Source organism: Streptomyces sp. NPDC013187 (assembly GCF_042899705.1).
Classification (GTDB): domain Bacteria; phylum Actinomycetota; class Actinomycetes; order Streptomycetales; family Streptomycetaceae; genus Streptomyces; species Streptomyces hawaiiensis_A.
The window spans coordinates 132,502-187,999 of record NZ_JBIBAF010000008.1 but is presented as its reverse complement, the minus strand read 5'-3'; the positions used below and the strand labels follow the sequence as shown (position 1 = coordinate 187,999).

The 55,498-nt window shown below is 67.6% G+C and carries 63 protein-coding genes and 3 tRNA genes (2 of these 66 running past the window's edge); 6 read left to right on the top strand and 60 right to left on the bottom strand.

What is annotated here, in order from left to right:
- From ACFY5B_RS18725 to ACFY5B_RS18555, 35 genes are all read right to left on the bottom strand, one after another.
- Positions 1-32: the beginning of a DNA-directed RNA polymerase subunit alpha gene (locus ACFY5B_RS18725; RefSeq protein ID WP_003966937.1), read on the bottom strand. The gene continues 991 nt to the left of window position 1, outside the view; the window shows 32 of its 1,023 coding nt (coding positions 1-32); its start codon is at positions 30-32; the stop codon falls past the left edge of the window.
- Positions 33-183: 151 nt separating this feature from the next.
- The gene (gene rpsK / locus ACFY5B_RS18720; RefSeq protein WP_003956432.1) at positions 184-588 is read right to left on the bottom strand and encodes a 30S ribosomal protein S11; all 405 of its coding nucleotides are present in this window, start codon (positions 586-588) and stop codon (positions 184-186) included.
- 64 nt (positions 589-652) lie between these two features.
- Positions 653-1,033, bottom strand: coding sequence for a 30S ribosomal protein S13 (gene rpsM, locus ACFY5B_RS18715; RefSeq protein WP_004984507.1), 381 nt, complete (start codon positions 1,031-1,033; stop codon positions 653-655).
- A 194-nt stretch (positions 1,034-1,227) separates the two neighbouring features.
- On the bottom strand, positions 1,228-1,341 hold the full coding sequence (gene rpmJ / locus ACFY5B_RS18710; RefSeq protein WP_003974245.1) for a 50S ribosomal protein L36: 114 nt from the start codon (positions 1,339-1,341) through the stop codon (positions 1,228-1,230).
- Between the two features lie 59 nt (positions 1,342-1,400).
- Positions 1,401-1,622 (bottom strand): translation initiation factor IF-1, encoded by a 222-nt coding sequence (gene infA, locus ACFY5B_RS18705; RefSeq protein ID WP_003948620.1) that lies wholly within the window; start codon positions 1,620-1,622, stop codon positions 1,401-1,403.
- 235 nt (positions 1,623-1,857) lie between these two features.
- Positions 1,858-2,694 (bottom strand): type I methionyl aminopeptidase, encoded by an 837-nt coding sequence (map, locus tag ACFY5B_RS18700; protein WP_389970240.1) that lies wholly within the window; start codon positions 2,692-2,694, stop codon positions 1,858-1,860.
- Positions 2,695-2,826: 132 nt separating this feature from the next.
- Entirely contained in the window at positions 2,827-3,489 is a 663-nt protein-coding gene (locus tag ACFY5B_RS18695) for an adenylate kinase (protein WP_389970237.1), read from the bottom strand.
- Positions 3,489-4,802: a preprotein translocase subunit SecY gene (gene secY, locus ACFY5B_RS18690; RefSeq protein WP_389970234.1), complete on the bottom strand. Its 1,314-nt coding sequence runs from the start codon at positions 4,800-4,802 to the stop codon at positions 3,489-3,491. Before secY ends, ACFY5B_RS18695 begins: the two co-directional genes overlap by 1 nt.
- A 243-nt stretch (positions 4,803-5,045) precedes the next feature.
- Entirely contained in the window at positions 5,046-5,501 is a 456-nt protein-coding gene (gene rplO, locus ACFY5B_RS18685; protein WP_030839644.1) for a 50S ribosomal protein L15, read from the bottom strand.
- Positions 5,502-5,503: 2 nt separating this feature from the next.
- Positions 5,504-5,686 (bottom strand): 50S ribosomal protein L30, encoded by a 183-nt coding sequence (gene rpmD, locus ACFY5B_RS18680; RefSeq protein ID WP_005481207.1) that lies wholly within the window; start codon positions 5,684-5,686, stop codon positions 5,504-5,506.
- Complete coding sequence (rpsE, locus tag ACFY5B_RS18675) at positions 5,686-6,294, bottom strand: 30S ribosomal protein S5 (protein WP_030671799.1); 609 nt, start codon at positions 6,292-6,294, stop codon at positions 5,686-5,688. The genes rpmD and rpsE overlap by 1 nt, the downstream gene beginning before the upstream one ends.
- A 41-nt stretch (positions 6,295-6,335) precedes the next feature.
- On the bottom strand, positions 6,336-6,719 hold the full coding sequence (rplR, locus tag ACFY5B_RS18670) for a 50S ribosomal protein L18 (RefSeq protein ID WP_007494754.1): 384 nt from the start codon (positions 6,717-6,719) through the stop codon (positions 6,336-6,338).
- Positions 6,720-6,722: 3 nt separating this feature from the next.
- Positions 6,723-7,262, bottom strand: a complete 540-nt coding sequence (gene rplF / locus ACFY5B_RS18665; RefSeq protein ID WP_053674524.1) for a 50S ribosomal protein L6 — start codon at positions 7,260-7,262, stop codon at positions 6,723-6,725.
- 24 nt (positions 7,263-7,286) lie between these two features.
- Positions 7,287-7,685: a 30S ribosomal protein S8 gene (gene rpsH, locus ACFY5B_RS18660; protein WP_030839654.1), complete on the bottom strand. Its 399-nt coding sequence runs from the start codon at positions 7,683-7,685 to the stop codon at positions 7,287-7,289.
- Positions 7,686-7,926: 241 nt separating this feature from the next.
- Entirely contained in the window at positions 7,927-8,112 is a 186-nt protein-coding gene (locus ACFY5B_RS18655) for a type Z 30S ribosomal protein S14 (RefSeq protein ID WP_003948630.1), read from the bottom strand.
- Positions 8,113-8,117: 5 nt separating this feature from the next.
- The gene (gene rplE, locus ACFY5B_RS18650) at positions 8,118-8,675 is read right to left on the bottom strand and encodes a 50S ribosomal protein L5 (RefSeq protein ID WP_362234540.1); all 558 of its coding nucleotides are present in this window, start codon (positions 8,673-8,675) and stop codon (positions 8,118-8,120) included.
- Entirely contained in the window at positions 8,675-8,998 is a 324-nt protein-coding gene (rplX, locus tag ACFY5B_RS18645) for a 50S ribosomal protein L24 (RefSeq protein WP_053674523.1), read from the bottom strand. Before rplX ends, rplE begins: the two co-directional genes overlap by 1 nt.
- Before the next feature lie 2 nt (positions 8,999-9,000).
- Positions 9,001-9,369, bottom strand: coding sequence for a 50S ribosomal protein L14 (gene rplN / locus ACFY5B_RS18640; RefSeq protein ID WP_003998823.1), 369 nt, complete (start codon positions 9,367-9,369; stop codon positions 9,001-9,003).
- Positions 9,370-9,504: 135 nt separating this feature from the next.
- Positions 9,505-9,792: a 30S ribosomal protein S17 gene (rpsQ, locus tag ACFY5B_RS18635; protein WP_030839660.1), complete on the bottom strand. Its 288-nt coding sequence runs from the start codon at positions 9,790-9,792 to the stop codon at positions 9,505-9,507.
- Complete coding sequence (gene rpmC / locus ACFY5B_RS18630; RefSeq protein WP_010036720.1) at positions 9,792-10,016, bottom strand: 50S ribosomal protein L29; 225 nt, start codon at positions 10,014-10,016, stop codon at positions 9,792-9,794. Before rpmC ends, rpsQ begins: the two co-directional genes overlap by 1 nt.
- Entirely contained in the window at positions 10,016-10,435 is a 420-nt protein-coding gene (rplP, locus tag ACFY5B_RS18625) for a 50S ribosomal protein L16 (protein WP_003992362.1), read from the bottom strand. Before rplP ends, rpmC begins: the two co-directional genes overlap by 1 nt.
- 5 nt (positions 10,436-10,440) lie before the next feature.
- The gene (gene rpsC, locus ACFY5B_RS18620; RefSeq protein ID WP_030317320.1) at positions 10,441-11,271 is read right to left on the bottom strand and encodes a 30S ribosomal protein S3; all 831 of its coding nucleotides are present in this window, start codon (positions 11,269-11,271) and stop codon (positions 10,441-10,443) included.
- Entirely contained in the window at positions 11,271-11,618 is a 348-nt protein-coding gene (gene rplV / locus ACFY5B_RS18615) for a 50S ribosomal protein L22 (protein ID WP_053674521.1), read from the bottom strand. Before rplV ends, rpsC begins: the two co-directional genes overlap by 1 nt.
- Before the next feature lie 42 nt (positions 11,619-11,660).
- Positions 11,661-11,942: a 30S ribosomal protein S19 gene (rpsS, locus tag ACFY5B_RS18610; RefSeq protein ID WP_003992359.1), complete on the bottom strand. Its 282-nt coding sequence runs from the start codon at positions 11,940-11,942 to the stop codon at positions 11,661-11,663.
- 12 nt (positions 11,943-11,954) lie between these two features.
- Positions 11,955-12,791: a 50S ribosomal protein L2 gene (gene rplB, locus ACFY5B_RS18605; protein ID WP_031141294.1), complete on the bottom strand. Its 837-nt coding sequence runs from the start codon at positions 12,789-12,791 to the stop codon at positions 11,955-11,957.
- A gap of 40 nt (positions 12,792-12,831) precedes the next feature.
- Positions 12,832-13,251, bottom strand: coding sequence for a 50S ribosomal protein L23 (rplW, locus tag ACFY5B_RS18600; protein ID WP_033308967.1), 420 nt, complete (start codon positions 13,249-13,251; stop codon positions 12,832-12,834).
- The gene (gene rplD, locus ACFY5B_RS18595) at positions 13,251-13,907 is read right to left on the bottom strand and encodes a 50S ribosomal protein L4 (protein WP_033308968.1); all 657 of its coding nucleotides are present in this window, start codon (positions 13,905-13,907) and stop codon (positions 13,251-13,253) included. Before rplD ends, rplW begins: the two co-directional genes overlap by 1 nt.
- Before the next feature lie 4 nt (positions 13,908-13,911).
- Positions 13,912-14,556 (bottom strand): 50S ribosomal protein L3, encoded by a 645-nt coding sequence (gene rplC / locus ACFY5B_RS18590; protein ID WP_033308969.1) that lies wholly within the window; start codon positions 14,554-14,556, stop codon positions 13,912-13,914.
- Between the two features lie 17 nt (positions 14,557-14,573).
- A complete protein-coding gene (gene rpsJ / locus ACFY5B_RS18585) occupies positions 14,574-14,882 on the bottom strand; it encodes a 30S ribosomal protein S10 (protein ID WP_003948644.1) in 309 nt (102 codons plus the stop codon).
- 455 nt (positions 14,883-15,337) lie between these two features.
- A complete protein-coding gene (locus ACFY5B_RS18580; protein ID WP_389970221.1) occupies positions 15,338-15,946 on the bottom strand; it encodes a hypothetical protein in 609 nt (202 codons plus the stop codon).
- Between the two features lie 23 nt (positions 15,947-15,969).
- A complete protein-coding gene (locus tag ACFY5B_RS18575) occupies positions 15,970-16,512 on the bottom strand; it encodes a barstar family protein (RefSeq protein ID WP_389970219.1) in 543 nt (180 codons plus the stop codon).
- 6 nt (positions 16,513-16,518) lie between these two features.
- Positions 16,519-21,048, bottom strand: coding sequence for a DUF6531 domain-containing protein (locus ACFY5B_RS18570; RefSeq protein ID WP_389970216.1), 4,530 nt, complete (start codon positions 21,046-21,048; stop codon positions 16,519-16,521).
- A 152-nt stretch (positions 21,049-21,200) separates the two neighbouring features.
- Positions 21,201-21,914 carry a hypothetical protein gene (locus ACFY5B_RS18565; protein WP_389970214.1) on the bottom strand — a complete coding sequence of 238 codons (714 nt, stop codon included), beginning with the start codon at positions 21,912-21,914 and terminating at the stop codon, positions 21,201-21,203.
- A gap of 135 nt (positions 21,915-22,049) precedes the next feature.
- Positions 22,050-22,697 carry a hypothetical protein gene (locus tag ACFY5B_RS18560; protein WP_389970211.1) on the bottom strand — a complete coding sequence of 216 codons (648 nt, stop codon included), beginning with the start codon at positions 22,695-22,697 and terminating at the stop codon, positions 22,050-22,052.
- Positions 22,698-23,449: 752 nt separating this feature from the next.
- Positions 23,450-24,100 (bottom strand): hypothetical protein, encoded by a 651-nt coding sequence (locus ACFY5B_RS18555; RefSeq protein WP_389970208.1) that lies wholly within the window; start codon positions 24,098-24,100, stop codon positions 23,450-23,452.
- A 381-nt stretch (positions 24,101-24,481) separates the two neighbouring features.
- Between ACFY5B_RS18555 and ACFY5B_RS18550 the strand changes: the two genes are divergently transcribed.
- Complete coding sequence (locus tag ACFY5B_RS18550; protein ID WP_389970205.1) at positions 24,482-24,721, top strand: hypothetical protein; 240 nt, start codon at positions 24,482-24,484, stop codon at positions 24,719-24,721.
- Positions 24,722-24,790: 69 nt separating this feature from the next.
- The gene (locus ACFY5B_RS18545; protein WP_389970202.1) at positions 24,791-24,973 is read left to right on the top strand and encodes a hypothetical protein; all 183 of its coding nucleotides are present in this window, start codon (positions 24,791-24,793) and stop codon (positions 24,971-24,973) included.
- Positions 24,974-25,130: 157 nt separating this feature from the next.
- On the opposite strand, the gene tuf is transcribed toward ACFY5B_RS18545, so the two are convergent.
- From tuf to ACFY5B_RS18465, 16 genes are all read right to left on the bottom strand, one after another.
- A complete protein-coding gene (gene tuf / locus ACFY5B_RS18540) occupies positions 25,131-26,324 on the bottom strand; it encodes an elongation factor Tu (protein ID WP_033308978.1) in 1,194 nt (397 codons plus the stop codon).
- Between the two features lie 156 nt (positions 26,325-26,480).
- Positions 26,481-28,607, bottom strand: coding sequence for an elongation factor G (gene fusA / locus ACFY5B_RS18535; protein ID WP_389970199.1), 2,127 nt, complete (start codon positions 28,605-28,607; stop codon positions 26,481-26,483).
- A 39-nt stretch (positions 28,608-28,646) separates the two neighbouring features.
- Positions 28,647-29,117: a 30S ribosomal protein S7 gene (gene rpsG, locus ACFY5B_RS18530; RefSeq protein ID WP_003992340.1), complete on the bottom strand. Its 471-nt coding sequence runs from the start codon at positions 29,115-29,117 to the stop codon at positions 28,647-28,649.
- 2 nt (positions 29,118-29,119) lie between these two features.
- On the bottom strand, positions 29,120-29,491 hold the full coding sequence (gene rpsL / locus ACFY5B_RS18525; RefSeq protein ID WP_003948652.1) for a 30S ribosomal protein S12: 372 nt from the start codon (positions 29,489-29,491) through the stop codon (positions 29,120-29,122).
- A 319-nt stretch (positions 29,492-29,810) separates the two neighbouring features.
- Positions 29,811-30,332, bottom strand: a complete 522-nt coding sequence (locus tag ACFY5B_RS18520; RefSeq protein ID WP_389970197.1) for a DUF1707 and DUF4190 domain-containing protein — start codon at positions 30,330-30,332, stop codon at positions 29,811-29,813.
- 273 nt (positions 30,333-30,605) lie between these two features.
- Complete coding sequence (locus ACFY5B_RS18515) at positions 30,606-34,505, bottom strand: DNA-directed RNA polymerase subunit beta' (protein WP_389970194.1); 3,900 nt, start codon at positions 34,503-34,505, stop codon at positions 30,606-30,608.
- A gap of 94 nt (positions 34,506-34,599) precedes the next feature.
- Positions 34,600-38,085, bottom strand: a complete 3,486-nt coding sequence (rpoB, locus tag ACFY5B_RS18510; protein ID WP_362047083.1) for a DNA-directed RNA polymerase subunit beta — start codon at positions 38,083-38,085, stop codon at positions 34,600-34,602.
- 571 nt (positions 38,086-38,656) lie between these two features.
- Entirely contained in the window at positions 38,657-39,046 is a 390-nt protein-coding gene (gene rplL / locus ACFY5B_RS18505) for a 50S ribosomal protein L7/L12 (RefSeq protein WP_362234455.1), read from the bottom strand.
- Positions 39,047-39,161: 115 nt separating this feature from the next.
- Positions 39,162-39,692, bottom strand: a complete 531-nt coding sequence (gene rplJ / locus ACFY5B_RS18500) for a 50S ribosomal protein L10 (RefSeq protein ID WP_389970192.1) — start codon at positions 39,690-39,692, stop codon at positions 39,162-39,164.
- 307 nt (positions 39,693-39,999) lie between these two features.
- The gene (locus tag ACFY5B_RS18495) at positions 40,000-40,827 is read right to left on the bottom strand and encodes a DUF1396 domain-containing protein (protein ID WP_389970189.1); all 828 of its coding nucleotides are present in this window, start codon (positions 40,825-40,827) and stop codon (positions 40,000-40,002) included.
- Between the two features lie 93 nt (positions 40,828-40,920).
- Complete coding sequence (locus ACFY5B_RS18490) at positions 40,921-41,775, bottom strand: hypothetical protein (RefSeq protein WP_389970187.1); 855 nt, start codon at positions 41,773-41,775, stop codon at positions 40,921-40,923.
- Between the two features lie 128 nt (positions 41,776-41,903).
- Positions 41,904-42,629, bottom strand: a complete 726-nt coding sequence (gene rplA / locus ACFY5B_RS18485) for a 50S ribosomal protein L1 (protein WP_033308987.1) — start codon at positions 42,627-42,629, stop codon at positions 41,904-41,906.
- Between the two features lie 77 nt (positions 42,630-42,706).
- On the bottom strand, positions 42,707-43,141 hold the full coding sequence (gene rplK / locus ACFY5B_RS18480) for a 50S ribosomal protein L11 (protein ID WP_104785534.1): 435 nt from the start codon (positions 43,139-43,141) through the stop codon (positions 42,707-42,709).
- 166 nt (positions 43,142-43,307) lie between these two features.
- Positions 43,308-44,153: a transcription termination/antitermination protein NusG gene (nusG, locus tag ACFY5B_RS18475; RefSeq protein WP_389970183.1), complete on the bottom strand. Its 846-nt coding sequence runs from the start codon at positions 44,151-44,153 to the stop codon at positions 43,308-43,310.
- A gap of 80 nt (positions 44,154-44,233) precedes the next feature.
- Complete coding sequence (secE, locus tag ACFY5B_RS18470) at positions 44,234-44,518, bottom strand: preprotein translocase subunit SecE (protein WP_104785540.1); 285 nt, start codon at positions 44,516-44,518, stop codon at positions 44,234-44,236.
- Positions 44,519-44,626: 108 nt separating this feature from the next.
- Positions 44,627-44,699 (bottom strand) — tRNA-Trp (locus ACFY5B_RS18465).
- A 306-nt stretch (positions 44,700-45,005) separates the two neighbouring features.
- Between ACFY5B_RS18465 and ACFY5B_RS18460 the strand changes: the two genes are divergently transcribed.
- On the top strand, positions 45,006-46,232 hold the full coding sequence (locus ACFY5B_RS18460) for a pyridoxal phosphate-dependent aminotransferase (RefSeq protein ID WP_389970180.1): 1,227 nt from the start codon (positions 45,006-45,008) through the stop codon (positions 46,230-46,232).
- Between the two features lie 143 nt (positions 46,233-46,375).
- Positions 46,376-47,407: an adenosine deaminase gene (locus tag ACFY5B_RS18455; RefSeq protein ID WP_389970177.1), complete on the top strand. Its 1,032-nt coding sequence runs from the start codon at positions 46,376-46,378 to the stop codon at positions 47,405-47,407.
- Between the two features lie 579 nt (positions 47,408-47,986).
- On the opposite strand, the gene ACFY5B_RS18450 is transcribed toward ACFY5B_RS18455, so the two are convergent.
- From ACFY5B_RS18450 to ACFY5B_RS18410, 9 genes are all read right to left on the bottom strand, one after another.
- Entirely contained in the window at positions 47,987-49,042 is a 1,056-nt protein-coding gene (locus ACFY5B_RS18450; protein WP_389970174.1) for a UDP-N-acetylmuramate dehydrogenase, read from the bottom strand.
- Between the two features lie 95 nt (positions 49,043-49,137).
- Complete coding sequence (locus tag ACFY5B_RS18445; protein ID WP_389970171.1) at positions 49,138-49,518, bottom strand: DUF3291 domain-containing protein; 381 nt, start codon at positions 49,516-49,518, stop codon at positions 49,138-49,140.
- 29 nt (positions 49,519-49,547) lie between these two features.
- Positions 49,548-50,984 (bottom strand): MFS transporter, encoded by a 1,437-nt coding sequence (locus tag ACFY5B_RS18440; RefSeq protein ID WP_389970168.1) that lies wholly within the window; start codon positions 50,982-50,984, stop codon positions 49,548-49,550.
- 93 nt (positions 50,985-51,077) lie between these two features.
- A complete protein-coding gene (locus ACFY5B_RS18435) occupies positions 51,078-51,632 on the bottom strand; it encodes a TetR/AcrR family transcriptional regulator (RefSeq protein ID WP_389970165.1) in 555 nt (184 codons plus the stop codon).
- A gap of 113 nt (positions 51,633-51,745) precedes the next feature.
- Entirely contained in the window at positions 51,746-52,174 is a 429-nt protein-coding gene (locus tag ACFY5B_RS18430) for a MaoC family dehydratase (RefSeq protein WP_389970839.1), read from the bottom strand.
- An 8-nt stretch (positions 52,175-52,182) separates the two neighbouring features.
- A complete protein-coding gene (locus ACFY5B_RS18425; RefSeq protein WP_389970162.1) occupies positions 52,183-52,635 on the bottom strand; it encodes a MaoC family dehydratase N-terminal domain-containing protein in 453 nt (150 codons plus the stop codon).
- Positions 52,636-52,735: 100 nt separating this feature from the next.
- Entirely contained in the window at positions 52,736-52,900 is a 165-nt protein-coding gene (gene rpmG, locus ACFY5B_RS18420) for a 50S ribosomal protein L33 (protein ID WP_003948671.1), read from the bottom strand.
- An 87-nt stretch (positions 52,901-52,987) separates the two neighbouring features.
- A tRNA-Met gene (locus tag ACFY5B_RS18415) sits at positions 52,988-53,060 on the bottom strand.
- 45 nt (positions 53,061-53,105) lie between these two features.
- Positions 53,106-53,178: transfer RNA gene (locus ACFY5B_RS18410), tRNA-Thr, on the bottom strand.
- Between the two features lie 292 nt (positions 53,179-53,470).
- Here ACFY5B_RS18410 and ACFY5B_RS18405 point away from each other — a divergent pair.
- Both ACFY5B_RS18405 and ACFY5B_RS18400 read left to right on the top strand, forming a co-directional pair.
- Positions 53,471-54,730, top strand: coding sequence for an amidohydrolase family protein (locus ACFY5B_RS18405; protein WP_389970159.1), 1,260 nt, complete (start codon positions 53,471-53,473; stop codon positions 54,728-54,730).
- 214 nt (positions 54,731-54,944) lie between these two features.
- On the top strand, positions 54,945-55,498 hold the 5' portion of the coding sequence (locus ACFY5B_RS18400) for an NAD(P)H-binding protein (RefSeq protein ID WP_389970156.1). Its footprint extends 103 nt past the window's final position; only the first 554 of its 657 coding nucleotides appear in the window; it begins with the start codon at positions 54,945-54,947; the stop codon falls past the right edge of the window.

The following is a 55,498-nucleotide window of genomic DNA, read 5'->3' as shown; positions in this document are numbered from 1 at the left end:
TCGGTCAACGAGGGACGCTGAGCGATCAGCATGTGTGGATTCCTTCAGTCGTGGGCGCCCGCTATTTGACACCCGACGTGAACCGTCCCCGACGAAAAGGGACGGGTACTGCAAGGGTACGGGCGATACGGCCCTTTTACGGAGCCGTACCGCCCGAAAAACCGTGAACCCGAAGGCGTCGCGTCAGACGCGGCGGCGCTTCGGCGGACGGCAGCCGTTGTGGGGGGTCGGGGTGACGTCCTGGATGGAGCCGACCTCGAGGCCCGTGGCCTGCAGGGAGCGGATCGCGGTCTCACGACCGGAACCCGGGCCCTTCACGAACACGTCGACCTTGCGCATGCCGTGCTCCTGGGCGCGGCGGGCAGCCGACTCGGCGGCCATCTGCGCGGCGAACGGCGTGGACTTCCGGGAGCCCTTGAAGCCGACGTGGCCGGCGGAGGCCCAGGAGATCACGTTGCCGGACGGGTCCGTGATCGAGACGATCGTGTTGTTGAACGTGCTCTTGATGTGCGCGTGGCCGTGAGCGACGTTCTTCTTTTCCTTGCGGCGCACCTTCTTGGCAGCGCCCTGACGACCCTTGGGGGGCATCTATAACTCCTACGGGAGGTGGTCGGTCCTACAGCGAAGACCGTGGACAGGCGTCCGCTGTGGACTACTTCTTGCCCGGCTTCTTCTTGCCGGCGATGGCGCGACGCGGACCCTTGCGGGTACGAGCGTTGGTGCTGGTGCGCTGACCGCGGACGGGCAGACCACGACGGTGACGGAGACCCTGGTAGGTACCGATCTCGACCTTGCGGCGGATGTCGGCCTGGATCTCGCGACGGAGGTCACCCTCGGTCTTGATGTTGTTGTCGACGTACTCGCGGATCGCGACCAGCTGCTCCTCGGAGAGGTCCCGAACACGGGTGTTCGGGTCCACGCCGGTGGCGGCCAGCGTCTGCTGGGAGAGGGTCCGGCCGATGCCGAACACGTAGGTGAGGGCGATCTCCACGCGCTTTTCGCGCGGGATGTCAACACCGGAAACGCGTGCCATTCAATGGCTCCAGTTTTTTGACGGAGGTCTTCCGCAGGAACCGACTCCCAGCCGCCGTACCAGGTACGAACTGGGTCCCCGGCCTCCGACCGGGGGTGTCAGACGGATCGGTGTCCGCCTGGGCCCTGCGTATGAACTATTCAGCTTGCGTCGCGCGAAGACTCTGCGAGGAAGGCAGAGGGATCGGTCGTGCGTCAGCCCTGGCGCTGCTTGTGGCGCGGGTTGTCGCAGATGACCATGACCCGGCCGTGACGGCGGATCACCCTGCACTTGTCGCAGATCTTCTTGACGCTCGGCTTGACCTTCATGGGATTGAGGTTCTCCGGGTCAGTGCCACCACCCCGTCGGAACGGGATGCGGGCAAGATCTACTTGTAGCGGTAGACGATCCGGCCACGGGTCAGGTCGTACGGAGACAGCTCCACCACGACCCGGTCGTCAGGGAGGATGCGGATGTAGTGCATGCGCATCTTGCCGCTGATGTGTGCCAGGACCTGGTGGCCGTTCTGGAGCTCGACCTTGAACATGGCGTTCGGAAGAGACTCGACGACAGTGCCCTCGATCTCGATGGCACCTTGCTTCTTGGCCACGCTTCGCCCTTCGAATCGACTACCTTGATCGACTCTGTGCGGGGCGCATGCAGGCATGCGGGTACACAAGAGCCGACGAGTCAGTCTACGACAGGGCCCTCAGAAACACGAATCGAGAGATCCTGCCCCAGCGGACAGATCTTTAAGCGCCCCGAAAGGGGCGCGGGGAACTGCGCGACAAGCCACAACGAACCCGCAGCCGCCGCCCCGCAGAACCGCCCACCCCGGAAGGCGCTCAGCCCAGGGGATCCGGCGCAGCCACGATCCCCAGCTCGGCGAGCTTCGCCTTCCCCCCGTCGGGAGACGTCAGCACGAGCGGCCCCTCCTCGGTCAGAGCGACCGAGTGCTCCCAGTGCGACGACCACGTACCGTCGGTCGTGATGACGGTCCAGTCGTCCTCGAGGACCTCCGTCTTCGGCGTCCCCAGGGACACCATCGGCTCGATGGCCAGGCAGAAGCCGGGCACCAGCTTCGGGCCCTTGCCGCGCCGCCGGTCGACGTAGTTCAGCAGGTGCGGGTCCATGTGCATCTCGGTGCCGATGCCGTGGCCGCCGTAGTCCTCGATGATCCCGTACTTGCCGCCGCCGGGCTTGGGCTGGCGGCGGATGTACGTCTCGATGGCCCGGGAGACGTCGACCAGGCGGTTGCCCTGCTTCATGGCGGCGATGCCGGCCCACATCGACTCCTCGGTCACCCGGGAGAGCTCGACGAGCTCCGGAGCGTGACCGGAGCCCACGAAGGCCGTGAAGGCCGCGTCGCCGTGCCAGCCGTCGATGATCGCGCCGCAGTCGATGGAGATGACGTCCCCGTCCTTGAGGACGACGTCCTCGGACGGGATGCCGTGGACGACGACCTCGTTCACCGACGTGCAGATCGTCGCCGGGAAGCCGCCGTAGCCGAGGAAATTCGGCTTGGCGTTGTGCTCGGCGAGCACCTTGCGGGCGACCTGGTCGAGATCCTTCGTCGTGGCTCCGGGCACGGCGGCCTCACGGGTCGCCGCGTGGATGGCGGCGACGACCAGCCCCGCCTCACGCATCTTGGCGATCTGCTCGGGGCTTTTGATCTGCACCATGGGAGCTACGGCCTTTCTGGACCTTCGGCGACGACGAACGTCTTCAACGATACGGGGCCGCTCGACCGGCCCCACCCACACAGCAGCCGCGGCACCCCGAGGGGAACCGCGGCCGTAGCTGCGTACGGACGACTACTTGTCGCCCTCGCCACGCTTCAGCGCCTCCATGGCGCGGGTCGTGACGTCCTCCACCTTGCCGAGCGCGGAGATCGTGACCACCAGGCCCTGGGCCTTGTAGTAGTCGATGATCGGCTCGGTCTGGGTGTGGTAGACCTCCAGGCGCGTGCGCACCGTCTCCTCGGAGTCGTCATTGCGCTGGTACAGCTCGCCGCCGCAGACGTCGCAGACGCCGTCCTTGGCCGGCTGCTTGTACGTCACGTGGAAGACGTGCGAGGAGTCGTTGCGGCAGATGCGCCGGCCGGCGATCCGCTTGACGACCTCGTCCTCGGGGACCTCCAGGTCCAGCACCGCGTCCAGCTGCATGCTCTCGGTCTCGAGGAGCTCGTCGAGCGCCTCCGCCTGCGAGACGTTGCGCGGGAAGCCGTCCAGCAGGAAACCGTTCTCGGCGTCCGGCTGCTCCATGCGGTCCTTCGCCATGGCGATGGTGACCTCGTCCGGCACCAGGTTGCCCGCGTCCATGTAGGACTTCGCCAGTTTGCCGAGTTCCGTCTGCCGGCTGATGTTGGCCCGGAACAGGTCGCCCGTGGAGATGTGCGGGATCGACAGGTTTCGTGCCAGGAACGCGGCCTGCGTTCCCTTACCGGCGCCCGGCGGCCCGACGAGGACGATACGCATCAGCGGAGGAACCCTTCGTAATTGCGCTGCTGGAGCTGGCTCTCGATTTGCTTCACGGTCTCGAGACCGACACCCACGATGATCAGGATGCTGGTCCCGCCGAACGGGAAGTTCTGGTTTGCCCCGAAACCTGCCAACGCCATCGTCGGCACGAGAGCGATCAGTCCCAAGTACAGCGAACCCGGCCAGGTGATCCGGTTGAGTACGTAGCTCAGGTACTCAGCGGTCGGTCGGCCAGCCCGGATGCCCGGGATGAAGCCACCATACTTCTTCATGTTGTCGGCGACTTCCTCGGGGTTGAAGGAGATCGCCACATAGAAGAACGCGAAGAAAACGATCAGCAGGAAGTACGAAATGATGTAGTACGGGTGGTCGCCCTTGACGAAGTGTTGCTCGATCCAGGTCTTCCAGCCCGAAGTGCCTCCCGCGAACTGAGCGATCAGCGCCGGGATGTAGAGCAGCGACGAGGCGAAGATGACGGGGATCACACCCGCCTGGTTCACCTTGAGCGGGATGTACGTGGACGTACCGCCGTAGGAGCGACGGCCGATCATGCGCTTGGCGTACTGCACCGGGATGCGGCGCTGGGCCTGCTCGACGAAGACCACCAGGCCGACCATGGCGAAGCCGACCAGGATGACCGTGCCGAACTCGATCCAGCCGCCGGCCAGGGAGCCCTGCGTCTTGATGGCCCACAGGGCGGACGGGAAGGTGGCCGCGATCGAGATGAACATCAGGATCGACATGCCGTTGCCGATGCCGCGGTCGGTGATGAGCTCGCCGAGCCACATCACGGCCGCCGTACCGGCGGTCATCGTGATGACCATGGTGATCGTGACGAAGATCGACTGGTCGGGGACGATCTGGCTGGCCACCGGGCAGCCCGTGAAGAGAGCGCCGCTGCGGGCGGTGGCCACGAGGCCGGTGCCCTGAAGGATGGCGAGGGCGATCGTCAGGTAACGGGTGTACTGCGTGATCTTCGCCGTACCGGCCTGGCCCTCCTTCTTCAGGGCTTCCAGACGCGGGATCACCACGGTCAGCAGCTGCAGAATGATGCTCGCCGTGATGTACGGCATGATGCCCAGCGCGAAGATCGTGATCTGCAGCAGCGCGCCGCCGCTGAACATGTTGACCAGGCCGAAGATGCCCTGGTTGGCCTGGGCGTTGTCGATACAGGTCTGGACGTTCCGGTAGTCGACGCCCGGGATCGGGATGTGCGTACCGACCCGGTAGACCACGATGATGCCGAGCGTGAAGAGCAGCTTCTTGCGCAGGTCGGGCGTCTTGAACGCCCGGGCGAACGCGGTGAGCACGGTGCCTCCTGCGACCCCCGCGCAACTGCGTCAAGGGTGACGTCTTGAGAGTCCAATAGAACAACGACATGGGTAACGGTCAACTGCCGCTCAGAGTGCCCGAAGTGCAGCACCCTGTGAAAGTGGGCAGTGCAGGCCACCTTACCGGCGAGACTGCCGCCCTAGGAACGACCGACCGGGGATACCCCATTTGTGGGGTATCCCCGGTCGGGATCGCTCAGGTCATCGAGACGCCTGTGGTGTTCAGACGAGCTCGGTGACAGAACCGCCGGCGGCGGTGATCTTCTCCTTGGCGGAGCCGGAGACGGCGTCGACCGTCACCTGCAGCGCCACGGAGATCTCGCCCTGGCCGAGGACCTTGACGAGGCTGTTCTTGCGAACGGCCCCCTTGGCCACCAGACCCTCGACGGTGACCTCGCCACCCTCGGGGTAGAGCGCGGCCAGCTTGTCGAGGTTCACGACCTGGAACTCGGTCTTGAACGGGTTCTTGAAGCCCTTCAGCTTCGGGAGACGCATGTGGAGGGGCATCTGGCCACCCTCGAAGCGCTCCGGAACCTGGTAACGGGCCTTCGTGCCCTTGGTACCACGACCGGCCGTCTTACCCTTCGACGCCTCACCACGACCGACACGGGTCTTGGCGGTCTTGGCGCCCGGGGCGGGACGGAGGTTGTGGATCTTGAGCGGGTTCTGCTCCGCCATGATCAGTCGACCTCCTCGACCGTCACGAGGTGGCGGACGGTGTGCACCATGCCGCGGAACTCGGGACGATCCTCCTTGACGACCTGCGTGTTGATGCCCTTGAGACCAAGGGAGCGCAGGGTGTCACGGTGGTTCTGCTTGCTGCCGATGTACGACTTCGTCTGCGTGATCTTGAGCTGAGCCATTACGCAGCACCAGCCCCGGCACGCGCACGCAGCAGAGCCGCGGGAGCGACGTCCTCGAGCGGCAGACCACGGCGGGCCGCGATCTCCTCGGGACGCTGCAGGCCCTTCAGGGCCTCCACGGTCGCGTGCACGATGTTGATCGCGTTCGACGAACCGAGCGACTTCGACAGCACGTCGTGGATACCGGCGCACTCGAGCACGGCACGCACCGGGCCACCGGCGATAACACCGGTACCGGGGGACGCGGGCTTGAGCAGCACGACGCCGGCAGCCTTCTCACCCGTGATCGGGTGCGGGATGGTGCCCTGGATGCGGGGGACCTTGAAGAAGTGCTTCTTGGCCTCCTCAACACCCTTGGCGATGGCGGCCGGCACCTCCTTGGCCTTGCCGTATCCGACACCCACGGTGCCGTCACCGTCGCCCACCACGACCAGCGCGGTGAAGCTGAAGCGACGACCACCCTTCACAACCTTGGCGACGCGGTTGATCGCGACAACGCGCTCAACGTACGCGGTCTTCTCGGCGGCAGCAGCGCCGCCGTCACGGCCCTTCCGGTCCCGCCGCTCGCCGCCACCGGCACCGCCACCGCGGCGCTGGGGTCCAGCCATTGGAATTACCTCTCTCTGTTTCCGCTAGCTACGGAACCGACTCAGAACTTGAGTCCGGCCTCGCGGGCGGCGTCCGCCAGGGCGGCGATGCGCCCCGCGTACTGGTTACCACCACGGTCGAACACGACGGCCTCGACACCGGCGGCCTTGGCGCGCTCGGCGACCAGGGCGCCGACCTGCTTGGCCTGCGCGGACTTGTCGCCCTCGCCACCGCGGATCGAGGTGTCCAGGGTGGACGCCGACGCAAGGGTGTGACCCTTGATGTCGTCGATCACCTGGGCCACGATGTGGCGGTTCGAGCGGGTAACGACCAGACGCGGACGCTCCGCCGTACCGTTGATGTGCTTACGGATACGAATGTGGCGGCGCTTGATCGCGGCGCGCTTGTAGGCGTCGCCCTTAAGGATCTTCTGCCCGTATGCCATGGCTTACTTACCCGCCTTTCCGACCTTGCGGCGGATGACTTCGCCCTCGTACTTGACGCCCTTGGCCTTGTACGGGTCGGGCTTGCGCAGCTTGCGGATGTTGGCCGCAACCTCGCCGACCTTCTGCTTGTCGATGCCCTCGACCGAGAAACGGGTCGGGGACTCCACCTTGAAGGTGATGCCCTCGGGGGCCTCGACCAGGATCGGGTGGCTGTAGCCCAGGGAGAACTCCAGGTTGGAGCCCTTGGCCAGGACACGGTAGCCGACACCGCTGATTTCGAGCTTCTTGACGTATCCCGTGGTCACACCGGTGATCATGTTCGCCACCAGCGTGCGGGACAGGCCGTGCAGGGCCTTGCTCTGCCGCTCGTCGTTCGGCCGCAGCACCTGAAGGGTGCCGTCCTCGGCCTTCGCGATGTCGATCGGCGCGATGACGGTGTGGGTCAGTTCGCCCTTGGGGCCCTTGACCGAGACCGTACGGCCGTCGATGGTGACGTCCACGCCGGCGGGAACCGGGATGGGGAGCTTGCCGATACGCGACATTGCTGTCTCTCCTCCGTTCCCGAATTACCAGACGTAGGCGAGGACTTCCCCACCCACGCCCTTCTTCTGCGCCTGCTTGTCGGTCAGGAGACCGTGGGACGTGGAGATGATGGCCACGCCCAGGCCGCCCAGAACCTTCGGCAGGTTGGTGGACTTCGCGTACACCCGGAGACCGGGCTTGGAGATCCGCTTGATGCCCGCGATGGAGCGCTCACGGTTGGGGCCGAACTTCAGCTCCAGGACGAGGTTCTTGCCGACCTCGGCGTCCTCGACCTTCCAGCCCGTGATGAAGCCCTCCTGCTGGAGGATCTCCGCGATGTGCGACTTGATCTTGGACGCCGGCATCGTCACGGAGTCGTGGTATGCCGAGTTCGCGTTCCGCAGACGCGTCAGCATGTCTGCGATCGGATCAGTCATGGTCATGAATTGGCCTTCGGCCTCTCTCGCCGGGGTTTCCTGGTGCGCCATCCCTCTCCCCGATCCGAGACGGGACGGGTGCGGCGCGGTGGACCTACGGCGTAGTAAGCATTCAATGAGCGGACGGGTGTCCGCGGCGTACGGGCGGCGGCAGACGCCCAACCCCACAAGCCTAAGCCATGCGGGCCGGGCGTCCTGCCACCCCTACGTGCTTACCGAGAGCCCTGCGAATCCCTTATTAGGGGGATTACCAGGAGCTCTTGGTCACGCCCGGCAGCTCGCCACGGTGAGCCATCTCACGAAGGCACACGCGGCAGAGGCCGAACTTGCGGTACACGGAGTGCGGGCGGCCGCAGCGCTGGCAACGGGTGTAGCCACGCACACCGAACTTGGGCTTGCGAGCAGCCTTAGCGATCAGAGCCTTCTTCGCCATCTCGCTCACGCCTCCTTGAAGGGGAAGCCGAGGTGACGAAGGAGCGCGCGGCCCTCAGCGTCGTTGGTCGCCGTGGTCACCACGGTGATGTCCATACCCCGGGTGCGGTCGATCTTGTCCTGGTCGATCTCGTGGAACATGACCTGCTCCGTGAGACCGAAGGTGTAGTTGCCACGGCCGTCGAACTGCTTGGGGGACAGGCCGCGGAAGTCGCGGATGCGCGGCAGCGCGAGCGACAGGGTGCGGTCCAGGAACTCCCACATGCGGTCGCCACGAAGCGTGACGTGGGCACCGATCGGCTGGCCCTCACGCAGCTTGAACTGCGCGATGGACTTGCGGGCCTTGGTGACGGCCGGCTTCTGACCGGTGATCGTGGTGAGGTCCTTGATGGCACCCTCGATCAGCTTGGAGTCGCGGGCGGCGTCGCCCACACCCATGTTGACCACGATCTTGACGAGACCGGGGATCTGCATGACGTTCTCGTACTTGAACTCGTCACGCAGCTTGCCCGTGATCTCGTCACGGTACTTCTGCTTCAGACGCGGGCTGGTGGTGGTCGTCATCAGATGTCCTCACCCGTCCGCTTGGCAACGCGGATCTTGTTGCCTTCGTCGTCGAAGCGGTAACCGACGCGGGTCACGACCTTGTTGCCGTCCTTCTCCACGACCAGCTGGACGTTGGAGACGTGGATCGGCGCCTCGGTGGTGACGATGCCGCCGGCCTGCGAACCGCGAGCCGTCGGACCGGCCTTGGTGTGCTTCTTGACCCGGTTGACACCCTCGACCAGGACGCGCTCGTCGCGCGGGTAAGCGGCAATGACCTTGCCCTGCTTGCCCTTGTCCTTACCGGTGATGACCTGGACCAGGTCGCCCTTCTTGATCTTCATGCTTACAGCACCTCCGGCGCGAGCGAGATGATCTTCATGAACTTCTTCTCGCGCAGCTCACGGCCGACGGGGCCGAAGATACGGGTGCCGCGAGGGTCGCCGTCGTTCTTGAGAATGACGGCGGCGTTCTCGTCGAAGCGGATGTACGAGCCGTCCGGACGGCGGCGCTCCTTGACGGTGCGAACGATGACCGCCTTGACGACGTCACCCTTCTTCACGTTGCCACCGGGGATCGCGTCCTTGACGGTGGCGACGATGACGTCACCGATACCCGCGTAGCGGCGACCGGAGCCACCGAGCACACGGATGCAAAGGATTTCCTTCGCACCAGTGTTGTCGGCGACACGCAGTCGCGACTCCTGCTGGATCACGTCTATCTCCTGATTGTCTGCCGGTTCCCGGGGAGAAGCGTGAATGACTCACGCGTCTCCCCGAGCCTGGCGGAACGATTCCTAGGGAGTCCCCCTAGGAGGGATGTGCTTGCCGTTGGAATTCTCTGACGGGAATTACTTGGCCTTCTCGAGGATCTCGACGACGCGCCAGCGCTTCGTCGCGGACAGCGGCCGGGTCTCCATGAGGAGGACGCGGTCGCCGACACCCGCGGCGTTCTGCTCGTCGTGGGCCTTGAGCTTGCTCGTACGGCGGATGACCTTGCCGTACAGCGCGTGCTTGACGCGGTCCTCGACGGCGACGACGACGGTCTTGTCCATCTTGTCGCTGACGACCAGACCCTCACGGGTCTTGCGGAAGCCGCGGTCCGTCTTGGTCTCTTCAGTCACGTTGCTCTCGCTCATCAGGCGCTCTCCACCGTCTCGATGCCCAGCTCGCGCTCACGCATCAGGGTGTAGATCCGCGCGATGTCCTTACGGACGGCCTTGAGCCGGCCGTGGTTCTCGAGCTGGCCCGTCGCCGCCTGGAAGCGGAGGTTGAACAGCTCTTCCTTGGCCTCGCGGAGCTTGTTGAGCAGCTCCTCGTTGCCCAGCTCGCGCAGCTCGGACGCCTTGGTACCGGCCGACATCACGCTTCACCTGCCTCGCGCTTGACGATCTTGCACTTCATCGGCAGCTTGTGAGCCGCACGGGTCAGGGCCTCGCGCGCGATCTTCTCGTTGGGGTACGACAGCTCGAACATCACGCGTCCGGGCTTGACGTTGGCGATCCACCACTCAGGAGAACCCTTACCGGAACCCATGCGGGTCTCGGCGGGCTTCTTGGTGAGGGGGCGGTCCGGGTAGATGTTGATCCAGACCTTGCCGCCACGCTTGATGTGGCGGGTCATGGCGATACGAGCGGCCTCGATCTGGCGGTTCGTCACGTACGCCGGGGTCAGCGCCTGGATGCCGTACTCGCCGAACGCGACCTGCGTGCCACCCTTGGACATGCCGTTGCGCTTGGGGTGGTGCTGCTTGCGGTGCTTGACCCTACGGGGGATCAGCATGACGGTCAGGCCTCCGTTCCGGTGCTCTCAGCCGGAGCGGCGGCGGCGGGAGCCTCGGCCTTGGGGGCCTCGGCGCCGGCAGCCTGCTGCGGCTTGCGACCGCGCCCGCCACGCTCGCCACCGCGGCCACCACGGGCCGGGCGGTCGGCGCCACCACGGGCCGGGCGGTTACCCGCACGGGCCGCAGCGTTCTCGGCGCGGACCTCGGCGATGTTCTTGACGTCGCCCTTGTAGATCCAGACCTTCACGCCGATGCGGCCGAAGGTCGTCTTGGCCTCGAAGAAGCCGTAGTCCACGTTCGCGCGGAGGGTGTGCAGGGGCACGCGGCCCTCGCGGTAGAACTCCGAGCGGGACATCTCGGCGCCACCGAGGCGGCCACCGCACTGGATCTTGATGCCCTTGGCGCCGGCCTTCATCGCCGACTGCATGCTCTTACGCATGGCGCGGCGGAAGGAGACGCGGGAGGAGAGCTGCTCGGCGACGGCCTGGGCAACCAGCTGAGCGTCGGTCTCGGGGTTTTTGACCTCGAGGATGTTCAGCTGGACCTGCTTGCCCGTGAGCTTCTCGAGGTCACCGCGGATGCGGTCGGCCTCGGCGCCACGGCGGCCGATGACGATGCCCGGACGAGCGGTGTGGATGTCCACACGCACACGGTCACGGGTGCGCTCGATCTCGACCTTGGAGATGCCGGCGCGCTCCATGCCGGACGTCATCATCCGACGGATGGCGACGTCTTCCTTGACGTAGTCCTTGTACAGCTTGTCGGCGTACCAACGCGACTTGAAGTCGGTCGTGACACCGAGCCGGAACCCGTGCGGGTTTACCTTCTGGCCCATTACCGGGTTCCTTCCTTGCTGCTGACGACCACGGTGATGTGGCTGGTCCGCTTGCGGATCCGGTAGGCGCGGCCCTGGGCACGCGGACGGAACCGCTTCAGGGTCGGGCCCTCGTCGACGTAGGCCTCGGAGACGAAGAGGCTGTCGACATCGGTGTGGTCGTAGTTGTGCGCGGCGTTGGCGATGGCGCTGTCAAGCACCTTGCCGACCGGCTGGCTCGCGGCCTGCGGGGCGAAACGCAGGACCGCCTGAGCCTCCGTGGCGTCGAGGCCACGGATGAGGTCCACCACGCGGCGGGCCTTCATGGGCGTGACGCGGATGTACCGCGCCTGGGCCCTGGCTTCCATGGTTGTCCTTCCAGTGTCTGTCATGGTCATTCCACCCCGCGCTTAGCGGCGCTTCGACTTCCGGTCGTCCTTGACGTGACCCCGGAAGGTGCGCGTCGGCGAGAACTCGCCGAGCTTGTGGCCGACCATCGACTCGGTGACGAACACCGGAATGTGGGTCTTGCCGTTGTGCACCGCGAGCGTGTGGCCGAGCATGGCCGGCACGATCATGGAGCGACGGGACCAGGTCTTGATGACGTTCTTGGTGCCGGCTTCGTTCTGGGCGTCCACCTTCTTGATCAGGTGGTCGTCGACGAAGGGCCCCTTCTTCAAGCTACGAGGCATCTCAACCCGTCCTTAGCGCTTCTTGTTCGTCTTGCGGCGGCGGACGATGTACTTGTTCGACGCCTTCTTGGGCGAACGAGTACGGCCTTCCTTCTTGCCCCAGGGGGACACCGGGTGGCGACCACCCGAGGTACGGCCTTCGCCACCACCGTGCGGGTGGTCCACCGGGTTCATGACCACACCACGCACGGTCGGGCGAACGCCCAGCCAGCGCTTACGGCCCGCCTTACCCCAGTTGATGTTGCTCTGCTCGGCGTTGCCCACCTCGCCGACCGTGGCGCGGCAGCGCTGGTCGACCAGGCGGATCTCACCGGACGGCATGCGGAGGTGGGCCATCGAGCCCTCCTTCGCGAGCAGCTGCACCGAGGCGCCGGCGGAGCGGGCGAACTTCGCACCGCCGCCCGGACGCAGCTCGATGGCGTGCAGCGTGGTACCGACCGGGATGTTGCGCAGGGCAAGGTTGTTGCCCGGCTTGATGTCGGCCCCGGGACCGTTCTCGACGCGGTCGCCCTGGCTCAGGCCACGCGGCGCGAGGATGTAGCGCTTCTCGCCGTCCGCGTAGTGCAGGAGCGCGATGCGCGCGGTGCGGTTGGGGTCGTACTCGATGTGCGCGACCTTCGCCGGCACGCCGTCCTTGTCGTGACGACGGAAGTCGATCACGCGGTAGGCGCGCTTGTGGCCACCGCCCTGGTGGCGGACGGTCACACGACCGGAGTTGTTACGGCCACCCTTGCTGTGCAGGGGGCGGACCAACGACTTCTCCGGCGTGGACCGCGTGACCTCGACGAAGTCGGCGACGCTGGAGCCACGACGGCCCGGCGTAGTCGGCTTGTACTTGCGGATTCCCATTTCTCAGTCCTCGTCCGATATCGGACGATCCGGACCGCCCTTAGGCGGTCGGACCGCCGAAGATGTCGATACGGTCGCCCTCAGCGAGGGTCACGATCGCGCGCTTGGTGGACGCGCGCTGGCCGAAGCCGGTGCGGGTCCGCTTGCGCTTGCCCTGGCGGTTGATCGTGTTGACCCCGGTGACCTTGACCGAGAAGACCGACTGCACGGCCTGCTTGATCTGGGTCTTGTTGGCGCTCGGGTCCACGATGAACGTGTACTTGCCCTCGTCGAGGAGCGCGTAGCTCTTCTCGGAGACGACCGGCTTGAGCAGCACGTCACGGGGGTCCGTGAAGGACTTGCTCAGCGGGGTCTCGACGGTGTTCTTGCCCTCGGCGGCGTGGCGGCGCGCCTTGGCGACGCGCGCGGCCTTGGCCTTCTTCGCCGCCTTGGAGGCGATAGCGGGGTGACGGATAGCCATCAGACCTCGCTCCCTTCGGTGTCATTGGCCTTCGGGCCGGACACGAAGGACTCGAAGGCGGCCTGGGTGAAGACCACGTCGTCCGAGACGAGAACGTCGTACGTGTTCAGCTGGCCCGGCTCCAGGATGTGGATCTGGGGCAGGTTGCGGGCGGACAGCCACGCGGCCTCGTCGGCGCGGTCGACGACCAGGAGCAGGTTCTTGCGCTCCGAGATCTTGCCGAACAGCGTCTTGGCGGCCTTCGTGGAGGGGGTCTCGCCCTCGACCACGCCGGAGACGACGTGGATGCGGTTGTGGCGGGCCCGGTCGGTGAGGGCGTGGCGCAGGGCCGCGGCCTTCATTTTCTTCGGGGTCCGCTGCGAGTAGTCACGCGGCACGGGACCGTGCACGACGCCACCACCGGCGAACTGCGGCGCGCGGGTCGAACCCTGACGGGCGCGACCGGTGCCCTTCTGGCGGTACGGCTTCTTGCCACCGCCGCGGACCTCGCCACGGGTCTTGGTCTTGTGCGTGCCCTGACGGGCAGCGGCCAGCTGCGCGACGACGACCTGGTGGATCAGCGGGATGCTGACCTTTTCGACGTCGAAGATCTCCGCGGGGAGCTCGACGGAACCGGCCTTGTCGCCCGCCGGCGAAAGGATGTCAACAGTGCTCATTACCTCAGGCCCCCTTGGCCGCGGTGCGGACCAGGACGAGGCCGCCGTTCGGACCGGGAACCGCGCCCTTGATGAGCAGCAGACCCTTCTCCGCGTCAACGGCGTGGACGGTCAGGTTCTGGGTGGTGACCCGCTCGTTGCCCATGCGACCCGCCATGCGGAGGCCCTTGAACACACGGCCCGGGGTGGCGCAGCCACCGATGGAGCCGGGGGAGCGGTGCTTGCGCTGGGTGCCGTGTCCGGCGCCGAGGCCCTTGAAGTTGTGACGCTTCATGACACCGGCGAAGCCCTTGCCCTTGCTCTTGCCGGTCACGTCGACCTTGATGCCGGCCTCGAACACCTCAGCGGTGATCTCCTGGCCGAGGGTGTACTCGCTGGCGTCAGCGGTACGGATCTCGACGAGGTGGCGGCGGGGAGTGACGTCGGCCTTGGCGAAGTGGCCCTTGAGGGGCTTGTTCACCTTGCGCGGGTCGATCTCGCCGAACGCGATCTGGACGGACTCGTAGCCGTCGACGTCGTTCGTGCGGACCTGGGTGACGACGTTGGGGCCGGCCTTGACGACGGTGACCGGAACAACACGGTTGTTCGCGTCCCACACCTGCGTCATGCCGAGCTTCTCGCCCAGGATGCCCTTGATCTGCTTAGCCATCGTTCAGATCACCGGCCTCAGAGCTTGATCTCGATGTCGACACCGGCCGGGAGGTCGAGTCGCATCAGAGAGTCAACGGTCTTGGGGGTCGGGTCGAGGATGTCGATCAGGCGCTTGTGCGTGCGCATCTCGAAGTGCTCGCGCGAGTCCTTGTACTTGTGCGGCGACTTGATGACGCAGTACACGTTCTTCTCAGTGGGCAGCGGCACCGGGCCCGCGACCGACGCACCAGTGCGAGTCACCGTCTCGACGATCTTCTTCGCCGAAGAGTCGATGACCTCGTGGTCGTAGGCCTTGAGCCGGATGCGGATCTTCTGTCCCGCCATGGCTACTCAGTAGTCCTGTCTCTCTAACGCTCTGGAACCCGGTGGATCCCTGTTGCTGCCTTTGCTCCTCCGACCCACGCGGTCGGGCGTGTCGCACTCTCGCTGACACAGATGCCCCTTGTTCGAGCATCCCTGCGGGATTGCGCACGGCCCTGCCGGAACCGCGAGCCGGGGGCTGAAGGCCCACCGGGTGCCTGGCCGGCGCCGCACTGACACTTCCCGAAAGATTCCCGTACGTCCGCCCCAGCGCTGCCGTGGTGGCAGTTAGGGCGACGAGTACTGTGGGACTCGCTTCCGGTCCTCCCGGCGGGAGGCGCGCAGCATCAACACTCGACCGAGCAACTCGGACAGTCTGCCATATGGGGCAGGGGCGACGCCAATCGAGCCGAGGAGAATACCCCGGGGGTGACGAAGGTCAAACCGGCCGGCCGCTGAGCCCTCCCCGGGTCCGTCCCTCACCCTTGGAAGAGCCGCTCCAGGTCCACGTCGTAGGCCCGGTGGCCCGCCTTCCCCCACTCGGGCGCCTCCGAGTCCGGCCGCAGGATGCCAGGCAGGTGGGCGACACGCCACATACGGTGGATGTCGGCGGGGGTGGTACGGGGGTCCACGGGTTCGGCGAGTCGGCATGCGCCACGGAGGATGTCCGCGATCCACGCCGCCCCCTCCCCCGGCTCCGTGCCGGCGGCCAGGGCCGCGGTGACGAGGGCCTGGAGCAACCGCGCCAGCTGAAGATCGGCCCCGATCCGACACATGCGCCGCACGAGCGCGGGGTCCTCGATCCGTCCCGGGGGCTGGGGGACGCCGGCGATGCCCTCGGACCAGAGCAGCAGAGACGCTCCGGACACCTCATGCTCCCGGAAGTATCCGAGCTCGTCGGCGATGGCCATGACTTCCCCGGAGAACCGCCCGACCGCGCGAACGCCCTCCATGAGGCGGCCCAGGTCGTCCTGCCGGGGCCCGAGGAAGGTTCCGACCGAGACGTCGGCGAGCAGCCAGGTGCCGGTGGAGCGGACGGCGCCGATCTCGACGATGCCGCCGAGGGCGGCGAAGACCGCTCGTGCCACGGGCGCTGGATCCGCGCCCGCTCTCAGTGCCATTCGTCGGGGTCGAGAGCGGCAGCAACGAACCCGTCCCCGGTGGTGACGATCAGATCGGGTTGCTCAATCTGCGACGCCACCTTCTCGCGATCGAAGTCACGGAACTCAAAAACGAAATGTTCAGCAATAGCAGGCCTGTCCAGAGGGAAACCATCGAGATCCACTGCGGAATTCGCACGATCCGCGCCCTGGCAGAGGACTGATACGAACAGTGGGAAGTGCTCCGCTTCCAGAAGCCGATCTGCGTCCTGGACGACGCCCGCGATCCCGACTCCACCTGTCACCTCACCGCACAGATCGTCCAGACAATCAACCAGGGCGTCCCAGTTCCTGCCGAAGTATCCGGGGAACCTCAGCATTCCGGCGAAGGAACGGTAGATCCCCTCCTCTGTCATGAGGTCGCTGGATTCGAAGCGGTACACGCGTCCACCCTCGACCTCCAGCCTTGACAGCTGCTGATGGACGCGGGCTTCCCCCTGGGGAACGAAGATGGCCCAGGGTTCCGAAGTCCCCGTGATATCAAAACCGGTCATCCTGAATCACCCTGTAAATTCGCCGACGTAGTAGAACGTTCCGTAATGGTCCGGTGTGTAATAGGCGGGACCAGGGCCGTCTTTCGGAGTCAAAAGTCGCTCGGGACCTCTGATTTCCTTCCCGCACCCCGGAGCGCTGCACTGCGGGAGGTCGACCTTCGCGTTGACGTCCCATTCTTTGTACTTACCCCCGGGGAGGGCGGACTTGTTGTTACCCCAGTTCGCGTTGCCATGGTAACCGTCGACTTTTCCGATTCCCCCTGGCCGGGCATTCACCTTGTTCAGCATGTCCACGGCGTGCTGGGGAGCCGGCCCGGGCAACAACCCGGCCCCGTCCGGGCTGCCCGTGTCGCCGCCGTGCTGATGACACAGGGGCGCGAGCCCCAGGGGGTCGGACCAGGTGTGCGGGTTCCGGACGTACGCGACCGGATTGGGCGCGGGAAGCAGACCGAGCGGATCGGGACTTGTGTAGCGGGCGGTCTCAGGGTCGTAGTGCCGATGGTGGTTGTAGTGGAATCCGGTCTCCGGGTCGTGGTACTGGCCGGGGAAGCGCAGCGGGGTGTACGCCGGCGCATCACGGTTCCAGGCGGTGTTTCCCCAGAGAGTCGACCGGGTGTGCCAGGCGACCTCCCCGTCCGAGGAGACGAGTTCGGTCGGTGTGCCGACCAGATCCGTGACGATGGCGAAGAAGCGTTCGTCGATCGTGTCCTGGGGTGCTTCGGCCACCCAGATGCGTTCGGCCTGGCTCAGGGGGGAATGCCCCTCGTGGTCCCAGGTGAGCGTGGTGTGCCGACCCGCGTCGTGCTGCTCCGTGGTCTGCTCGCACAGCGTGTTGCCGTCCCAGGCGAAGGCGGTGCGCTCCAGTACGGTCGTGCCGTCGGCGTCGAGTCGGAGCTTCGCGGACCGCCGGCCCAGCGGGTCGTAGGTGTAGCGCCACCGGACGCCGTCCGGTGTGGTGACGGCGGTGAGCCGATCCTCGGCATCCCACTGGTACCGCCAGATGTCGGGTTTGCGGGACAGCCGGGTCTTGCGGCGTACCACCACGCGCCCCTGCGCGTCGTACTCGTAGTGAACGGCGCCTGCCCGCCTCAGCCGCGTACCGGTGTACTCGCGCGGCCCGGTGGCCTCATGGCCCGGATGCCGTGCGGGCCAGGCAGCCTCCGTCTGGTTTCCCGCGGAGTCGTAGGCGTAGCGCTCGCTCCAGCCCGCTGCGTGCACCGCGGTGACGCGGCCCTGGGCGTCGAGATCGAAACGGCGGCTGCCCGTGCGGGAGTCCTGGACGCCGATGAGGTGGCCGTCGGGACGGTAGGCGTAGGAGCGCTCCACGATTCGGCGGTCTCCGGGAGCCGTGCTCGACTGCGTGACCAGCCTGTCGAGGCTGTCATAGCCACGAGTGAGAGTGAGTGCGCCGTCGATGCGGCGGATCACTTCGCGGTCTGCCGCGTCGTGCACGAAGTCGATGGTGTGACCCGCCGTGCCGAGCCGGGCAGTGCGCCCCGCGGCGTCGTACTCCCACGTGCTGCGGGCGCCCGAGGGGGTGATGCGCAGCGTCCGATTGCCGGCGGTGTCGTAGGAGAAGCTCATGGTCCGGCCGTCGACGGTTTCCCTGACGCGACGGCCGACCACGTCGAGTTCCACGGTCAGACTGCTGTCCTGGCCCACCGCGGAGGTCAGTGAACCGTTCGCCGAGTACGTGTAGTCGGTGGCCCTGCCATCCGCGTCCTTGACGATGATCTGCCCCAGCGCATCCCGCTGATAGCGGATGCTCTGGCCGAGGGCGTTGACCCGGGTGGTGATACGGCCCGCCGCGTCGTAGGTGTAGCGGGCCGTGCGGCCGTCGAAGTCGGACTCGGCGAGGAGTCGCCCGGCCTTGTCGTAGGTGTAGTTCCAGGTCAGCCCCTGTGGGTTGGTCACCTGGGCGAGGCGGAGCTGGGTGTCGTGCGTGAAGGTGTATCGCTCGCCGTCCGGTCCGATGCGTGCGCTGAGCCGGTCGAAGTGGGTGTATTCGAAGGTGGTCGTCTGTCCCACGGCGTCGATGTGGCGGACGCAGTTGCCCTCGCCGTCGTACTCCCAGCTCTCGTACGACCCGTCCGGGTAGGTGCGGCGGGCCAGGAGGCCCTCTGTGGTCCATTCAAGGCGGGTTGCGTGGCCGAGCGGGTCGGACACCGCGGTCGTCCGGCCGAAGGAGTCGTACGCGTAACGCGTGGTGTTGCCCAGGCCGTCGGTCACTGCCAGCGGGAGACCGGCGGCATCGTTCTCGTAGGTGGAGGTACGGCCCGACGCATCCCGGACCGTGACGAGACTGCCGTCCGTGCGGCGGACGAAGTGCGTGGTCGCGCCAGAGGGGTCGGTGACGGCGGTGACGTTTCCCCGCTCGTCGTTGGTGTACCTCCAGGAGGAGCCGTCCGGCAGGGTGACGGTCGTGGGGAATTGCCGCTTGTCGTAGGCCAGGCGGACAACAGAGCCGTCGGGCCGGGTCACCTCGACCGGCTGTCCCGCTTCGTTGTTCACGAAGACGGTGCTGTGCCCGAGTTGATCCGTTGTCCTCGCGACGTGCTGATGGGCGTCGTAGGTGGTGGTGACCTTGCCGCCCAGCGGATCGATCTCGGCCACGACCAGGCATCGCTCGTCGATGACGAACCGGGAGACTGCGCCCTCGGTGGTGGTGAGGGTGGTGACGCGGTGGTCGGGCCAGGCGGGATCGGCACCGTCGTAGGTCAGTGTGATCGCGATGTGTCCGGCTTCGCCACCTTCGGCGACACAACGATCCTGGTCGTCGTAGGCGTAGTGATAGCGACGGTGGTTCGTGTCCAGCCACGAGGTGATGCGCAACCGCTCGTCGTAGGTGAATGTGAGCGGCAGACCGGAGGAGTTGGTGACCGAGGTGAGGTTGCCGTCGGTGTAGCCGTAGCGCTTGACGACGAGGTCCGAGCCGTCCTCGGCCGCCCCGGCGAGGCTGAGCGCGGTGACACGGCCCAGGTCGGTGGTGATCTTGAGGTGGTAACCGCCGGAGTGGCGGAGCGCGAGGGGGGTGCCGGACGCGTCGTAGTCGAGCGTGATGGTGTTGTCGTTGCGGTCGGTGATGCGGGTCAGCAGCGCGATGCCGTCAGGGGTATGGCGGGTGAAGTGCCGGGTGGTACCGGTCAGCGGGTCTTCGATGCGATAGCCGCCGTCGTCCAGACGCGTCAACGGCAGTCGGGGCCCGGCCTCGGGCAGAACCGGGTCGTGCGTGTGCAAGGGGTGGGCGTAGGGAAGCAGCAGCCCGTCCTCGGTGACGAAGACGATGCCCTCCTCGTCGACTTCGAGACGCTGGTCGACGGAGGAGGACCATGTCGGGCCGAACCACCAGCCGCAGCGGTAGTCGGAGGCGACCCTCCGGGTGAACGCCAGCGGCAGGAGGCCTGGCAGTTCCACGTCGGTCTGCGGCAGGTACATGGCCCCGGTCGCCATGTCGATGGGGTCACTGCCCTTGGAGCGCACGAGGTTCTTGGCCCGGTTGTACGCGCCCTTGGCGCCGTCGGCGATCATGCCGCGGGCGTTCTTGCCCAAGCCGCGCACGGCGAGCCCCATGCCTTTCAGACCGCCCCTGAGCCCCTTCATAGCGGCCGCTCCGCCCTTGAGTCCCTTGGCGAGGCCGCCGAGGGTGGTGAGGCCCTTCATGCCGGGTATGCAGTCCAGCGCGGCGAACCCTACGTCCCATAGGGATGCTCGCCCCTTGGAATATTTGTAGAGCGTGTCCGCGAGCACCACCGCCGCCGCGATCAGCACGATCGCGCCGAGAATCGGCCCCCCGATGATCATCGCGACGATGCCGACGACGGCGACGACGACCTTGCACACGGCGACGATGGTGTCCCAGTTGTCGACGAACCAGTCGCCGACCTCCTCCCACCACGACCGGTTCTGGATTCCCGCGTCGGACGCCTCGTCGATCTTCGACTTGGCCTCGCGGGCCGCCTCGTCACGCATCTTGCGCGCGTCCGCGGCCATCTTCTTCGCAGCGGCCAGCGCGTCCTGCGCGTCGGATACGTCCGACTGGGCCTTGGCCTGCGCCGACCTGGCGTGCTGGACGTCCCGGGTCGCGGCCCGCACCTTGGCCTCATCGGGCTTCTCGGCGCCTTTGCTGCCGGTCGGGTCGTCCTTGTACTTGTCCGCCTCCTTGCCGGCCCGCGTCACCCACGAGTCGGCCGAGGTGAGACGGGACTGGGCGGAGGAGAGACTGTCGCGCGCCTCGCGCCCCTTGCGCAGGGCCTTGTCCGCCAGGGACTGCGCACGCTCCAGCTTCGGCCAGAAGTCCGCCAGCGCATCCCCGCACATCTCATAGGACTTCTTCAGCTTCTTGAGGTTCTTCGGGACATCCGCGAAGTCCTCCTTGAAGACATCCGCCGACTTGCCCGCCCACTCAAGCAGCGTCCCCTCCCCCGCCATGCCCTTGACCAGACGCAACGCGTCGGACACGTCGTCGGCGAAGTCGTGCAGGGTCTTCGCGAGTGTGCGCACCCGCTGCGGATCACCCGGCGTCGGATCCTTGTCCAAGTCCAGGACATCCCAGTCCGCAGGCCTGTGCCCCGCCATACCGCAACCCCCGTCACGCCTACATCAACGTCAACAACCGTATGCACACGTGAACTTACAAGGCACAGTCGTTCGAGGGGAAGATCAGCAGGGGATTCAGCCGCAGGGCCGGGTCATCGCAGAGACCGCTCCACGAATGACATCAGATCCGGGATGTCGAGGGGGTCCGGTCCGCTGCTCTGGGTCTCCTCGGCGAGCGTCCAGGCCCGCTCAGGATCCCACTCGATCCGGAAAACGCTCCCGCGGAAGTTCTCGAACCGGACGAAGCTGCCCAGAGCGCCTTCAAGCAGCGTGATTTCCCGATACAGCGTCTTCTCCGCTGCGAGGATCCCGTCAGGCCCGTCCGTTCCCCCCTTGGTGACTGTGTTGTCGTACCAGAGCCTGAGGAACGGTACGGGTTGCCTGTCGAGAACGGCCGGCGAGAGGAACCGGATGAAGCTTTCCCGTGCGTCTTCGAGGGAGTATCGGGCCGGATCGGCGAACTCACAGGTGTAGCCGGGAAAGATCGCCCACGTGACCTGTTGCAGCTCGGGCTGTTGAACTTCGTGGTAGCGATGGACCCCGGGCCGTGCTGCCGCGATGACCTCGAAGTCCCGCCCGGGGTGACGAAACCCTTGGGGAGCGCTCAGCAGTGCGCCCGTGTCCAGTAGCCGCGAACTGTTCTCCCGCGCGGTCCGGAGCATCGAGGCCACCAGAGCCTGGTCGTAGGTGTCGCGGGCATTCACTTGAAAGAGATGGAACCCGTCAGCGCTGAGCGCCGCAGCGAAATCCAGGCCCGGAACAGGAGACCAGTGCCAGGCGTCGGGGATGCCGTCGAGCTCCTCCACCCCGGGGAGATTCGAGACTACGACAGCCGGATCCACATTCCTGTGCCCCGCCATACCGCAACCCCCGTCATACCAACGTCAACAACCGTATGCACACGTGAACTCACAAGGCACAGTCCTCGAGAGACCGGCGCATCAGCTCGAAAAGCGGAACGTCGACGTGATCGCGTCGAAGATGTCGAAGAACGAGTCCGCGAGGTCGAGGACCTGGCTGCTGCCGGCGACCAGGGCGACCTTGCCCTCCTGGCCCGGCACGGGGATGTACGTCTGCATCAGCACGGCCCGGATCGTGCGGTTGAGCGCGTCACCCGGTACGGCGATGTCCTCGATGCCCTGCGTGCGCGCGGCCGGGCCGACACCCGGGATGTCGACCGTCGTGACCTTCCGCCAGGAGTCGCCCTCCCGCTTGGCCTCCTTCACGGCGAGCTGGCTCGCGATGACGGCAGGGTCGTTCGACAGCGGTTCGCCCCGTTCGTTGCGGCCTCCGACGAGAGAGACGGTCACCGAACCCGTGATCGGCATGTCCCCTCCGAAGCTCTCCGCCATGCAGCCGCAGTACATTGCGCCGGACTTCCACGCGTCCGCGGCGGCCTTCTGGAGGAAGTCGACGTAGGCGTCCCGGTACTGCTCCAACTCCGGACGCTGCCGCACCCGTTCGCTCACCATCCGCCGGATCGAGTCGTCCCGCGACTCCGGCCGGACGTCGAACTCCCACCACGACTCCGGCACCTTGATCCGGAAACCGCCCCGCTCGACGGTCAGGGTCTCCATGTACCGGGCCATGGCGCCGGCCTCCCGTTCACTCGATCACAAGTCCGGCCATCGTCCCATCGCGCGAGGGCTGCGTGCGACAAGATCAGCGGCGTGAGACGGACGAGACAAGCGATAGCCATGGACATGGCCGGGGCGGAGATCGAGCGGCGCAGGTCCCAGTGGATTTCGGACGGGATCCAGGTGTCCTCCGTGCCATGGGCCGACGATCGCGAGTGGCTGGCAGCGCACTTCAGCGCTGCGGGCTGGGCCGTGCGGCTGCTGGTGGAGGTGCACCGCAGCGGTCACGCGCGCCTCCACTTCACTTCGCCGAGCCATAGCCGATGCGAGGGCGAGGGCGAGGGCGAGCTCGGAGGCGCGGGCCAGGCCGTCCAGGAGTCCCGCCGGGTCGCCTCCGTGGAGGCGGTCGGCGCACTGCTCGACGAGGCGGTGGCCCGAGCCGGGCGGATCAGCCTGCGGCCGGCGCAGCTCATCGCCCGTACCTGCACGACCGGCTGGCTGGACTGGATCCACGGCGAGCTGTGGCTGCTCCCGGATCAGCTGGTCCGCATCCGCGGCGGCATACCGGCCACCATGACGATCGGGCTCCTCGGGCCCGAACTGGCGACCCCGGACACGTTCCGGACGCTCGCCCACGATCCCGACGCCCTCCGCTCCGCCCACCGCACCAACAAGGTGCTCCCCCTCACCGAGATCGTGAACGCCCGGATCCACGGCGGCCTGACCACTTCCGGAATGACGCTCTCCATGGCCGACGGGACGCGTCACAAGCTGCTGTGGATGTCCACGGAGCCCGCGCGCGCTCTCCTCAGGGACCGGCTTCTGCACGCTCCTGGGCCCTCGGCTGGCTCACTGAGCACCTCGGGCTCGGCCATCGTCCAGAAGGGGGAGTCCTTCGGCGGTGCCGGGCGTACGGGGAGCGCGGTGAGGTCGATGTCCGCATCCGCGATCGGGTCCCCGACCGGACTCCGGCCCCGGCTGTCCGGGCCGTAGTACAGACCGTAGGCCCAGTACTCGGGCAGCTCGTGCCCCATGAGCTGGAGGTCCAGGGCGACCGACTCCCGCGTCCCGTACACCGCGTTGACCCTGGCGACGGCCTCCGCACGCGGGACACCGATCCGCTCCACCAGCACGTCCACCATCTCGCGGAAGAAGCCGAGCATGTCCTCGCCGAGCGGGAGCACGAACTCGGTCCCCGTGGTGCCCGCCGTCGGGCACGCCCCGTACTCGACGAGCCATCGCAGGCGCCTGACCTCCGCCACCAGTCGCGGCACCGTCTCCCTGGCCCTGGCGGCCAGTACGGAGTCCGGGGTCGAGCCCGAGCACAGCTCCTCGATCGCGTCCAGGTCGAGGTGGTCACCGATCGGATCCGCGCCGGGATCGAGATGGTCGTCGCGCGCCGGTTCCGAAGTCATGCTCCAGTGTCCCGCCCTGACGGGGGGTGAACAGCTCGGGGGGTAGCCCCACCGCCCTTCGCCCCACCGACGCCCCACCACCCACACGGCACCCCCTCCAGACCTGCGACGGCTGCGACCGAGCCTTCCGAGCACCGGGCCCCGGCCACTGCCGGTCCGGCCGAACCGAACTCCTGGAAGCCGTATGAAGAGAGCAACGGCCGCACCCGTTGTCTCGCCGCCCCGCGACCCCCGCGGGATGGCCTGGCCGGGGCACTCCCTGGAGGTGGACACGATGAGCACTCAGGCCGACCACGGACATGAGCTGGTCCCCCGCCCTCAGACACTCCCGACGCCCTGCGTGCCGCCCTCGCCGCTGTCGATCCGGCTCGCCTGGAAGAGATGCAGGCCACGAAGGACGACGCCTTCGCCAAGGCGGTCGAGTGGCAGTCCCTCAGCCCGGTGCGGAGCTGGGTGCTGTCCTGGGCCCGGGACATCGAGATCGCCCGGCGTCCGGACCTGTCCGCCCGCTACGCCCGCGCGAAGGGCAATCTGGAGCACGCGGACCCCACTGTCGCCCAAGCGGCCCTGTGTGACCTGAGCGCTGTCCTGGACGAAACCATGAAGGCAGTCCGCGAGTGAGCTGGAAATGGGAGTACCTTCGGTGCGGAGAAGGCGGCCCGAACCGCTCCCGCCGGCTTCCTCGCCGAGGTGGAGCGCAAGGCGGAAGAGCTGGTCAGAGCCGCCGAGGCCTTACACGTACACGGACAGGCCCATAACGCTGTCGATCCGAAGGGCGGTGACGTCATCGTCCCCGGCGGCATGTTCACGTATCAGGTCGTCGTCCGCAGCGAGCGGATCTACATCGTCCAGATCACGTACCTGGACTTCTGACCGACGGCAGGAGACACACCCCAGGCCTCGGCCCGCCCGCGCGCCGACCTGCCGCAGGTGACCACCCCCGGAAACGGCAAAGGGACCCGCACGACCGAAGTCGTACGGGCCCCTTCGAGCCACTCAGGTCAGTAGACCCTCAAGCCAGTCCGAAGACTCACTTGTTGATCTTGGTGACCTGGCCGGCGCCCACGGTCCGGCCACCCTCACGGATGGCGAACTTCAGGCCCTCCTCCATGGCGACGGGCTGGATGAGCTCCACCTTCATCTCGGTGTTGTCACCCGGCATGACCATCTCGGTGCCCTCGGGGAGGGTCACCACGCCGGTCACGTCCGTCGTACGGAAGTAGAACTGCGGGCGGTAGTTGTTGAAGAACGGCGTGTGGCGGCCACCCTCGTCCTTGGACAGGATGTAGGCCTGCGCCTCGAACTCGGTGTGCGGGGTGACCGAGCCCGGCTTGATGATGACCTGGCCGCGCTCGACGTCCTCGCGCTTGATGCCACGGAGGAGCAGACCGACGTTCTCACCGGCCTGGCCCTCGTCGAGGAGCTTCCGGAACATCTCGATACCGGTGACCGTGGTGGTGGTCTTCTCGGTCTTGATGCCGATGATGTCGACGGTCTCGTTGACCTTCAGGACACCACGCTCGATACGGCCGGTGACGACCGTACCGCGACCGGTGATCGTGAAGACGTCCTCGATCGGCATGAGGAACGGCTTGTCGACGTCACGCTCGGGCTCCGGGATCGCCGTGTCGACGGCGTTCATGAGCTCGAGAACCGAGTTGCCCCACTCCTTGTCGCCCTCGAGGGCCTTCAGAGCGGAGACCTTGACGACGGGAACGTCGTCGCCCGGGAACTCGTACTCGGAGAGGAGCTCACGGACCTCGAGCTCGACGAGCTCCAGGATCTCCTCGTCGTCCACCATGTCGGCCTTGTTCAGGGCGACGACGATGTACGGAACGCCGACCTGGCGGGCCAGGAGCACGTGCTCCTTGGTCTGCGGCATCGGGCCGTCGGTGGCGGCGACCACGAGGATGGCGCCGTCCATCTGCGCCGCACCCGTGATCATGTTCTTGATGTAGTCCGCGTGACCGGGGCAGTCGACGTGGGCGTAGTGACGCGTCTCGGTCTGGTACTCGACGTGCGCGATGGAGATGGTGATACCGCGCTGGCGCTCCTCAGGAGCCTTGTCGATCTGGTCGAAGGCCGAGGCCTCGTTCAGGTCCGGGTACGCGTCGTGCAGCACCTTGGTAATGGCGGCCGTGAGGGTCGTCTTACCGTGGTCGATGTGACCGATGGTGCCGATGTTGACGTGCGGCTTAGTCCGCTCGAACTTCGCCTTCGCCACTGGGGTCCTCCTGGGAGTGGTTCTGGTACGCCTTACTTCATCGGCGCCAGGTGATCTTTGCTGGAAAGCCCGGGCCCCGGGGCACTCTCACCGCGATTGCGGCGGAATGCCCCTCAAGGCTCCGGAGTCAAGCCTACGGCGTGTAGACGCGGTGCGTTACTCGCCCTTGGCCTTCGCGATGATCTCCTCGGCGACGTTCCGGGGAACCTCGGCGTAGGAGTCGAACTGCATGGAGTAGCTCGCACGGCCGGACGTCTTGCTGCGCAGGTCGCCGACGTAGCCGAACATCTCCGAGAGGGGCACGAGGCCCTTCACGACGCGGGCACCGGCCCGCTCCTCCATGGCCTGGATCTGACCACGGCGGGAGTTGATGTCACCGATGACCTCACCCATGTAGTCCTCGGGCGTGGTGACCTCGACGGCCATCATCGGCTCGAGCAGTACGGGGCTGGCCTTGCGCGCGGCCTCCTTGAAGGCCTGCGAACCGGCGATCTTGAACGCGAGCTCGGAGGAGTCCACCTCGTGGTAGGCACCGTCGAGCAGCGTCACGCGCACACCGGTCATCTCGTAACCGGCGAGGATGCCGAACTGCATGGCCTCCTGCGCACCGGCGTCCACCGAAGGGATGTACTCCTTCGGCACACGGCCACCGGTCACCTTGTTGATGAACTCGTACGAGGCGTCGCCACCCTCGATCGGCTCGATCGCGATGATGACGCGAGCGAACTGGCCGGTACCACCCGTCTGCTTCTTGTGGGTGAACTCGACCTTCTCGACGGCCTTGCGGATCGTCTCACGGTACGCGACCTGCGGCTTGCCGACGTTGGCCTCGACCTTGAACTCGCGCTTCATGCGGTCCACGAGCACCTCGAGGTGAAGCTCGCCCATACCGCCGATGACGGTCTGGCCGGTCTCCTCGTTGGTGTGCACCTGGAAGGAGGGGTCCTCCTCGGCCAGGCGCTGGATCGCGACGCCGAGCTTCTCCTGGTCGCCCTTCGACTTGGGCTCGATGGCGACCTCGATGACCGGCGCCGGGAAGTCCATGGACTCCAGGATGACCGGGTTCTTCTCGTCCGCCAGCGTCTCACCGGTGGTGGTCTGCTTCAGGCCCATGACGGCGACGATGTCGCCGGCGCCCACCGACTCGATCTCCTCACGCTTGTTGGCGTGCATGCGGTAGATCTTGCCGATGCGCTCCTTGCGGCCCTTCACCGAGTTCAGCACGGCGGTGCCGGAGTGGAGGCGCCCGGAGTACACGCGGACGAAGGTGAGCTTGCCGAGGTGCGGGTCGCTCATGATCTTGAACGCGAGCGCGGCGAGGGGCTCCTCGTCCGACGGCTTGCGCACCACGACCTTCTCCGCGTCCTTGACGTCGTGACCCTCGATGGCCTCGACGTCAAGCGGGGTGGGCAGGTAGCGCACGACCGCGTCGAGCAGGGGCTGAACGCCCTTGTTCTTGAACGCGGTGCCGCAGAACACGGGGGTGACGGTGGTGCCGCCGCCCTTGCCGGACGCGATGGTGATACGACGGATCGCGGCGTAGAGCTGCTCCACGGTGGGCTCGGTGCCCTCCAGGTACAGCTCCATCAGCTCTTCGTCGTTCTCGGCGACGGCCTCGAGCAGCTTGCCGCGGTACTCCTCGGCAGCCTCGGCGTGGGTGTCCGGGATGTCGACGGTGTCGTACATCTCGCCCTTGGTCGCCTCGGCCGACCAGACCAGGGCCTTCATCGTCACGAGGTCGATGACGCCCTTGAAGTCCGCCTCGGCACCGATCGGCAGCTGCATGACCAGCGGCTGAGCGCCCAGGCGGTCCGAGATCATGTCCACGCAGCGGTGGAACTCGGCGCCGGTACGGTCCAGCTTGTTGACGAAGCAGATACGCGGCACGCCGTAGCGGTCGGCCTGACGCCACACCGTCTCGGACTGCGGCTCGACACCGGCGACACCGTCGAACACCGTCACGGCACCGTCGAGCACGCGCAGGGAGCGCTCCACCTCGACGGTGAAGTCGACGTGACCCGGGGTGTCGATGATGTTGATGGTGTAGTCGTTGTCCTCGAGCGGCCAGTGACAGGTGGTCGCAGCAGACGTGATCGTGATGCCACGCTCCTGCTCCTGCTCCATCCAGTCCATCGTGGCAGCGCCGTCGTGGACCTCACCGATCTTGTAAGACACACCGGTGTAGAACAGGATCCGCTCGGTGGTGGTCGTCTTGCCCGCGTCGATGTGGGCCATGATCCCGATGTTGCGGACCTTGGCCAGGTCAAGTGAAGTGGTAGCCATAAGGCTTCAGTCTTCTCTCGGTCTCGATGTGGGTAGCGACTACCAGCGGTAGTGCGCGAAGGCCTTGTTGGACTCGGCCATCTTGTGGGTGTCCTCGCGCTTCTTCACAGCGGCACCGAGGCCGTTGGACGCGTCGAGAAGCTCGTTGAGCAGACGCTCGGTCATGGTCTTCTCGCGACGGGCGCGGGAGTAACCGACCAGCCAGCGCAGCGCGAGCGTGTTGGCGCGACCGGGCTTGACCTCGATCGGAACCTGGTACGTCGCACCACCGACACGGCGGGACTTGACCTCGAGGGTCGGCTTGATGTTCTCCAGCGCGCGCTTCAGCGTGATGATCGGGTCGTTGCCCGTCTTCTCACGCAGACCTTCCATGGCGCCGTAGACGATGCGCTCGGCGGTGGAGCGCTTGCCGTTCAGCAGCACCTTGTTGATGAGCGACGTCACCAGAGGAGAACCGTAGACCGGGTCGATGATGACCGGGCGCTTCGGGGCGGGGCCCTTACGAGGCATTCTTACTTCTCCTTCTTGGCGCCGTAGCGGGAACGGGCCTGCTTGCGGTTCTTGACACCCTGGGTGTCGAGGGAGCCACGGATGATCTTGTAGCGAACACCCGGCAGGTCCTTCACACGGCCGCCGCGCACGAGCACGATGGAGTGCTCCTGCAGGTTGTGTCCCTCACCCGGAATGTAAGCGGTGACCTCGATCCCGCTGGTCAGACGCACACGCGCGACCTTACGCAGGGCCGAGTTCGGCTTCTTCGGGGTGGTCGTGAACACACGCGTGCAGACGCCACGACGCTGAGGGGAACCCTCGAGTGCGGGCGTCTTGTTCTTCTCGACCTTGTCCTGCCGGCCCTTGCGGACCAGCTGCTGGATCGTAGGCACTACTTCTCCGGTTTCTGTGTGCCGAATGGTGAAGCTAACCTGGAACATCTCCGACCCACGCGGTCGGGTGTGTCGAACCCGCGGACTTCCGCCGCGAGGCAGAAACAGCGCAGATTACGGTGGCCGGCGTCGACTCGCCGTGCGGTTCATGGCACACACGCGAGCCAGGGCACACCCCAGGCACAAGGTCTGAGCGTACCTACCGCATTCGCTGCGGTCAAAACAAATGGGCACCGCCCGCATCGCCATGCGGGACATGTCAAGCCCCCCGGCCGTTGTCGATCTTCAATTCGACGGCGACTGTCCGTTTTGCATACCTTCACGATGCTACGACGGACACCACCGTGAGCAACACCAGAACGAGTGCCCAGCCCGCCGTGGACAACCACCCGAGCACGAGGCCGGTCAGCGCGAGCCCGTCCCCCAGCTCCCCACGGCTGCGGATCTCGGCCCGGGCCACATGCCCCAGCACGACGGCCGGGATCCCGGTCAGCCCCATGGTCGGCACGCACAGCAGCCCGCACACGCCGGCCGCGACGGCCTTCCCGTTGGTCCGCGCCCGCGGCACGGGCATGAACGTCGCCGGCACGGGCACGACCGAGGCCTGCTGCGGCAGCGGCCCGTGCGGCAGGTCCGCGACGAGCAGCGCCAGCTCCCCCACGGTCCGCGCCGCGTACGCACGCCCCACCCGCTGCTCGAACTCGCGCTGCTCCATCCGCCCCTCGCCGTACCCGGCTCTGAGCACATCCACGGCCCGCTCCCGATCGGCGTGCGACGCCAGCATCGACGGGGCACCGGAGCCCTGCCAGGGCTGCCAGGACGGATAGTGCGACTGCGACACGGAGCACCTCCCCGGGGGCCGGAGTCCTTCCATCATGCGCCGAAGCAGAGGTTCCGGCAGCGGTGCGTGGGGGCGGGGCGCCGCGTGTCGGCCAGAAAGCCGGCAGAGGCGCTCCCGCCCGCAGACGTCCCTCGGGATCCGCCGCCATGTCCGCGGGCCCGCAGACGCCGCGGTGAGACGGTTTCGGGGTCCTTCCGGCCAGGGCCCCAGGTATCGGGAATGCCGAAGGGCGGCCACCCCGAAGGATGACCGCCCTCCACTCAAGCGACTCGCTTACTGGTTGTACGGACCGTAGTCGTAGTCCTCCAGCGGAACGGCCTGGCCGGAGCCCGTGCCGAACGGCGAGTAGTCGATGTCGTCGTAGCCGACGGCCGAGTACATCGCGGCCTTGGCCTCCTCGGTCGGCTCGACCCGGATGTTGCGGTAGCGGGACAGACCCGTACCGGCCGGGATGAGCTTACCGATGATGACGTTCTCCTTGAGGCCGATGAGGCTGTCGGACTTGGCGTTGATCGCCGCGTCCGTCAGGACTCGGGTCGTCTCCTGGAAGGAGGCGGCCGACAGCCAGGATTCCGTCGCCAGCGAGGCCTTGGTGATACCCATCAGCTGCGGACGACCGGAGGCCGGGTGACCGCCCTCCTGGACCACACGACGGTTCTCGGTCTCGAACTTCGAGCGCTCGACCAGCTCGCCGGGCAGCAGCTCGGCATCGCCGGACTCGATGATCGTCACGCGGCGCAGCATCTGCCGGATGATGATCTCGATGTGCTTGTCGTGGATCGACACACCCTGCGAGTTGTAGACCTTCTGGACCTCGCCGACCAGGTGGACCTGGACGGCACGCTGGCCCAGGATGCGCAGCACGTCGTGCGGGTTGGTGGCACCCACGGTGAGCTTCTGGCCCACCTCGACGTGCTCGCCCTCGCTGACCAGGAGACGGGCACGCTTCGAGATCGGGAACGCCGTCTCGTCGCTGCCGTCGTCCGGGGTGACGACGATCTTCTTGGTCTTCTCGGTCTCCTCGATCCGCACGCGGCCCTGGGCCTCGGAGATCGGGGCGACACCCTTCGGGGTACGGGCCTCGAAGAGCTCGACGACACGCGGCAGACCCTGGGTGATGTCGTCACCGGCCACACCACCGGTGTGGAAGGTACGCATCGTCAGCTGGGTACCGGGCTCACCGATGGACTGGGCGGCGATGATGCCGACCGCCTCACCGATGTCGACCAGCTTGCCGGTGGCGAGCGAACGGCCGTAGCACATCGCGCAGGTGCCGACGGCGGACTCGCAGGTCAGGACCGAGCGGGTCTTGACCTCCTCGACGCCGCGCTGCACGAGCTCCTCGATGAGGACGTCGCCGAGGTCGGTACCGGCCGGGGCCAGCACCTGCCCGTCGACCACGATGTCCTCGGCGAGGCAGCGCGCGTACACGGAGGTCTCGACGTCCTCCGTCTTGATCAGCGCGCCCTCGGCGTTCCGGTCGGCGATCTTCAGACGCAGACCGCGCTCGGTGCCGCAGTCCTCCTCGCGAATGATGACGTCCTGGGAGACGTCGACCAGACGACGCGTGAGGTAACCCGAGTCGGCGGTACGCAGAGCGGTGTCCGCCAGACCCTTACGGGCACCGTGCGTGGAGATGAAGTACTCCAGCACGGACAGGCCCTCACGGAAGGAGGCCTTGATGGGACGCGGGATCGTCTCGTTCTTCGCGTTCGACACCAGACCACGCATACCGGCGATCTGACGCATCTGCATCATGTTGCCTCGTGCACCCGAGTTCACCATCATGAAGATCGGGTTGGTCTTCGGGAAGTTGTCGTTCATCGCCTCGGCGACCTCGTTGGTCGCCTTGGTCCAGATCGCGATGAGCTCCTGCGTGCGCTCGTCCTTGGTGATCAGACCGCGCTCGTACTGCTTCTGGACCTTCTCGTCCTGCGCCTCGTAGCCCTTGACGATCTCCTTCTTCGCCTCGGGAACGACGACGTCGGAGATGGCCACGGTGACACCGGAACGGGTCGCCCAGTAGAAGCCGGACGCCTTCAGGTTGTCGAGCGTCGCCGCCACGATGACCTTGGGGTAGCGCTCGGCGAGGTCGTTGACGATCTCGGAGAGCTGCTTCTTGCCGACCTCGTAGTCGACGAACGGGTAGTCCTCGGGCAGCAGCTCGTTGAAGAGCGCACGGCCCAGCGTGGTGTTCAGCCGGAAGCTGTCACCCTGCTGCCACTCGGGCTCGCCCTCCTCGCGCGCCGGCGGGGTCCAGCCGCGCGGCGGGATGGTGCCGACCGGGAAGCGGACGTCGATCCTCGACTGGAGCGACAGCTCGCCCGCGTCGAAGGCCATGATCGCCTCGGCGACCGAGGCGAAGGAACGGCCCTCACCCTTGAGGTCGCGCATCTCGCCGTCGGTGGTGAGGAAGAACAGACCGAGGACCATGTCCTGGGTCGGCATCGTCACCGGGCGGCCGTCGGCCGGCTTGAGGATGTTGTTCGAGGACAGCATCAGGATGCGGGCCTCGGCCTGCGCCTCCGCGGACAGCGGCAGGTGCACGGCCATCTGGTCACCGTCGAAGTCCGCGTTGAACGCGGTGCAGACGAGCGGGTGGATCTGGATGGCCTTGCCCTCGACCAGCTGCGGCTCGAAGGCCTGGATGCCGAGGCGGTGCAGCGTGGGCGCACGGTTCAGCAGAACCGGGTGCTCCGCGATGACCTCTTCCAGCACGTCGTACACGACCGTGCGGCCGCGCTCGACCATGCGTTTGGCGCTCTTGATGTTCTGCGCGTGGTTCAGGTCGACCAGGCGCTTCATCACGAACGGCTTGAAGAGCTCCAGCGCCATCGCCTTGGGCAGACCGCACTGGTGCAGCTTCAGCTGCGGACCGACGACGATCACGGAACGCGCGGAGTAGTCCACACGCTTACCGAGCAGGTTCTGACGGAAGCGGCCCTGCTTACCCTTCAGCATGTCGCTGAGGGACTTCAGCGGGCGGTTACCGGGACCGGTGACCGGACGGCCACGGCGGCCGTTGTCGAACAGCGCGTCCACGGCCTCCTGGAGCATGCGCTTCTCGTTGTTCACGATGATCTCGGGCGCACCGAGGTCGAGAAGGCGCTTCAGGCGGTTGTTCCGGTTGATCACACGGCGGTACAGGTCGTTCAGGTCGGAGGTCGCGAAGCGGCCACCGTCCAGCTGCACCATCGGGCGGAGGTCCGGCGGGATGACCGGCACGCAGTCGAGCACCATGCCCTTGGGGCTGTTGCTGGTCTGCAGGAACGCGGAGACGACCTTCAGGCGCTTGAGCGCACGGGTCTTCTTCTGGCCCTTGCCGGTGCGGATGATCTCGCGGAGACGCTCGGCCTCCTCGTCGAGGTCGAAGGACTCCAGGCGCTTCTGCAGCGCCGCGGCACCCATCGAGCCGTCGAAGTACGTGCCGAAGCGGTCACGCAGCTCGCGGTAGAGCAGCTCGTCGCCCTCGAGGTCCTGGACCTTGAGGTTCTTGAAGCGGTTCCACACCTCGTCGAGGCGGTCGATCTCGCGCTGCGCACGGTCACGCAGCTGCTTCATCTCACGCTCGGCACCCTCGCGCACCTTGCGGCGCACGTCCGCCTTGGCGCCCTCGGCCTCCAGCTCGGCCAGGTCGGTCTCGAGCTTCTTGGCGCGGGCCTCCAGGTCGGCGTCGCGACGCTGCTCGATCTGCTGGCGCTCGACGGAGACGTGGGCCTCCAGGGAGGGCAGGTCGCGCGTACGGCGCTCCTCGTCGACGTACGTGATCATGTACGCCGCGAAGTAGATGACCTTCTCGAGGTCCTTCGGCGCCAGGTCGAGCAGGTAGCCCAGGCGCGACGGAACACCCTTGAAGTACCAGATGTGCGTGACCGGGGCGGCCAGCTCGATGTGGCCCATCCGCTCACGGCGCACCTTGGCGCGGGTGACCTCGACGCCACACCGCTCACAGATGATGCCCTTGAAGCGGACGCGCTTGTACTTGCCGCAGTAGCACTCCCAGTCCCGGGTCGGACCGAAGATCTTCTCGCAGAAGAGTCCGTCCTTTTCGGGCTTGAGCGTGCGGTAGTTGATCGTCTCGGGCTTCTTGACCTCGCCGTGGCTCCACTGACGGATGTCGTCAGCGGTGGCCAGACCGATCCGGAGCTCGTCGAAGAAGTTGACGTCGAGCACTATGCGTCAATCCCTCTCAGGGTTGTAAGTCATGGGGTCTGATACGGGGGTCCTGGGGCCGGCGGCCTTCATGACGAAGGCCGCCGAACTCCCGTCAGACCTCTTCGACGCTGCTCGGCTCACGCCGGGACAGGTCGATGCCAAGCTCCTCCGCAGCGCGGAAGACGTCCTCGTCGGTGTCGCGCATCTCGATGGACATGCCGTCCGAGGACAGCACCTCCACGTTGAGGCACAGGGACTGCATCTCCTTGATGAGCACCTTGAAGGACTCGGGGATGCCGGGCTCGGGGATGTTCTCGCCCTTGACGATGGCCTCGTAGACCTTCACGCGGCCGGTCACGTCGTCGGACTTGATGGTCAGCAGCTCCTGGAGGGCGTACGCGGCGCCGTAAGCCTCCAGCGCCCACACCTCCATCTCACCGAAGCGCTGGCCACCGAACTGGGCCTTACCACCCAGCGGCTGCTGGGTGATCATCGAGTACGGACCGGTCGACCGGGCGTGCAGCTTGTCGTCGACCAGGTGGTGCAGCTTGAGGATGTACATGTAGCCGACGGAGATCGGCTCCGGGAACGGCTCGCCGGAGCGGCCGTCGAACAGCGGCGCCTTACCGGTCGGGAGCACCATGCGCTCGCCGTCGCGGTTCGGGATGGTGTGGTTCAGCAGACCGGCCAGCTCGTCCTCACGCGCACCGTCGAAGACGGGGGTGGCGACGTTGGTGCCCGGCGCGACCTGGTCGGCCTCGATGGCCTGCAGGCGCTGCGCCCAGTCGTCCGCGAGGCCGGAGACGTCCCAGCCGCGGCTGGCGAGCCAGCCGAGGTGGATCTCCAGGACCTGTCCCGGGTTCATTCGGGACGGCACACCGAGCGGGTTGAGGATGATGTCGACCGGGGTGCCGTCCTCCAGGAACGGCATGTCCTCGATCGGCAGGATCTTCGAGATGACGCCCTTGTTGCCGTGACGGCCGGCGAGCTTGTCACCGTCGGTGATCTTGCGCTTCTGCGCGACGTAGACGCGCACCAGCTGGTTCACACCGGGGGGAAGCTCGTCGCCCTCCTCGCGGTCGAAGACGCGAACGCCGATGACCTTGCCGATCTCGCCGTGCGGGACCTTCAGCGAGGTGTCACGGACCTCACGGGCCTTCTCACCGAAGATCGCGCGCAGCAGGCGCTCTTCCGGCGTCAGCTCGGTCTCACCCTTGGGCGTGACCTTGCCGACCAGGATGTCGCCGGCGACGACCTCGGCACCGATACGGATGATGCCGCGCTCGTCGAGGTCGGCGAGGACCTCCTCGGAGACGTTCGGGATGTCCCGGGTGATCTCCTCGGGGCCGAGCTTGGTGTCACGGGCGTCGACCTCGTGCTCCTCGATGTGGATCGAGGAGAGGACGTCGTCCTGCACGAGGCGCTGCGACAGGATGATCGCGTCCTCGTAGTTGTGACCCTCCCACGGCATGAACGCCACGAGCAGGTTCTTGCCCAGTGCCATCTCGCCGTTCTGGGTGGCCGGACCGTCGGCCAGGACCTGGCCCTCGATGATCCGGTCGCCCTCGTTGACGATGACCTTCTGGTTGACCGAGGTGCCCTGGTTGGAGCGGGCGAACTTGGCCAGGCGGTACGTGATGTACGTGCCGTCGTCGTTGGCGGTGGTGATGTAGTCCGCGGAGACCTCCTGGACCACACCGGGCTTCTCGGCCTTGACCACGTCGCCGGCGTCGACCGCGGAGCGGTACTCCATGCCGGTGCCGACGAGCGGGGCCTCGGACTTGATGAGCGGCACGGCCTGACGCATCATGTTCGCGCCCATGAGGGCACGGTTTGCGTCGTCGTGCTCGAGGAAGGGGATCATGGCGGTCGCGACCGACACCATCTGGCGCGGCGAGACGTCCATGTAGTCCACGTCCTCACCACCGACGTAGTCGACCTCGCCGCCCTTGCGGCGGACGAGCACGCGGGCCTCGGCGAAGCGGAGATCGTCGGTGAGCGGCGCGTTGGCCTGCGCGATGACGAAGCGGTCTTCCTCGTCGGCGGTCAGGTAGTCGACCTCGTCGGTGACCTGGCCCTCGAACACCTTGCGGTACGGGGTCTCGACGAAACCGAACGCGTTGACCCGGCCGTAGGAGGCGAGCGAGCCGATCAGACCGATGTTCGGGCCTTCGGGCGTCTCGATCGGGCACATGCGGCCGTAGTGCGAGGGGTGCACGTCACGGACCTCGAAGCCGGCCCGCTCACGGGAGAGACCACCCGGGCCAAGAGCCGACAGACGGCGCTTGTGGGTGAGACCCGACAGCGGGTTGTTCTGGTCCATGAACTGCGACAGCTGGCTGGTGCCGAAGAACTCCTTGATGGAGGCGACGACCGGCCGGATGTTGATCAGGGTCTGCGGCGTGATCGCCTCGACGTCCTGGGTCGTCATCCGCTCGCGGACGACACGCTCCATACGCGCCAGACCCGTACGGACCTGGTTCTGGATGAGCTCGCCGACGCTGCGCAGGCGGCGGTTGCCGAAGTGGTCGATGTCGTCGGTCTCGACGACGATGTTCGTACCGCTGTCGCCGACCGTCTCGGTCTCGCCCGCGTGCAGCTTCACCAGGTACTTGATCGTCGAGATGATGTCCTCGACGGTCAGGATGCCCGCGTCCAGCGGAGCGTCCGCACCCAGCTTCTTGTTGACCTTGTAGCGGCCGACCTTGGCCAGGTCGTAGCGCTTGGGGTTGAAGTAGAGGTTCTCGAGCAGCGTCTGCGCGGCCTCACGCGTGGGGGGCTCGCCCGGACGCAGCTTGCGGTAGATGTCGAGCAGCGCGTCGTCCTGGCCCTGGGTGTGGTCCTTCTCCAGGGTGGCGCGCATGGACTCGTACTCGCCGAACTCCTCGAGGATCTGCTCGGTGGTCCAGCCGAGCGCCTTGAGCAGGACGGTGACGGACTGCTTGCGCTTGCGGTCGATGCGGACACCGACCATGTCGCGCTTGTCGATCTCCATCTCCAGCCAGGCACCCCGGGAGGGGATGATCTTGGCGGAGAAGATGTCCTTGTCGGACGTCTTGTCGATGGAGGAGTCGAAGTAGACACCGGGCGAACGGACGAGCTGCGACACCACGACACGCTCGGTGCCGTTGATGACGAAGGTGCCCTTGTTCGTCATGAGCGGGAAGTCGCCCATGAAGACCGTCTGGGACTTGATCTCGCCGGTCTCGTTGTTCGTGAACTCAGCCGTGACGAAGAGCGGGGCCGCGTACGTGAAGTCACGGTCCTTGCACTCGTCGATGGAGTTCTTCGGCGGCTCGAAGCGGTGGTCGCGGAAGGTCAGCGACATCGACCCGCTGAAGTCCTCGATCGGGGAGATCTCCTCGAAGATCTCCTCGAGCCCGGACTTGGTGGGGACGTCCTGACCGTTCTCGAGAGCCTCCTCGACCCGACTCTGCCAGGCGGTGTTGCCGAGGAGCCAGTCGAAGCTCTCGGTCTGCAGCGCGAGCAGGTTCGGAACCTCAAGAGGCTCCTTGATCTTTGCAAAAGAGATGCGCAGCGGGGCAGTGCTGGCGGCGTTGTTCGTATTCGCGGTCGAGGCGTTGCGCGAGGCGGCCAAGAGGGGGTCCTTCCGAGGGCTCGGACTCACTACGCGCGTACCGGCCCCTCTCCCGTACACAGAGACAAGCTGTGTCAGTCCGGCCGAAAGGCCAGGTCAGACAGTCTTGTCGTCGATGCTCGGGCGAGGGCAGACCCCTGGTGACGGGCAGGGGACAGCTAACAGGCAGCGCAAAGGGTCAGTGTAGCCACTTGGCACACTGATGTCCAGTGCGGGTTCTGGAACCCGTGTTCACCCTCGTTGTTCCACTCCTGCGACAAGGCGCTGCCCTCAACGCACGTAAGTACTGCCCTCTTCGTCGCCGATCCATGCCTCGGATTCGGATCCTGTGGCGACGCGTCCTGAGAATTGCGCGCTGCGTGCGGTTCGTCAAGGCCCCCTTGCCCTCTCCGGGGCCGCCCTGGGACACGACGAAGATCACCATACCCCCCGTCACCGGGGCTTCAAGGCAACCGTGGCCCGCCCCCGAGAACGCCGAAGAGCGACCACCCGGATGGATGATCGCTCTTCAGCGCTTAGGCGTTACACGTCCAGCGGGACGTGTCGTGGATCCTGGCGGATCCGGAAGGTCTTACTTGACCTCGACGGAGGCGCCGGCGCCCTCGAGGGACTCCTTCGCCTTCTCGGCGGCGTCCTTGGCGACCTTCTCGAGAACGGGCTTCGGGGCGCCGTCCACGAGGTCCTTGGCCTCCTTCAGACCCAGGGAGGTCAGCTCACGCACGACCTTGATGACCTGGATCTTCTTGTCGCCGGCACCCGTGAGGATGACGTCGAACTCGTCCTGCTCCTCAGCGGCCTCGGCAGCGGCGCCACCAGCGGCACCACCGGCGACGACGACCGGCGCGGCAGCGGCGGCGGTGACGTCGAACTTGTCCTCGAACGCCTTCACGAACTCGGAGAGCTCGATGAGGGTCATCTCCTCGAACTGCGCGAGCAGGTCTTCCTGGCTGAGCTTCGCCATGATTGGCGGTCCTTCCACTAATTCGGCAGGTGCCGGATGTACATGTGAGGCGGGCGTACTACTGGCCCGCGACGGTCGCCGCGTTCAGGCAGCGGCGGCCGGGATGCGAGCCGAGTTACTCGGCACCGCCCTGCTCGTCCTGCTTGGCACGGAGCGCGTCCACGGTGCGGACGAGCTTCGACGGCAGCGCCTGGAAGACGGAGGCAGCCTGGGACTGCTTCGCCTTGAAGGCACCGGCCAGCTTGGAAAGCAGAACCTCGCGGGACTCGAGGTCCGCAAGCTTCTTGATCTCATCGGCGGACAATGCCTTGCCGTCAAGGACGCCGCCCTTGATGACGAGGTTGGGGTTGTCCTTGGCGAAGTCACGGAGACCCTTCGCCGCCTCGACCGGGTCACCGGTCACGAAGGCGACGGCCGACGAACCCGCAAAGAGGTCGTCCAGCGTCGTGATCCCGGCCTCGTTGGCCGCAATCTTGGTCAGCGTGTTCTTCGCCACACGGTACTGAGCGTTCTCACCGAGTGAACGACGCAGCTTCTGGAGCTGCGCGACGGTGAGACCGGTGTACGCGGTAACGACAGCAGCGTTGGAGTTGCGGAACTTGTCCCGCATCTCCTCGACGGCATCGACCTTGTCAGGCCTCGCCATGAGCCTCGGCCTCCTTCCGGGTGATTCGGACCGCGCGGACCCGAAGGAGGACTGGGGAAAACGAAACGCCCCGGCGCAAGCGCACGGGGCGTAGCTCAACCGGTTTCCACACGCACGAGGCGGCGGTCTCCGGGAGCTTCTCCAGTGTCACCTGCGCGGGTCGTCCGCCGTTCAGCGGATCCTTCGGCCACCGCGCCCTCTGATGAGCGCGCGGTAACGACCAGCGGTCTTTGGCTTCTGTAGGAGAGTACGGGAACGGTTCACCGTGAGGCAAATCCGCCCGTACGGCGGATCGGTGCGGGGCGGTTCAGCCCTGCCCCAGCTCCTTGAACATCTCGCTCAGGTCCGCGACGTCCTTGGCCGGCGGGGCCGTGACGGTGACGGGCTCGTTGTAGTCGAGGAAGGTGATGGTCATGTCCATCGGACCCTTGTCGGCCTGGCCCTTCATGCGGAACTGCTTGGTGTGGTCCTCGCCGTCGACCCACATGTCCATCGTGAGCTTGTCGAGGCCCAGCTTCTCGTACTGCTTGATGCTCTTCTCGCGCTGCTTGCGGGTCTCCGCCTTGTCGTCCTTGAGCGAGGCGCGCAGGTCGGCGAGGGTGACCGTGCCCGTGTAGTGGGTGGTCTCGACGCCTTCGACCTTCTCGCTGCCGACCTTCTTCACGTCCTTGGCGCCGGTGAGGAAGGTGGACTCCGCCGCCGGGTTCTGCTCGGCCTGGCTCGGGGACCCCATCTTGTCCAGGTCCTTGGCGGCGTCGGAGCCGGACAGATCGAACTTCAGCCAGCGCTTGCCGTCCATCTCCTTGGCCATCTCGGCTCCCCCACCGAGGTACATGGCCTTGTCGACGAGACGGATCTCGACGCTTTCGCCGGCGGCCTTGTCGGGCGCCGTCATCTTCATGCTCATGGCGATCGTGGGCTTCAGGCGCATGGACGCCTCGCCCTCGACGCGGCCCGACTCCGGGACCGTGCCCTTCAAGCGGTACTGGAGGGACGTGATGTCCTCCGTGTTCTTCGCCGCCTTGGCGACGGCCGCAGCCGGTGTCATCTCCGGCGACTGCTCGGATCCGCAGCCGACGGCGCCGACGGCGAGAAGCAGGGCACACGCCCCGGCGGCAGGTATGGATGTCCTCATCGATTCCCCCCAAGGAATACATGCTTGCTTCACAGCAAGGCCGTGAGCCTATCCCAGAGGGGCACAAGTGATCTATCGGAATCGGCGGCTGCCTCAGGGCGTGGCCGGCTGCTCGCGCATCAGATCCTCGAAATCCCCGGTGTCGGACCGCGGAGGCCGTTCGGTCCGGACCGGAACGCCGTAGTCGGCGTAGTGCGCGGTCTGGGTCATCAGGCCGGTGGTCATCCGCGCCTTCTCGACCTTCTTGACCAGCAGGTTCCGCTCGTTGATCCAGATGTCGACGGTCTCGGTGGTGACACCGGCCTCGGTGAGCTGCTTCCGCAGGCCGTCATCGGCGACGTCGGCCGCTGCCACCGTGCCGGACCAGTGCGTCGCGGACCGGCCGCCGACGGTGTCCTCGCCGACCTTCCTGACGTCGTCGGAGGACAGCAGGAGCTTCACGGACTGGTTCGGCGTGGTGCTGCGCATCTGGTCGCCGAGATGGGCACCGGAGCCTCCGGCGAGGGCTTCGAGGTCCTCGTACGCGTACCGGATCCAGTGCCTGCCGCCGGTCTGCTCGGCGAACTTCTCGCCCATGCGCGCGTAGTACGCCTCGGGCAGGTAACGGGCCTCCATCGACGTGGTGCCGAGCCGCCGCATGGTGTCGGCGATGGCGCCACCGGTGTACTCGATGGTGAGGGTGCCGGTGATGCCGTCGCTCCAGCCGAGGGTGCCGTCGGCGGTCATGGACATCAGCGAGCCCATGGTCGTCGTGGACTCCACCCGGGCGGACTCGGCGTGCTCGGTGGCGCGCTCGGCGGCGCGCAGGGCGGCGAGGGCCCGGCCGTGTGCGGCCCGGTCGTCCCGGCCGGGGGTGTCGGAGGACTCCTGGGACGTGCAGGCGGCCACCCCCGTCAGCGCTGTCACCGCGAGCACCAGGCCCACGCGGCGCACGGTCGTGCCCTGCATACGTCCCCCCGTTCGCATCCGGTTCCCGCACGTTAACCCAGGCCACCGGCGTACGTACCGGAAAAGGGAACGGGCCCCGCACCTGTAAGAGGTGCGGGGCCCGTGACCGGTTGGGTGAGCCTGAAGGCTCAGACCGCAGCCGGGTCCTCCTCGACGAGGAGGTTGCGGGTGCGGTTCGGGTCGACCGGAATGCCGGGGCCCATCGTGGTGCTGATGGCGGCCTTCTTGATGTAGCGACCCTTGGCGGCGGACGGCTTCAGACGGAGGATCTCCTCCAGCGCGGCGCCGTAGTTCTCCACCAGCTTGGTGTCGTCGAAGGACGACTTGCCGATGATGAAGTGCAGGTTCGAGTGCTTGTCGACGCGGAACTCGATCTTGCCGCCCTTGATCTCGGTGACGGCCTTGGCCACGTCGGGGGTGACGGTGCCGGTCTTCGGGTTCGGCATCAGACCACGCGGACCGAGCACGCGGCCGAGGCGGCCGACCTTGCCCATGAGGTCCGGGGTGGCGACGACGGCGTCGAAGTCCAGACGGCCCTTCGACACCTCGTCGATCAGTTCGTCGGAGCCGACGATGTCGGCGCCCGCGGCCTCCGCGGCCGCAGCACGGTCACCGGTCGCGAAGACCAGGACCCGGGCGGTCTTGCCGGTGCCGTGCGGAAGGTTCACGGTGCCACGGACCATCTGGTCGGCCTTGCGCGGGTCGACACCCAGGCGGAAGGCGACCTCGACGGTGCCGTCGAACTTGGTCGTGGAGGTGTCCTTGGCGAGACGGACGGCCTCGAGCGGGGCGTAGAGCTTCTCCCGGTCGACCTTGGCGTCCGCAGCGCGAAGGGACTTGCTGCGCTTGCTCACTACTGCTCCTGTGGATTCTTAGGAGTCGTGGTCCGGGCCGAGCAGGCCCTGCCACTTCTACTGATGGAGGTTGGGGCTCAGCCCTCGACCGTGACGCCCATGGAACGGGCGGTGCCGGCGATGATCTTCTCGGCGGCGTCCAGGTCGTTGGCGTTGAGGTCGGGCATCTTGGTCGTGGCGATCTCACGGACCTGGTCGCGCGTGATCTTCGCGACCTTGGTCTTGTGCGGCTCGCCGGAGCCCTTGTCGATGCCCGCGGCCTTCAGGATCATCTTCGCGGCCGGCGGCGTCTTGGTGATGAAGGTGAAGGAGCGGTCCTCGTAGACCGTGATCTCCACCGGGATCACCCAGCCACGCTGCGACTCGGTCGCGGCGTTGTAGGCCTTGCAGAACTCCATGATGTTCACGCCGTGCTGACCCAGCGCGGGGCCGACCGGCGGGGCCGGGTTGGCGGCACCGGCCTGGATCTGGAGCTTGATGAGCCCCGTGACCTTCTTCTTCTTGGGAGGCATAGCTCTCCGGGTCCTTTCGATTCGGGTCCTGCCCGCGCCCGGGGACCACCCGGATGCAGGCATACCGCACAACGATAACGGGTATAGATGCGCGGCTGAAAACCGAGCAGGTCAGGCAAGCGCCGGAGCGATCGCCTGACCTGCGCGGAAGCGGTGTGTCCGGAAGTCAGTTCTTCTGGATCTGGTCGAAGGAGAGCTCGACCGGCGTCTCGCGGCCGAAGATCTCGACGAGGCCCTTGACCTTCTTCGAGTCCGGGTTGATCTCGTTGATGGTCGCCTGCAGCGTGGCGAACGGGCCGTCGGTGACGGTGACCGAGTCGCCGACCTCGAAGTCCAGCACCTGGACCTCGACCTTGCGCTGCGGAGCCGGCTTGCCCTCGGCCTCGGCGGCCTCGCGGGCGGCCTTCTCCTCGGCCTCGGGGGCGAGCATCTTGACGATCTCGTCCAGGGTCAGCGGGTACGGGTCGTAGGCGTTGCCCACGAAGCCGGTGACGCCGGGGGTGTTACGGACGACGCCCCAGGACTCGTTCGTCAGGTCCATGCGGACCAGGACGTAGCCCGGGAGCTTGTTCTGCTTGATCGTCTTGCGGTCGCCGTTCTTGATCTGGACGACCTCTTCCTGCGGCACCTCGGCCTGGAAGATGTAGTCCTCGACGTTGAGCGAGACGGCGCGCTGCTCGAGGTTGGTCTTCACGCGGTTCTCGTAGCCGGCGTAGGTGTGGATGACGTACCACTCGCCGGGCAGGACCCGCAGTTCCTCGCGGAGCTTCTCGATCGGGTCGCGGTCGTCCTCGGGCTCTTCCTCGAGTTCTTCCGCGGCCTCTTCGAGTTCTTCCACGGCCTCTTCGCCGTCCTCGGTCTCCGCCTCGGCGGCGTCGTCCACGACGGCGTCGGCAGCCTCGACCTCGGCGGAGGCCTCGGTGTCCTCGTTGTCCGCGCCCTCGACGATGTCGAGCTCGTCCTCGACGGACTCGACCGGCTCGATGGCGTCGTTCACGTTCGGGTCAGACACGGTGGCTGCTTCTTCCTGGATACATAGGGGTGGAACATGCGAAAGGAGCGCCGGGTACCTCGGCGCTCTTCGCGGACTGCTCAGCCGAACACGTACTTCGCGGCGTTGCTGAGCCCATAGTCAATCACGGTGACCAGGCCGATCATGATGACGACAAAGATGATCACCACGGTCGTGTAGGTCGTCAGCTGGTTGCGGGTCGGCCAGACGACCTTGCGCAGCTCCGCGACGATCTGGCGGTAGAAGAGGGCGAGCCGCTTCAGCGGGCCCTTCTTTCCGCGCTTGCCGCCCTTGCGGGCCTTCTTGGACTCCGGCGCCTCGTCCTGGGCATCAGGCATGTCGATGGAGCCCACGGCGTCCGTCACTCGTCCTCACCTGATTCCGGGTCGTGGCCGTGCCGCGCCCGGTCTGAGCCGCACGGCGGTGCATTGCTGTACGTACATGCGCACACATCCTGGCGATGGAGTGTGTAGCAGGGCCGGAGGGACTTGAACCCCCAACCGCTGGTTTTGGAGACCAGTGCTCTACCAATTGAGCTACGACCCTTTGTGTGCCCCCCAACGTACCGCATCCATCCGGATGCTTGGTGTGCACCGAACGAGCGCGGCCTGCCGAAGGCCAACGAGGTGAGAGTGTACGTGCTCCGCGGCCGGTCGTCGAACAGAAAGGGCCCGCGGGAGGGCTCGTTGACGGAAGATCGCCTGCGGAACGGGCGCCGGGCTGACGTGAATCCGCTGAAGATCGCCCAGGCCGAGCGGGCGATCCGCACTGTTGTTCAAGGGTTTGCCCGACGTTGTTCAGTCTGTGAAACCCCCGTGCCGCGCGCGTTTCCGGTCTGAAACGATGGGGCCCATGAGCGCTGCAACCCCTCCCACCGAGCGCCGGGTCTCCGCCCGAGTCGGCGCGATCTCCGAGTCCGCCACCCTCGCCGTGGACGCCAAGGCCAAGGCCCTCAAGGCCGCCGGGCGTCCGGTGATCGGCTTCGGCGCCGGTGAGCCGGACTTCCCGACCCCGGACTACATCGTCCAGGCCGCGATCGAGGCCTGCTCGAACCCGAAGTTCCACCGCTACACGCCTGCCGGTGGCCTCCCCGAGCTGAAGGCCGCGATCGCCGCGAAGACCCTGCGTGACTCGGGCTACGAGCCGGACGTCTCGCAGATCCTGGTCACCAACGGTGGCAAGCAGGCCATCTACGAGGCCTTCGCCGCGATCCTCGACCCGGGCGACGAGGTCATCGTGCCCGCGCCGTACTGGACGACGTACCCGGAGTCGATCCGGCTGGCCGGGGGTGTCCCGGTGGAGGTCGTCGCCGACGAGACGACCGGCTACCGGGTGACCGTCGAACAGCTGGAGGCGGCCCGCACGGAGAAGACGAAGGTCGTCCTCTTCGTCTCGCCGTCCAACCCGACCGGCGCGGTCTACAGCGAGCACGAGACCGAGGCCATCGGCCGCTGGGCCGTCGAGCACGGCCTGTGGGTGCTGACGGACGAGATCTACGAGCACCTGGTCTACGGCGACGCCTCCGCCGTGTCGCTGCCGGCGGTGCTGCCCGAGCTGCGCGACAAGTGCATCGTGGTGAACGGCGTCGCGAAGACGTACGCGATGACCGGCTGGCGCGTCGGGTGGGTCATCGGCCCGAAGGACGTGATCAAGGCCGCGACGAACCTGCAGTCGCACGCCACGTCCAACGTGTCCAACGTCGCCCAGGCGGCCGCGCTGGCCGCTGTCTCCGGTGACCTGGACGCCGTGGCGACGATGCGTGAGGCCTTCGACCGGCGCCGCAAGACCATCGTGCGGATGCTGAACGAGATCGACGGCGTGCTGTGCCCGGAGCCGGAGGGGGCGTTCTACGCGTACCCGTCGGTGAAGGCGCTGATCGGCAAGGAGATCCGGGGCCGGCGGCCCAAGGACACGGTCGAGCTGGCCGCGCTGATCCTGGAGGAGTCCGAGGTCGCGGTGGTGCCGGGTGAGGCGTTCGGTACGCCCGGGTACCTGCGGCTGTCCTACGCCCTGGGTGACGAGGACCTGGTCGAGGGCGTGAGCCGGATCCAGAAGCTGCTGGCGGAGGCGCGGGACTGACGTCCGTTTTCGCCGCTCCCGTGGCAGGGGGCGAGCTTGGGGCACATACCGGGTCCGGTATGTGCCCCATTTATTTGTGCGAGCAAGACCACGAAAGGGGAAACGGCTACCGGGACGGCTGGGGCGTACGGCAGGATCTTTGGATGGAGCGTGTACGTGATGTCTCTGAGCTGCCGAAAGCCCATCTGCACCTGCACTTCACCGGGTCGATGCGGCCCTCGACCGTGCTGGAACTGGCCGACAAGCACGGGGTGCGGCTGCCCGACGCGCTGACCGAGGCGCTGGTCGGCGGGGAGCCGCCGAGCCTGCGGGCCACGGACGAACGGGGCTGGTTCCGCTTCCAGCGGCTGTACGACGCGGCGCGCTCGTGTCTGCGGGAGCCGGAGGACATCCAGCGGCTGGTGCGGGAGGCCGCGGAGGAGGACGTGCGGGACGGGTCGGGCTGGCTGGAGATCCAGGTCGACCCGACGTCGTACGCGCCGCGGCTGGGCGGGCTGATCCCGGCGCTGGAGATCATCCTGGACGCGGTGGAGACGACGTCGCGGGAAACCGGGCTCGGGATGCGGGTCCTGGTCGCGGCGAACCGGATGAAGCACCCGCTGGACGCGCGGACGCTGGCGCGGCTGGCGGCCCGGTACGCGGACCGGGGGGTCGTCGGGTTCGGGCTGTCGAACGACGAGCGGCGGGGGATGGCGCGGGACTTCGACCGGGCGTTCGGGATCGCGCGTGAGGCCGGGTTGCTGTCGGCGCCGCACGGGGGTGAGCTGGCCGGGCCGTCGTCGGTGCGGGACTGTCTGGACGACCTGGGGGCGAACCGGGTGGGGCACGGGGTGCGGGCGGCGGAGGATCCGCGGCTGATGAAGCGGCTCGCGGACCGGCAGGTGACGTGCGAGGTGTGTCCGGCGTCGAACGTGGCGCTGGGGGTGTACGAGAAGCCGGAGGACGTGCCGCTGCGGACGTTGTTCGAGGCGGGGGTGCCGTTGGCGCTGGGCGCGGACGATCCGTTGCTGTTCGGGTCGCGTCTTGCCGCGCAGTACGAGATCGCGCGGCGGCATCACGGGTTCACGGATGCGGAGCTGGCGGAGGTGGCGCGGCAGTCGGTACGGGGGTCGGCGGCGCCGGAGGACGTGAAGACGAAGCTGCTGGCGGGGGTGGACGACTGGCTGGCGTCGTAGGGGTCGTACGGGTCGTACGGGTCGTAGGGGTCGTAGGGGTCGTGGGGTCTGCTTGATGCCGGTGGGTGCCTGTGGCCCTGTGGCGGCCTGTGGCCCTGTGGCGGTCCGGTGGGGGTGCGCGCAGCGCTCAGTGCCGGGTGGGGGTCGGGGCCGCGCCGGGGGGTGTCCGTCCTCGGAACGGCGCGATTGCCTTGCGTACCGACTGACTGGCGTTGACGCGCCAACCGCTGCGGGCGGACACCCCCCGACACGGCCCCTTGCGTCGTCCGGCGGCTGCGGGAGCAGCGTGGCTTGTGCCGCATGTGCACCGTGCAGGCGCCCGTCTCGCGCGGCTGCGGGAGCAACGTGGCTTGTGCCGCAGGCGCACTGTGCGGGCGCCCGTCTCGCGCGGCTGCGGGAGCAACGTGGCTTGTGCCGCAGGCGCACTGTGCGGGCGCCCGTCTCGCGGCGGCTGCGGGCCGCGCCGACCGCGCCCCAGCTGCGGGCAATCGTGCCGCTAAGGGCGGCACGGGTGGGCGCAGCGGCACCCCGCTACGCCGGGCTGCGGACCCACCCGGCCCCAGCTCCGACGCCGGGTGGCTACAGGCTGACCCCCACCGTCACCGGCTCGTTGACCAGCGTGATGCCGAACGCCTCGTGGACTCCGGCCACGACCTCGCGGGCCAGGGCGAGGAGATCTTCGGTGGTCGCACTCCCCCGGTTCGTCAGGGCGAGCGTGTGCTTCGTGGAGATGCGGGCCGGACCGTCGCCGTAACCCTTGGTGAAGCCGGACTTGTCGATCAGCCAGGCCGCGGAGGTCTTGGTGTAACCCTCACCGGCCGGGTAGGCGGGAGGCTCCGCCCCGTCGCCGAGCCGGTCGTGGACGCGAGCGCGGAACGTCTCGAAGTCCGTGTCCGTGAGGATCGGGTTGGTGAAGAAGGAGCCTGCCGACCAGGTGTCGTGGTCCTCGGGGTCCAGGACCATGCCCTTGCCGGCGCGCAGCTTGAGCACCGTCTCGCGGGCCTGCACGAGCGGGACGCGATCGCCCGGCTCCACACCCAGGGCACGGGCCGTCTCGGCGTACCGGAGAGGGGCGGACAGGCCCTCGGCGTCCTCCAGGGAGAAGCGGACGCGCAGGACCACGTACCGCTCGGGGTCGGACTTGAAGCGGCTGTGGCGGTAGGAGAAGGCGCAGTCCGCGTTGGCCAGCGTGACCGTCTCGCCGGCGCGGCGGTCGTAGGCGACGACCTCGATGATCGTGGAGGAGACCTCCTGGCCGTACGCCCCGACGTTCTGGATGGGGGTCGCGCCGGCCGAGCCGGGGATGCCGGCCAGGCATTCGATACCGGCCAGGCCCGCTTCGACCGTGCGGGCGACGGCGTCGGTCCACACCTCGCCGGCGGCCAGCTCCAGCGTCGTGCCGTCGAGGGAGAAGCCCTTGGTGGCGATGGCGAGGGCGGTGCCGTCGAAGCCCTTGTCGCCGATGACCAGGTTCGAGCCGCCACCGATGAGCAGCAGCGGGGTGCCCGTCTCGTCGGCTTCGCGGACGGCGGCGATCACCTCGTCGTCCGTGGTCGCGGTGAGCAGCCGGGTCGCGGGGCCGCCCAGCCGGAAGGTCGTCAGCGGGGCAAGGGGGGCGTCGTGGAGTTCCTGCACGGGCTCAAGAGTACGAGACGGCACTGACGGCGCCGGGCACACGTGTGTGCGGCCCCTTTCACGCGGAATGGGGCCGCACGCACGCGTGGTGGCCGTCAGGGCAGGCGGCGGAGCGCCTCGGACCAGGGCAGCGGGAGGTCGTCGCTGCTCGCCTGCCAGGTGGTGAAGGCCGAGTCCTTCATCTGCGGGGCCAGCCCCCTGGAGGCCGGGCCGTGCGCGCCCGCGCGGACGAAGGCGTGCAGGGCGTCCTTGGACTCCCAGGCCGACAGGGTCCAGAAGGTCCGCTGCAGGGGCTTCGCCTTCAGGCTCGCTCCGTAGGCGCCGGGGCTGCGGCGGACCTGCCGCCAGACGGCGGGCGTCCCGGCGAGGAACTTCAGGGCTCCCCACAGCGTGCGGGTCTCGAAGCGGGAGGCGAAGACGTGCACCTCGGTGCCGCGGGGCGGGGGATTCGGGACGGTCCAGGGAAGAGTGGGCATGCCGCTTCTCCTTGTTCGGGTCCTTCGGGTCAGTGGACGGCCGTCTCCAGTACCGGTGCCGGTTCGGCCGGGGCCGCCTGCCGCTCGGTGCGCCGCCGGGTGGGTATCAGCAGGGCCGCGATGCCCGCGAGGGCGACCACCGCGGATCCCGTCACCAGGGCGGGCCGCATGCCGTCGACGAAGGTCTGGCCGGTCTCGTAACCGCCCTGGGCCGCGAAGATCGAGGCCATGACGGCGATGCCGAGCGCCCCGCCCACCTCGCGCAGGGCGTTGTTGGCGCCGGAGGCGATGCCCTGCTCCGACGGCCGCACGCTGGACATCACCAGGTGCGAAGCGGGGGCGAAGAACAGCGCCATCCCGACGCCGCTGATGATCAGGGCGGGCAACTGGGCCACGTAGGAGGCGTAGGTCGTGGCCACCACCGCCATGTAGCCGAGGCCCAGGGCCTGCAGGAAGAGGCCCGTGGCGACGACGGGGCGGCCGCCGACGCGGTCGGCCAGGATGCCGGCGATCGGGGCGATCAGCATCGGCATGCCGGTCCAGGGCAGCATCCTCAGGCCCGCCTCGGTGGGCGAGTAGCCGAGGACGCCCTGCATGTACTGGCTGAGCAGGAAGATCGAGCCGAACATGCCGAGGAACATCAGCAGGCTCGCCGCGTTGATGCCGGCGAAGGCCCGGGAGCGGAACAGCCGCATCGGGAGCATGGGGTTCTTGGCGCGGGTGCTGTAGAGGATGAAGCCGGTCAGCAGCGCGGTGCCCGCGAAGAGGCCCGTGAGGACCAGGCCGCCGGTCCAACCGTCGGCGGGGCCGCGGACCAGGCCGTAGACGATGCCGAAGAGGCCGCCGCTGGCGAGGAGGGTGCCCGGGACGTCGAGCGGGGCTCCGGTGCCGTGGGACTCGGCAAGGCGCAGCCGGGCGAGCGGCAGCAGGGCCAGGCCCAGTGGGACGTTCAGCCAGAAGATCCACTGCCAGGAGATGTGTTCGGTGAGGGTGCCGCCGACGAGCGGCCCGGAGGCGACGGCGAGTCCGTTGACGGCGCCCCAGATGCCGAACGCCATGCCGCGCTTGGCGGCGGGCACGGCGGCGGTCAGCAGGGTGAGCGTCAGCGGCATCATCACCGCGGCGCCCGCGCCCTGGACCGCCCGTGCGGCGATGAGGGAGTCGATGCCGGGCGCCATGGCCGCCGCGGCGGAGGCGCCGGTGAAGACGGCGAGTCCGGCGATGAACAGCCGGCGGCGGCCGAAGCGGTCGCCGAGGGCCGCGCCGAACATCAGCAGGACGGCGAAGGTGAGCGTGTAGGCGCTCACGGTCCATTCCAGGTCGTGCAGTCCGCCGCCGAGGTCCTCGCGGATGGAGGGCAGGGCGGTGGTGACGACGAGGTTGTCGAGAGCCGCCATGAACCCGGCGACGCTGGTGATGACGAGGGCCCAGGCGGCTCCCCCGCGACGTGCGGTCTGCTGTGACATCGCTCCCCCATGGAGTGTGTGCGGTGATCGATTAGTTATTGATTACTAACTTTCGAGGTCATGAAAAAGGTCCGGCATCCTCGTCTGTTGGTGTCAGCTGCCGGACTCCGACGAGCTCAGTCCCGCCCAGACCCGGTGGTCGGCCGGGAAGCCCATGGCCACCAGGCAATTGATGAGCATGCCCTGCGCGAGGAAGGTCGTCGTCTCGTGAGCGTCGGCACCCAGTGGCAGGTGAATGGTGTCCCACAGCCGCATCCAGCCCCCACGCACGGCGTCACCGAACTCACGGTCCCCCTCCTCCTCGGCGGCCGCCACGGCGAGGTACATCTGCATCTGCATCATCAGCAGCTCAGGCTGCTCGGAGATGGTCTCGACATAGGCCTCACCCATGGCGTGGCGGGCCTCTTCACCTTCCCGCCCCTCGGCCGCCTCCGCGAACATCCGGATGGTGTCCTCGACGCACCGCTCGGCCGCCGCCAGGAAGATCGCCTTCTTGCCCGGGAACAGCCGGAAGAGATAGGGCTGCGAGACGCCGACCCGGCGGGCGATCGCCTCGGTCGAGGTGCCGTGGTAGCCACCGCGGGCGAACTCGGTCGTCGCCGCCCGGATGACGCTCTCGCGCCGCTCTTCCGCACTCATCCTGGCCATGGATCTGAAGTTAGTGCTCAATCACTAACCTTGTCAAGCGGTGCTCTGCCGGCGCCATGCGTAAGGGGCGCCCCGCATGGGTGAGCGCCCCTTACCTCGTGCTGCGAACCGCCTCAGGCGAGTCGTACGACCGCCCTGGACATGCCCAGCACCTTCTGCCCGGCGCTGGTCGCCGTCAGATCCACGCGGACCGTGTTGTCGTCGAGCTTGGCGGCGACCTTGCCGGCCACCTCGATCACGGCACCCTGCTCGTCGTTCGGGACGACGACCGGCTTGGTGAAGCGGACGCCGTACTCGACGACCGCACCCGGGTCGCCGGTCCAGTCGGTGACCACCCGGATCGCCTCGGCCATGGTGAACATGCCGTGCGCGATGACGTCCGGCAGGCCGACCTCCTTGGCGAACTTCTCGTTCCAGTGGATCGGGTTGAAGTCACCGGAGGCGCCCGCGTACCGGACGAGGGTCGCGCGGGTCACAGGGAAGGTCTGCGGCGGCAGTTCGGTGCCGACCTCGACGTCGGCGTAGGAGATCTTCGCGGTCATGGGGTCGCTCACGCCTCCTCGGCCGCGCGGGCCACGAGCTTGGTCCAGGCGGTCACGACGTGCTCGCCGGCCTCGTCGTGCACCTCGCCGCGGATGTCCACGATGTCGTTGCCCGCGAGGGACTTGATCGCCTCGATGGTGGAGGTGACCGAGAGCCGGTCGCCGGCGCGGACCGGGCGGCGGTAGGCGAACTTCTGGTCGCCGTGCACGACGCGGCTGTAGTCCAGGCCGAGCTGGGGGTCCTGCACGACCTCGCCCGCGGCCTTGAAGGTGATCGCGAAGACGAAGGTCGGAGGGGCGATCACGTCCGGGTGACCGAGTGCCTTGGCGGCCTCCGCGTCCGTGTACGCCGGGTTGTCGTCCCCGACCGCCTCGGCGAACTCACGGATCTTCTCCCGGCCCACCTCGTAGGGCGCGGTGGGCGGGTACGTCCGCCCCACGAAGGACTGGTCGAGCGCCATGGCTCGGCACCTCCTGGTAGCTCTACTGATCGGTACGGGTACCTCAACGACGCGAGGCCGCCCCCGATCACTCGGGAACGGCCTCGCGTACGAGCCTGATTTATCGCGTTTCGCGGTGCGCGGTGTGCGCGTTGCAACGCGGGCAGTGCTTCTTCATCTCAAGACGATCCGGGTTGTTACGCCGGTTCTTCTTGGTGATGTAGTTCCGCTCCTTGCACTCCACGCAGGCCAGCGTGATCTTCGGGCGGACGTCGGTGGCAGCCACGTGAGTGCTCCTAAGACGAACGGATGGACATTTAACGCAAGAAGAGTAGCCGATCGAAGGACCGACCCCGCAATCGGCTACTTAGCGTAGCGGTGACCGGACTTGAACCGGTGACACAGCGATTATGAGCCGCTTGCTCTACCGACTGAGCTACACCGCTTTGATGTGGTCCGGCTCCGCCTCGCGACGGAACCAGTCACACCAGAGCCCCAAAACGGAATCGAACCGTTGACCTTCTCCTTACCATGGAGACGCTCTGCCGACTGAGCTATTGGGGCGAGCGATGAAGACATTACACGCTCGGCCGCCGTTCGCCCAAATCCGTTTCGAGGCACCCGCCCCGGGCGCTCGGACCGTCCTCCCGGCAGTCTCGTGAACGCCTCCCGTCCCACGAGCGGCCCTTGAGTGGAGCCTGAACGGACCATGGGCGGACCATGGACGGACCCGGGGCAGACCACGCCGGTACGACTATTGCGCTCCTCCCCGCCAGGGGCGTGAGGCCGCCCTAGGCTCGTCTCACTCTGCGTGATCACGCGTCCTCCCGTGCGCAGCCCGAGCTCCTGGAGTGCGATGCCCGACAGCCGGCCGCAGCCACCACCGCCCCCGTCGTCCTCGCCGGGTCCGGCCGACCCGTCGTCGCTGCTGCTGTGCGGGGCGCGGCTCACCGACGGCCGGACCGTGGACGTGCGGTTGTGCGGCGGGCGCATCGAGGCGGTCGGCACGGCCGGCAGCCTGGGAGTGGGCGGCACGCGCGCGTGCGGGGCGCGGGTGGACCTCAGCGGCTATCTGCTGCTGCCTGCCCCGGCCGAGCCGCACGCCCACGCCGACACGGCCCTGTCGGCCGACACCGAGGGGCCGGTCTCGTACGAGCCGCAGGACGTGCAGCGCCGGGCGACGGAGGCCGCGCTGCTCCAGCTCGGGCACGGGGCGACGGCGCTGCGGGCGCACGTGCGCGTGGGGGACGTCCAGGGCCTCGGCGCGCTGACGGCCGTGCTGCAGGCGCGGCGGGCACTGCGGGGGCTTGCGGAGCTGACGCCGGTGGCGATGCCCCGGGTGCTGACCGGGGTGGCCGGCGCGGACGGGCTGGCGATGCTGCGGGACGCGGTGAAGATGGGCGCCTCGGTGGTGGGCGGCCGGCCGGACCTCGACCCGGATCCGGCGGGGTACGTGGAAGCGGTCCTGGAGATGGCCTCCGAGCACGGCTGTCCCGTCGACCTGCACACGGACGCCGGGGACCCGGCCCGGCTGGCCCGGCTCGCCGCGATGGCGGGCGGACTGCGTCCCGGGGTGACCCTCAGCCCGTGCGGCGACCTCGGTCGGCTGCCCTCCGAGGTGGCCTCGCGGACGGCCGACCAACTCGCGGCGGCCGGGGTGGCCGTGGCGTGCCTGCCACAGGGCGGCTGCGGCGGTGTCGACCGGCGCGGGGCGGCTCCGGTACGGCTGCTGCGCGCGGCCGGGGTGCGGGTGGCGGCCGGGAGCGGGGCGCTGCGGGACGTGTCCAACCCGGTGGGGCGGGGCGACCCCCTGGAGGCGGCCTTCCTGCTGGCCTCGCGCTACGGGTTGCCGCCCGAGGAGGCGTACGACGCGGTGAGCTCCGCGGCGCGGGCGGTGCTGGGGCTGCCGGAGGTGCGGGTGGAGGCGGGTTTCCCGGCCGAGCTGCTCGCGGTGCGCGGGGAACGGCTCGCGGGGGTGCTGTCCCTGGCGTACAGCCGGATCGTCGTGCACCAGGGGCGCGTGGTGGCGCGGACCAGCGCGGTACGCGAGTACTGCAGTTCGGCGGCCCCGGTCGAGCTGGGGCTGCCGCGGCAGGGGCGGGGCGGGGTGCCTTAGGCCTGTGCGGGGTGCAGTAGGCCTGCGGCGGGGTGGGGTGCCGTACGCCTGCGGCGGGGTGTGATGCCCTAGGCCTGCGGCGGGTGGGGTGCCGTGAGCCTGCGGCGGGGTGTGATGCCCTAGGCCTGCGGCGGGGTGGGGTGCCGTGAGCCTGCGGCGGGGCGCGGCTCAAGTCGTGCGGCGGAGGGTGCCGTCGAGGCGTACGGTCGAAGGCATGCGCATTGTCATCGCTGGTGGTCATGGTCAGATCGCGTTGCGGCTGGAGCGGCTGCTCGCCGCGCGCGGGGACGAAGTGGCGGGGATCATCCGGAAGGCCGAACAGGCCGACGAGCTACGGCGGGCGGGGGCCGAACCGGTCGTGCTCGACCTGGAGTCGGCGTCCGTCGACGAGGTCGCGGAACGGCTCAGGGGCGCCGACGCAGCGGTCTTCGCGGCGGGCGCGGGGCCGGGCAGCGGGGCAACCCGCAAGGACACGGTGGACAAGGCCGCGGCGGTCCTCTTCGCGGACGCGGCGGTGAGGGCGGGCGTACGGCGCTTCGTGGTCGTGTCGTCCATGGGCGCCGACCCGCGTCACCAGGGTGACGAGATCTTCGACGTGTATCTGCGGGCCAAGGGCGAGGCGGACGCGTACGTGCGCGGACTGGACGCCCTGGACTGGACGATCCTGCGCCCCGGCCGGCTCACCGACGACGCCGGTACCGGTCTCGTACGGCTGGAGGCGAGCACGGGTCGCGGTCCGGTCCCGCGCGAAGACGTGGCCGCCGTGCT

Excerpts from the sequence above, each read along its gene's own strand:
- rpsK (WP_003956432.1), bottom strand. The coding sequence starts at position 588 with ATGCCCCCCAAGGGTCGTCAGGGCGCTGCCAAGAAGGTGCGCCGCAAG.
- rpsM (WP_004984507.1), bottom strand. The coding sequence starts at position 1,033 with ATGGCACGCGTTTCCGGTGTTGACATCCCGCGCGAAAAGCGCGTGGAG.
- rpmJ (WP_003974245.1), bottom strand. The coding sequence starts at position 1,341 with ATGAAGGTCAAGCCGAGCGTCAAGAAGATCTGCGACAAGTGCAGGGTG.
- map (WP_389970240.1), bottom strand. The coding sequence starts at position 2,694 with ATGGTGCAGATCAAAAGCCCCGAGCAGATCGCCAAGATGCGTGAGGCG.
- ACFY5B_RS18695 (WP_389970237.1), bottom strand. The coding sequence starts at position 3,489 with ATGCGTATCGTCCTCGTCGGGCCGCCGGGCGCCGGTAAGGGAACGCAG.
- rplO (WP_030839644.1), bottom strand. The coding sequence starts at position 5,501 with ATGGCGGAGCAGAACCCGCTCAAGATCCACAACCTCCGTCCCGCCCCG.
- rpmD (WP_005481207.1), bottom strand. The coding sequence starts at position 5,686 with ATGGCTCAGCTCAAGATCACGCAGACGAAGTCGTACATCGGCAGCAAG.
- rpsE (WP_030671799.1), bottom strand. The coding sequence starts at position 6,294 with ATGGCTGGACCCCAGCGCCGCGGTGGCGGTGCCGGTGGCGGCGAGCGG.
- rplR (WP_007494754.1), bottom strand. The coding sequence starts at position 6,719 with ATGGCATACGGGCAGAAGATCCTTAAGGGCGACGCCTACAAGCGCGCC.
- rplF (WP_053674524.1), bottom strand. The coding sequence starts at position 7,262 with ATGTCGCGTATCGGCAAGCTCCCCATCCCGGTTCCCGCCGGCGTGGAC.
- rpsH (WP_030839654.1), bottom strand. The coding sequence starts at position 7,685 with ATGACCATGACTGATCCGATCGCAGACATGCTGACGCGTCTGCGGAAC.
- ACFY5B_RS18655 (WP_003948630.1), bottom strand. The coding sequence starts at position 8,112 with ATGGCGAAGAAGGCTCTGATCGCTAAGGCTGCTCGCAAGCCCAAGTTC.
- rplE (WP_362234540.1), bottom strand. The coding sequence starts at position 8,675 with ATGACGACCACCACCAGCCCGCGTCTGAAGCAGAAGTACCGTGACGAG.
- rplX (WP_053674523.1), bottom strand. The coding sequence starts at position 8,998 with ATGAAGATCAAGAAGGGCGACCTGGTCCAGGTCATCACCGGTAAGGAC.
- rpsQ (WP_030839660.1), bottom strand. The coding sequence starts at position 9,792 with ATGAGCGAGAGCAACGTGACTGAAGAGACCAAGACGGACCGCGGCTTC.
- rpmC (WP_010036720.1), bottom strand. The coding sequence starts at position 10,016 with ATGTCGGCCGGTACCAAGGCGTCCGAGCTGCGCGAGCTGGGCAACGAG.
- rplP (WP_003992362.1), bottom strand. The coding sequence starts at position 10,435 with ATGCTGATCCCCCGTAGGGTCAAGCACCGCAAGCAGCACCACCCCAAG.
- rpsC (WP_030317320.1), bottom strand. The coding sequence starts at position 11,271 with ATGGGCCAGAAGGTAAACCCGCACGGGTTCCGGCTCGGTGTCACGACC.
- rplV (WP_053674521.1), bottom strand. The coding sequence starts at position 11,618 with ATGGAAGCCAGGGCCCAGGCGCGGTACATCCGCGTCACGCCCATGAAG.
- rpsS (WP_003992359.1), bottom strand. The coding sequence starts at position 11,942 with ATGCCTCGTAGCTTGAAGAAGGGGCCCTTCGTCGACGACCACCTGATC.
- rplB (WP_031141294.1), bottom strand. The coding sequence starts at position 12,791 with ATGGGAATCCGCAAGTACAAGCCGACTACGCCGGGCCGTCGTGGCTCC.
- rplW (WP_033308967.1), bottom strand. The coding sequence starts at position 13,251 with ATGGCTATCCGTCACCCCGCTATCGCCTCCAAGGCGGCGAAGAAGGCC.
- rplD (WP_033308968.1), bottom strand. The coding sequence starts at position 13,907 with ATGAGCACTGTTGACATCCTTTCGCCGGCGGGCGACAAGGCCGGTTCC.
- rplC (WP_033308969.1), bottom strand. The coding sequence starts at position 14,556 with ATGGCTAAGCAGATCAAGGGCATCCTGGGCGAGAAGCTCGGCATGACG.
- rpsJ (WP_003948644.1), bottom strand. The coding sequence starts at position 14,882 with ATGGCGGGACAGAAGATCCGCATCCGGCTCAAGGCCTACGACCACGAG.
- ACFY5B_RS18575 (WP_389970219.1), bottom strand. The coding sequence starts at position 16,512 with ATGACCGGTTTTGATATCACGGGGACTTCGGAACCCTGGGCCATCTTC.
- ACFY5B_RS18560 (WP_389970211.1), bottom strand. The coding sequence starts at position 22,697 with ATGGCCCGGTACATGGAGACCCTGACCGTCGAGCGGGGCGGTTTCCGG.
- ACFY5B_RS18555 (WP_389970208.1), bottom strand. The coding sequence starts at position 24,100 with ATGACTTCGGAACCGGCGCGCGACGACCATCTCGATCCCGGCGCGGAT.
- ACFY5B_RS18550 (WP_389970205.1), top strand. The coding sequence starts at position 24,482 with ATGCAGGCCACGAAGGACGACGCCTTCGCCAAGGCGGTCGAGTGGCAG.
- fusA (WP_389970199.1), bottom strand. The coding sequence starts at position 28,607 with ATGGCTACCACTTCACTTGACCTGGCCAAGGTCCGCAACATCGGGATC.
- rpsG (WP_003992340.1), bottom strand. The coding sequence starts at position 29,117 with ATGCCTCGTAAGGGCCCCGCCCCGAAGCGCCCGGTCATCATCGACCCG.
- rplL (WP_362234455.1), bottom strand. The coding sequence starts at position 39,046 with ATGGCGAAGCTCAGCCAGGAAGACCTGCTCGCGCAGTTCGAGGAGATG.
- rplJ (WP_389970192.1), bottom strand. The coding sequence starts at position 39,692 with ATGGCGAGGCCTGACAAGGTCGATGCCGTCGAGGAGATGCGGGACAAG.
- ACFY5B_RS18495 (WP_389970189.1), bottom strand. The coding sequence starts at position 40,827 with ATGAGGACATCCATACCTGCCGCCGGGGCGTGTGCCCTGCTTCTCGCC.
- ACFY5B_RS18490 (WP_389970187.1), bottom strand. The coding sequence starts at position 41,775 with ATGCAGGGCACGACCGTGCGCCGCGTGGGCCTGGTGCTCGCGGTGACA.
- rplK (WP_104785534.1), bottom strand. The coding sequence starts at position 43,141 with ATGCCTCCCAAGAAGAAGAAGGTCACGGGGCTCATCAAGCTCCAGATC.
- ACFY5B_RS18460 (WP_389970180.1), top strand. The coding sequence starts at position 45,006 with ATGAGCGCTGCAACCCCTCCCACCGAGCGCCGGGTCTCCGCCCGAGTC.
- ACFY5B_RS18455 (WP_389970177.1), top strand. The coding sequence starts at position 46,376 with ATGGAGCGTGTACGTGATGTCTCTGAGCTGCCGAAAGCCCATCTGCAC.
- ACFY5B_RS18445 (WP_389970171.1), bottom strand. The coding sequence starts at position 49,518 with ATGCCCACTCTTCCCTGGACCGTCCCGAATCCCCCGCCCCGCGGCACC.
- ACFY5B_RS18440 (WP_389970168.1), bottom strand. The coding sequence starts at position 50,984 with ATGTCACAGCAGACCGCACGTCGCGGGGGAGCCGCCTGGGCCCTCGTC.
- ACFY5B_RS18435 (WP_389970165.1), bottom strand. The coding sequence starts at position 51,632 with ATGGCCAGGATGAGTGCGGAAGAGCGGCGCGAGAGCGTCATCCGGGCG.
- ACFY5B_RS18430 (WP_389970839.1), bottom strand. The coding sequence starts at position 52,174 with ATGACCGCGAAGATCTCCTACGCCGACGTCGAGGTCGGCACCGAACTG.
- ACFY5B_RS18425 (WP_389970162.1), bottom strand. The coding sequence starts at position 52,635 with ATGGCGCTCGACCAGTCCTTCGTGGGGCGGACGTACCCGCCCACCGCG.
- ACFY5B_RS18405 (WP_389970159.1), top strand. The coding sequence starts at position 53,471 with ATGCCCGACAGCCGGCCGCAGCCACCACCGCCCCCGTCGTCCTCGCCG.